The organism is Salibaculum sp. (assembly GCF_035270045.1).
Lineage (GTDB): Bacteria > Pseudomonadota > Alphaproteobacteria > Rhodobacterales > Rhodobacteraceae > Salibaculum.
In genome coordinates this window covers 1-44,832 of sequence record NZ_DATFIP010000018.1, presented here as the reverse complement: position 1 = coordinate 44,832, position 44,832 = coordinate 1, and the positions used below count along the sequence as shown (strand labels likewise).

The 44,832-nt window shown below is 64.5% G+C and carries 48 protein-coding genes and 1 pseudogene; 31 read left to right on the top strand and 18 right to left on the bottom strand.

The annotated features are described in order from the left end of the window. Together VJ897_RS02840 and mnmC2 are read right to left on the bottom strand one after the other, a co-directional pair. A pseudogene (locus tag VJ897_RS02840) lies at window positions 1-296 on the bottom strand (EamA/RhaT family transporter); the annotation flags it as partial. Further along, complete coding sequence (gene mnmC2, locus VJ897_RS02835) at window positions 296-952, bottom strand: tRNA (5-methylaminomethyl-2-thiouridine)(34)-methyltransferase MnmC2 (RefSeq protein WP_324053060.1); 657 nt, start codon at window positions 950-952, stop codon at window positions 296-298. The gene mnmC2 and the pseudogene VJ897_RS02840, both read right to left, overlap by 1 nt. 57 nt (window positions 953-1,009) lie before the next feature. Between mnmC2 and VJ897_RS02830 the strand changes: the two genes are divergently transcribed. Then, window positions 1,010-2,041, top strand: a complete 1,032-nt coding sequence (locus VJ897_RS02830) for an NAD(P)/FAD-dependent oxidoreductase (RefSeq protein WP_324053058.1) — start codon at window positions 1,010-1,012, stop codon at window positions 2,039-2,041. 10 nt (window positions 2,042-2,051) lie between these two features. Here VJ897_RS02830 and VJ897_RS02825 read toward each other — a convergent pair whose 3' ends face one another. After that, a complete protein-coding gene (locus tag VJ897_RS02825; protein WP_324053057.1) occupies window positions 2,052-2,585 on the bottom strand; it encodes an NADPH-dependent FMN reductase in 534 nt (177 codons plus the stop codon). Window positions 2,586-2,693: 108 nt separating this feature from the next. On the opposite strand from VJ897_RS02825, the gene VJ897_RS02820 reads away from it, so the two are divergent. Continuing rightward, window positions 2,694-4,340 carry a thiamine pyrophosphate-binding protein gene (locus tag VJ897_RS02820; RefSeq protein ID WP_324053055.1) on the top strand — a complete coding sequence of 549 codons (1,647 nt, stop codon included), beginning with the start codon at window positions 2,694-2,696 and terminating at the stop codon, window positions 4,338-4,340. Here VJ897_RS02820 and aptA read toward each other — a convergent pair. Together aptA and VJ897_RS02810 are read right to left on the bottom strand one after the other, a co-directional pair. Further along, entirely contained in the window at window positions 4,337-5,647 is a 1,311-nt protein-coding gene (gene aptA / locus VJ897_RS02815) for an omega-aminotransferase AptA (protein ID WP_324053053.1), read from the bottom strand. The two genes, VJ897_RS02820 and aptA, sit on opposite strands and share 4 nt — an antisense overlap. Window positions 5,648-5,759: 112 nt before the next feature. Next, on the bottom strand, window positions 5,760-6,974 hold the full coding sequence (locus VJ897_RS02810) for a TsoY family (seleno)protein (RefSeq protein ID WP_324053051.1): 1,215 nt from the start codon (window positions 6,972-6,974) through the stop codon (window positions 5,760-5,762). Between the two features lie 234 nt (window positions 6,975-7,208). Between VJ897_RS02810 and smc the strand changes: the two genes are divergently transcribed. Beyond that, window positions 7,209-10,664 (top strand): chromosome segregation protein SMC, encoded by a 3,456-nt coding sequence (smc, locus tag VJ897_RS02805; RefSeq protein ID WP_324053049.1) that lies wholly within the window; start codon window positions 7,209-7,211, stop codon window positions 10,662-10,664. Window positions 10,665-10,800: 136 nt separating this feature from the next. Here the strand turns inward: smc and VJ897_RS02800 are convergent, their stop codons facing one another. Further along, window positions 10,801-11,964, bottom strand: coding sequence for a lytic murein transglycosylase (locus tag VJ897_RS02800; protein WP_324053047.1), 1,164 nt, complete (start codon window positions 11,962-11,964; stop codon window positions 10,801-10,803). Between the two features lie 129 nt (window positions 11,965-12,093). Continuing rightward, the gene (locus VJ897_RS02795) at window positions 12,094-13,098 is read right to left on the bottom strand and encodes a glutathione S-transferase family protein (protein ID WP_324053045.1); all 1,005 of its coding nucleotides are present in this window, start codon (window positions 13,096-13,098) and stop codon (window positions 12,094-12,096) included. A gap of 240 nt (window positions 13,099-13,338) precedes the next feature. Here VJ897_RS02795 and VJ897_RS02790 point away from each other — a divergent pair, with 240 nt between their 5' ends. Beyond that, window positions 13,339-13,686, top strand: coding sequence for a hypothetical protein (locus VJ897_RS02790; RefSeq protein ID WP_324053043.1), 348 nt, complete (start codon window positions 13,339-13,341; stop codon window positions 13,684-13,686). Between the two features lie 5 nt (window positions 13,687-13,691). Here VJ897_RS02790 and VJ897_RS02785 read toward each other — a convergent pair whose 3' ends face one another. Next, on the bottom strand, window positions 13,692-14,864 hold the full coding sequence (locus VJ897_RS02785; protein ID WP_324053042.1) for a MalY/PatB family protein: 1,173 nt from the start codon (window positions 14,862-14,864) through the stop codon (window positions 13,692-13,694). 101 nt (window positions 14,865-14,965) lie between these two features. Here VJ897_RS02785 and def (VJ897_RS02780) point away from each other — a divergent pair, with 101 nt between their 5' ends. From def (VJ897_RS02780) to fmt, 3 genes are read left to right on the top strand one after another with little or no spacing between them, the layout of a single operon-like run. Then, window positions 14,966-15,487: a peptide deformylase gene (gene def / locus VJ897_RS02780; RefSeq protein ID WP_324053040.1), complete on the top strand. Its 522-nt coding sequence runs from the start codon at window positions 14,966-14,968 to the stop codon at window positions 15,485-15,487. Next, complete coding sequence (gene def, locus VJ897_RS02775; RefSeq protein ID WP_324053038.1) at window positions 15,488-15,988, top strand: peptide deformylase; 501 nt, start codon at window positions 15,488-15,490, stop codon at window positions 15,986-15,988. A 12-nt stretch (window positions 15,989-16,000) separates the two neighbouring features. After that, entirely contained in the window at window positions 16,001-16,903 is a 903-nt protein-coding gene (gene fmt, locus VJ897_RS02770) for a methionyl-tRNA formyltransferase (RefSeq protein WP_324053036.1), read from the top strand. Here fmt and rnhA read toward each other — a convergent pair. The 3 genes from rnhA to ispH all read right to left on the bottom strand — a co-directional run bounded on the left by rnhA (window position 16,900) and on the right by ispH (window position 18,903). Beyond that, on the bottom strand, window positions 16,900-17,352 hold the full coding sequence (gene rnhA / locus VJ897_RS02765) for a ribonuclease HI (protein ID WP_324053034.1): 453 nt from the start codon (window positions 17,350-17,352) through the stop codon (window positions 16,900-16,902). The two genes, fmt and rnhA, sit on opposite strands and share 4 nt — an antisense overlap. Window positions 17,353-17,453: 101 nt before the next feature. After that, window positions 17,454-17,903, bottom strand: coding sequence for a DUF3429 domain-containing protein (locus tag VJ897_RS02760; RefSeq protein ID WP_324053032.1), 450 nt, complete (start codon window positions 17,901-17,903; stop codon window positions 17,454-17,456). 49 nt (window positions 17,904-17,952) lie between these two features. Beyond that, a complete protein-coding gene (gene ispH, locus VJ897_RS02755; protein WP_324053031.1) occupies window positions 17,953-18,903 on the bottom strand; it encodes a 4-hydroxy-3-methylbut-2-enyl diphosphate reductase in 951 nt (316 codons plus the stop codon). Between the two features lie 165 nt (window positions 18,904-19,068). Here ispH and VJ897_RS02750 point away from each other — a divergent pair, with 165 nt between their 5' ends. After that, entirely contained in the window at window positions 19,069-19,491 is a 423-nt protein-coding gene (locus VJ897_RS02750) for a c-type cytochrome (protein WP_324053029.1), read from the top strand. A 39-nt stretch (window positions 19,492-19,530) separates the two neighbouring features. On the opposite strand, the gene VJ897_RS02745 is transcribed toward VJ897_RS02750, so the two are convergent. Continuing rightward, window positions 19,531-20,103, bottom strand: coding sequence for a LabA-like NYN domain-containing protein (locus tag VJ897_RS02745; protein WP_324053027.1), 573 nt, complete (start codon window positions 20,101-20,103; stop codon window positions 19,531-19,533). 91 nt (window positions 20,104-20,194) lie between these two features. On the opposite strand from VJ897_RS02745, the gene folK reads away from it, so the two are divergent. The 10 genes from folK (at window position 20,195) to rnc (ending at window position 27,836) form a co-directional block, all read left to right on the top strand. Beyond that, window positions 20,195-20,782 carry a 2-amino-4-hydroxy-6-hydroxymethyldihydropteridine diphosphokinase gene (gene folK / locus VJ897_RS02740; protein WP_324053025.1) on the top strand — a complete coding sequence of 196 codons (588 nt, stop codon included), beginning with the start codon at window positions 20,195-20,197 and terminating at the stop codon, window positions 20,780-20,782. A gap of 88 nt (window positions 20,783-20,870) precedes the next feature. Next, the gene (gene rpoZ, locus VJ897_RS02735) at window positions 20,871-21,233 is read left to right on the top strand and encodes a DNA-directed RNA polymerase subunit omega (protein ID WP_324053024.1); all 363 of its coding nucleotides are present in this window, start codon (window positions 20,871-20,873) and stop codon (window positions 21,231-21,233) included. A 19-nt stretch (window positions 21,234-21,252) separates the two neighbouring features. Then, on the top strand, window positions 21,253-23,391 hold the full coding sequence (locus VJ897_RS02730; protein WP_324053022.1) for a RelA/SpoT family protein: 2,139 nt from the start codon (window positions 21,253-21,255) through the stop codon (window positions 23,389-23,391). Window positions 23,392-23,407: 16 nt separating this feature from the next. After that, window positions 23,408-24,061 (top strand): DUF2062 domain-containing protein, encoded by a 654-nt coding sequence (locus tag VJ897_RS02725; protein WP_324053020.1) that lies wholly within the window; start codon window positions 23,408-23,410, stop codon window positions 24,059-24,061. A gap of 89 nt (window positions 24,062-24,150) precedes the next feature. Beyond that, a complete protein-coding gene (locus tag VJ897_RS02720; RefSeq protein ID WP_324053018.1) occupies window positions 24,151-24,891 on the top strand; it encodes a pyridoxine 5'-phosphate synthase in 741 nt (246 codons plus the stop codon). Further along, on the top strand, window positions 24,888-25,511 hold the full coding sequence (locus tag VJ897_RS02715) for a LysE family translocator (RefSeq protein ID WP_324053017.1): 624 nt from the start codon (window positions 24,888-24,890) through the stop codon (window positions 25,509-25,511). The genes VJ897_RS02720 and VJ897_RS02715 overlap by 4 nt, the downstream gene beginning before the upstream one ends. Next, entirely contained in the window at window positions 25,511-25,849 is a 339-nt protein-coding gene (locus VJ897_RS02710) for a Dabb family protein (protein WP_324053015.1), read from the top strand. The genes VJ897_RS02715 and VJ897_RS02710 overlap by 1 nt, the downstream gene beginning before the upstream one ends. Then, window positions 25,846-26,256: a holo-ACP synthase gene (gene acpS, locus VJ897_RS02705; protein ID WP_324053013.1), complete on the top strand. Its 411-nt coding sequence runs from the start codon at window positions 25,846-25,848 to the stop codon at window positions 26,254-26,256. The genes VJ897_RS02710 and acpS overlap by 4 nt, the downstream gene beginning before the upstream one ends. 63 nt (window positions 26,257-26,319) lie before the next feature. Next, window positions 26,320-27,156 (top strand): signal peptidase I, encoded by an 837-nt coding sequence (gene lepB / locus VJ897_RS02700; RefSeq protein ID WP_324053011.1) that lies wholly within the window; start codon window positions 26,320-26,322, stop codon window positions 27,154-27,156. After that, window positions 27,153-27,836 (top strand): ribonuclease III, encoded by a 684-nt coding sequence (gene rnc, locus VJ897_RS02695; protein ID WP_324053009.1) that lies wholly within the window; start codon window positions 27,153-27,155, stop codon window positions 27,834-27,836. The genes lepB and rnc overlap by 4 nt, the downstream gene beginning before the upstream one ends. Window positions 27,837-27,841: 5 nt before the next feature. Here the strand turns inward: rnc and VJ897_RS02690 are convergent, their stop codons facing one another. Further along, a complete protein-coding gene (locus tag VJ897_RS02690) occupies window positions 27,842-28,396 on the bottom strand; it encodes a thermonuclease family protein (RefSeq protein ID WP_324053007.1) in 555 nt (184 codons plus the stop codon). Between the two features lie 83 nt (window positions 28,397-28,479). Here VJ897_RS02690 and era point away from each other — a divergent pair, with 83 nt between their 5' ends. The 4 genes from era to VJ897_RS02670 all read left to right on the top strand — a co-directional run bounded on the left by era (window position 28,480) and on the right by VJ897_RS02670 (window position 31,117). After that, window positions 28,480-29,385, top strand: coding sequence for a GTPase Era (gene era, locus VJ897_RS02685; RefSeq protein WP_324053005.1), 906 nt, complete (start codon window positions 28,480-28,482; stop codon window positions 29,383-29,385). Next, window positions 29,385-29,711 (top strand): DUF1491 family protein, encoded by a 327-nt coding sequence (locus tag VJ897_RS02680; protein WP_324053003.1) that lies wholly within the window; start codon window positions 29,385-29,387, stop codon window positions 29,709-29,711. Before era ends, VJ897_RS02680 begins: the two co-directional genes overlap by 1 nt. Window positions 29,712-29,784: 73 nt before the next feature. Beyond that, window positions 29,785-30,510, top strand: a complete 726-nt coding sequence (gene recO, locus VJ897_RS02675) for a DNA repair protein RecO (RefSeq protein ID WP_324053064.1) — start codon at window positions 29,785-29,787, stop codon at window positions 30,508-30,510. Window positions 30,511-30,628: 118 nt separating this feature from the next. Next, on the top strand, window positions 30,629-31,117 hold the full coding sequence (locus VJ897_RS02670) for a TrmO family methyltransferase domain-containing protein (RefSeq protein WP_324053001.1): 489 nt from the start codon (window positions 30,629-30,631) through the stop codon (window positions 31,115-31,117). Window positions 31,118-31,184: 67 nt separating this feature from the next. Here VJ897_RS02670 and VJ897_RS02665 read toward each other — a convergent pair whose 3' ends face one another. Then, complete coding sequence (locus tag VJ897_RS02665) at window positions 31,185-32,858, bottom strand: acyl-CoA dehydrogenase family protein (RefSeq protein ID WP_324052999.1); 1,674 nt, start codon at window positions 32,856-32,858, stop codon at window positions 31,185-31,187. Window positions 32,859-33,003: 145 nt separating this feature from the next. Between VJ897_RS02665 and VJ897_RS02660 the strand changes: the two genes are divergently transcribed. Further along, window positions 33,004-33,771, top strand: coding sequence for a sulfite exporter TauE/SafE family protein (locus VJ897_RS02660; protein ID WP_324052997.1), 768 nt, complete (start codon window positions 33,004-33,006; stop codon window positions 33,769-33,771). Between the two features lie 72 nt (window positions 33,772-33,843). Here VJ897_RS02660 and VJ897_RS02655 read toward each other — a convergent pair whose 3' ends face one another. Continuing rightward, window positions 33,844-35,442 (bottom strand): phosphoenolpyruvate carboxykinase, encoded by a 1,599-nt coding sequence (locus VJ897_RS02655; RefSeq protein WP_324052995.1) that lies wholly within the window; start codon window positions 35,440-35,442, stop codon window positions 33,844-33,846. Window positions 35,443-35,776: 334 nt separating this feature from the next. Here VJ897_RS02655 and VJ897_RS02650 point away from each other — a divergent pair, with 334 nt between their 5' ends. The 7 genes from VJ897_RS02650 to VJ897_RS02620 are packed head-to-tail and all read left to right on the top strand — an operon-like array spanning window position 35,777 to window position 41,216. Next, window positions 35,777-36,478, top strand: a complete 702-nt coding sequence (locus VJ897_RS02650) for a response regulator transcription factor (RefSeq protein ID WP_324052994.1) — start codon at window positions 35,777-35,779, stop codon at window positions 36,476-36,478. 3 nt (window positions 36,479-36,481) lie between these two features. Next, entirely contained in the window at window positions 36,482-38,221 is a 1,740-nt protein-coding gene (locus VJ897_RS02645; RefSeq protein WP_324052992.1) for a sensor N-terminal transmembrane domain-containing protein, read from the top strand. A 7-nt stretch (window positions 38,222-38,228) separates the two neighbouring features. After that, window positions 38,229-38,654, top strand: a complete 426-nt coding sequence (locus VJ897_RS02640; RefSeq protein ID WP_324052991.1) for an HPr kinase/phosphorylase — start codon at window positions 38,229-38,231, stop codon at window positions 38,652-38,654. 20 nt (window positions 38,655-38,674) lie between these two features. After that, complete coding sequence (gene rapZ / locus VJ897_RS02635; protein ID WP_324052989.1) at window positions 38,675-39,610, top strand: RNase adapter RapZ; 936 nt, start codon at window positions 38,675-38,677, stop codon at window positions 39,608-39,610. Further along, a complete protein-coding gene (locus VJ897_RS02630) occupies window positions 39,607-39,999 on the top strand; it encodes a PTS sugar transporter subunit IIA (protein WP_324052987.1) in 393 nt (130 codons plus the stop codon). Before rapZ ends, VJ897_RS02630 begins: the two co-directional genes overlap by 4 nt. Before the next feature lie 13 nt (window positions 40,000-40,012). Continuing rightward, window positions 40,013-40,282 carry an HPr family phosphocarrier protein gene (locus VJ897_RS02625; RefSeq protein WP_324052985.1) on the top strand — a complete coding sequence of 90 codons (270 nt, stop codon included), beginning with the start codon at window positions 40,013-40,015 and terminating at the stop codon, window positions 40,280-40,282. Between the two features lie 37 nt (window positions 40,283-40,319). Next, a complete protein-coding gene (locus VJ897_RS02620) occupies window positions 40,320-41,216 on the top strand; it encodes a lysophospholipid acyltransferase family protein (protein WP_324052983.1) in 897 nt (298 codons plus the stop codon). 3 nt (window positions 41,217-41,219) lie between these two features. Here the strand turns inward: VJ897_RS02620 and VJ897_RS02615 are convergent, their stop codons facing one another. Next, a complete protein-coding gene (locus VJ897_RS02615) occupies window positions 41,220-42,095 on the bottom strand; it encodes a 3-hydroxybutyryl-CoA dehydrogenase (protein WP_324052982.1) in 876 nt (291 codons plus the stop codon). A 193-nt stretch (window positions 42,096-42,288) separates the two neighbouring features. Here VJ897_RS02615 and VJ897_RS02610 point away from each other — a divergent pair, with 193 nt between their 5' ends. Continuing rightward, window positions 42,289-43,044: a DUF6473 family protein gene (locus tag VJ897_RS02610; protein ID WP_324052980.1), complete on the top strand. Its 756-nt coding sequence runs from the start codon at window positions 42,289-42,291 to the stop codon at window positions 43,042-43,044. Between the two features lie 48 nt (window positions 43,045-43,092). On the opposite strand, the gene VJ897_RS02605 is transcribed toward VJ897_RS02610, so the two are convergent. Beyond that, complete coding sequence (locus VJ897_RS02605; protein ID WP_324052978.1) at window positions 43,093-44,022, bottom strand: electron transfer flavoprotein subunit alpha/FixB family protein; 930 nt, start codon at window positions 44,020-44,022, stop codon at window positions 43,093-43,095. Continuing rightward, complete coding sequence (locus VJ897_RS02600; RefSeq protein ID WP_324053062.1) at window positions 44,022-44,780, bottom strand: electron transfer flavoprotein subunit beta/FixA family protein; 759 nt, start codon at window positions 44,778-44,780, stop codon at window positions 44,022-44,024. Before VJ897_RS02600 ends, VJ897_RS02605 begins: the two co-directional genes overlap by 1 nt. Between the last annotated feature and the right edge of the window lie 52 nt (window positions 44,781-44,832).

Genomic DNA, 44,832 nt, shown 5'->3' with positions numbered 1-44,832 from the left:
CTTTCGACAAGCCCCAGGTAGACGAAGGCCAGAACCATGACGCAGATCTCGGCGGCCAGCAGCAGGCCTCGGAATATCTGCAGGACGGGTTGAGTGGTGCGCGCCGCGGCCCGGATCGATCCTGCCTGCCGCCGCGCGATGGTCATGACGAACAGCCCGAAGAACCAGTAGCGGATCATCACGATCATCATGACATTGTATTCGCGCGCCAGATGGCGGCTGATGCCGTCCTGCATCGCGAAGACGAAGGTCGTGGCGACCATCAACAGGATGCCGAGGCGGGCGTTGGACTGCATCAGCGCAGCCTCGCACGGGTCATGTGCCGTTTGCGGCCATATCCCGGCGTGCGGATGACATCGAACCCGGCCTGGTCCAGCGCGCGCCTCACATGACCGGCCGCGGTATAGGTCGCGGCCGTGCCGCCGGGTGCCGTGTGGCGCGCGACCTGCGCCATCAGCGAGTCGCCCCAAAGCTCGGGGTTCTTGGCGGGGGAAAAGCCATCCAGAAACCATGCGTCGGCCCTGCCCGTCCAGCACGGCAGGGTTTGTCGCGCATCGCCCGGGATCACCTGCAATGCGAAATCCGACCCCTCCAGCGCATCAGGCACCCCGTTGCGCAATAATTCGACCGGCAGGCCGGGATGCACAGACAGGGCCTGTTGCAGATCGGCGGGTGCCAAGGGGTAGGCCTCGAAGCTGGTGAAGTGCAGCCTGCCCGCGATGCCCCTCGCCCGGAAGGCCGAGAGCGCGACAAGAAAGTTCAATCCCGTGCCGAAGCCAAGCTCGGCGATATGGAATCCGTCTCGGAACCTTGGGGGCAGGTCATTGCCAGCCAGGAAGACATGGTTGGTCTCGGCCACGCCGTCCTGGAGCGAGAAATAGGGATCATCGAAACGCGTCGAGACGGGCACATGCCCGTCGCGCCAGTCGATCTGCGCCCGCTGGTCTGTCATCGTCTTCTGTCCTATGCCGTCGGCGGTGACGATGCGTCGGGAAACGGGGGATTGGCAATGGTGGACGTGACCGTCTTCGGGGCCGGGGCCTTTGGCCTGTCTGTGGCCTGGTGCTGTGCGCGGCGCGGGGCCCGGGTACGCGTGGTCGATCCGGGTGGCGTAGGGGCCGGGGCCTCGGGCGGTATCGTCGGGGCGCTGGCCCCGCATGTGCCCGAGCAGTGGAACGAGAAGAAGGCGTTCCAACTTGAAAGCCTGTTGATGGCCGAGGCGTTCTGGGACGAGGTCGAACGGATCGGCGGCCTGTCGCCTGGCTATGGCCGCACCGGACGCTGGCAGCCGGTGGCGGATGACGAGGCGCTTGCCCGTGCAAAGGCCAGGGCCGAGGGCGCGGGGCAACTCTGGCGAGGCCGCGCCACCTGGGAAGTGATCCGGAGGCCAGGCGGAGACTGGGTGCCAGAAACGCCCACCGGTTACCTGATCCATGATACGTTGACGGCGCGGCTGCATCCCGCAAAGGCCTGTGACGCGCTGGCTGCGGCCATCCGTGCAAAGGGGGGCGAGATCGTGCCCGAGGGCAGGGGCGAAGGGCAGATCCTCCACGCCACCGGCTGGCAGGGTCTGGCGGACTTGACCGCGCGGCACACGCGCCTGGTGGGCGCGGGCATCAAGGGACAGGCTGTGTTGCTGGACCATGACGCCGCGCGGATGCCGCAACTTTTCGTGGATGGCTTGCACATCGTACCCCACGCGGACGGGACGGTGGCCATCGGATCGACGACGGAACGTGAATTCGACATCCCCGATGTCACCGACGCCCAGTGCGAGACCCTGCTGGCGCGTGCCCGGGGTGCCCTGCCCGCCTTGGCCGATGCGCCCGAACTGCGCCGTTGGGCCGGCGTGCGTCCGCGCAGTCGCACCCGCGCGCCGATGCTGGGGCGCCATCCGTTCCGTGACGGCGAGTTCCTGGCCAATGGCGGGTTCAAGATCGGCTTCGGTATGGCCCCGCTTGCGGGCGAGGTCATGGCCGATCTCGTGCTGGAGGGCCGCGACCGTATCCCGGCCTCGTTCGACCCGCGCGCCAGCCTGTAGGCCCTTGCGATCAGCGGCGCGCCATGGCCCGCAGTTGATCCATCAGGTCGGTCAGCATCCGCACCGAGGCCTCGTTGACCAGTTCATCATTCTCGTCAAAGGCGTCGCCGCTGCCCGCGATCAGCACCTCGGGGCCGGGGAGCACCACGGGACGGAACGGGTTCAGGCAAAGCCGCAGCGAGGATTGCGATCGTTCGCCGCCCGCACGCCCGGCTGTCGCCGACATGATGGCGACCGGTTTGTCGCGCCAGGGGTTGCCCTTGGTCCGGCTGACCCAGTCGAGGGCGTTCTTCATCACACCCGACAGCGCCTTGTTGTATTCCGGGCACGAAATGATGACGGCCTCGGCCCCGCTGACCTGGTCGGACAAGGTCTGAACCTTTTCGGGAATTCCGTTTTCCTCGACATCGCCATTGTAGAGGGGCAGGTCCAGGTCGCCCTCCATGAATTCCGTGGGGTCGTAGATACGGGACGCCACACGCATCAGTTTGGTGTTGGTCGAAGTGCGGCGCAAGGACCCGGACAGGCCGAGAAGGTAGGACATGGGGTTCCCTCTTGTCTTGGTTTAGCTGCCACATAGCCGTACGGCCCCGGCTTGCCACCCCGCGCTGCGTGGCACATGGTTGTGCGGAATTGCGAAGGGGAGCGCGGAATGGCCTGTCACGGTGGCGAAATCCTGGTGGCGCAGTTGCATCGGCTGGGGGTGCGGCGGGTGTTCTCGGTACCCGGCGAGAGCTTCCTTGCCGCGCTCGACGGTCTGCATGACAGCGGCATCGCCAATATCGTGTGCCGTCAGGAGGGCGGCGCGGCCATGATGGCCGAGGCCCATGGCAAGATGATCGGCCAGCCAGGCGTCTGTTTCGTCACTCGCGGACCGGGCGCCACCAATGCCAGCGCGGGCATCCATATCGCGCGGCAGGATAGCACGCCGATGGTGATGTTCGTGGGGCAGATCGCGCGCGATCACCGCGACCGCGAGGCCTTTCAGGAAATCGACTATCGCACCATGTTCGGCGGGTTGGCCAAGTGGGTCGCGGAGGTCGACCAGACCGAGCGCCTGCCGGAATACATCGCCCGGGCCTTTTCCGTCGCGGCCAGCGGGCGGCCCGGTCCGGTGGTTCTGGCCCTGCCCGAGGACATGCTGTCGGCCCCTGTGGACCCGCCGGCGATTCGCGCGCGCCAGTCAGAACTGGCGCCGTCACATTCCAGCACCGCAAAGGATGCGCTTGACTGGCTTGCCCGCGCGGAGCGTCCGCTGGTCGTGGTGGGCGGGCCACACTGGTCGCAAGACGCGGCGCGGGACCTTGCGGCCTTTGCCGAAACCCAGGGCCTGCCGGTGGCGCTGGGCTTTCGGCGGCAGGATTATCTGGACAACCGCCATCGCTGCTACGCGGGGGACCTGAACGTCGGGATGAACCCGGCGCTGGCCGAGCGGGTCAAGGCGGCAGACGCGATACTGGTCATCGGCTCGCGGCTGGGGGATATCGAAACGCGCGGTTACACGCTGATCGACCCTGCCGATCCCCATTGCCAAATCTGCCATGTCCATGCTGACCCGGGCGAACCGGGCCGGGTCTACCAGCCCGACCTGGCGGTCACGGCGGATGCTGCCAGCTTCATCAGCGCCTTGTCGCAGCTGCCTGCCTGCGGGCGGGACTGGGCGGACTGGACCGGTTCGGCACGCGCCGATTACGAGGCCTGGGTGGCACCGCAGGAAACCCCCGGGGCGGTAAAACTGGAAGAGGTGGTCCTTTGGCTGTCGAAAACCTTGCCGGAGGACGCGATCCTGACAAACGGCGCGGGCAATTACGCGGCATGGCTGCATCGGTATTTCTGCTACAAGCGCTACGGGACCCAGTTGGCCCCGACCAGCGGCTCCATGGGATATGGGTTTCCGGCGGGTGTCTCGGCTTCGATCGAACATCCTGACCGGGACGTGATCTGTTTCGCGGGCGACGGATGCTTCCAGATGACCCTGAACGAGATGTCGACCGCCGTGCAGCACGGGGCCACGCCTATCGTGATCGTGGCGAACAACGGCCGCTATGGCACGATCCGCATGCACCAGGAAAAGACCTATCCGGGCCGGGTTTCGGGCACTCAACTGGCCAACCCGGATTTCGCCGCGCTTGCCCGCGCCTATGGCGGACATGGCGAGGTCGTTTCGGCGACGGCGGATTTCCCGGCCGCCTTCGACCGTGCGCGCCTGGCCGGTACGCTCGCGGTGATCGAGTTGCAGGTGGACGAGGACGCATTGTCGACAACGATGCGGCTGTCGGATCTGGCCACAGTGGTCTAACCGGTCAGTTGATCGTGCAGCTTGCTGCCGATCTCCTCGATCTGATCGGTTGTGATGGTCAAGGGCGGTGAGAGGCACAGGCTGTCACCCACCGGCCGCGCGATCAGGCCCTTTTCCCAAAGCCCTTCATAGGCCGCGCGCCCGGCATCGCCGACGGCGCCTTTCGTTTCCAGCTGGACCGCGCCGACGATGCCGTAATTGCGAATATCCACCACGCCGGGCAGACCCTTGAGGGCGTGCAGCATGTCTTCCCACGGGGCGGCCATGGCGGCGGCATTCTCGAATATGCCCTCGTCGCGGTAGACATCCAGCGTCGCGATGCAGGCGGCCGAGGCCAGCGGATGGCCCGAATAGGTATAGCCGTGGAAAAGGTCGGGCATCTTGGGAGGGCCGGTCAGGAAGGCCTCGCGCACCTCTTTCGTGACCAAGACGCCGCCCATGGGGACGGTCGCGTTGGTCATGCCCTTGGCGCAGGTGATCAGGTCGGGTTTCACGCCAAAGCCCTGGTAGGCGAAGGCGTTGCCGGTGCGCCCGAAGCCGGTGATGACCTCATCGAAGATGAGCAGGATGCCGTGGGCGTCGCAGATTTCGCGCAGGCGATCCAGGTAGCCTTTTGGCGGCGGATAGACCCCGCCTGCGCCGCTGACGGGTTCAACGATAACGGCGGCGATCGTGTGGCCCCCATGCAGATCACACAGGCGTTGCAGGTCGTCGGCCAGTTCGGCGCCGTTGTCCGGCAGTCCGCGCGAAAAGGCGTTCCCGGGCAGGGATGTTTGCCGCAAATGCGCGGTGGCGGGATAGAGCGTGCCGAACTGCCCCTTGTTCAGCCCCAGCCCGCCCACGGAAAGCCCGCCGAAATTGATCCCGTGATAGGCCTTTTCGCGTCCCACCAGAAGGCGGCGCTCTCCCTCGCCCCGGTGGTGGTGATAGGCCAGCGCGATCTTGAGCGCGGTATCGACGGATTCGGACCCGGAATTGGTGAAAAAGACATGGTCGAAGCCCGGCGCCAGGTCGGTCACGCGCGCGGCGGCCTCGAAGGCGATCGGGTGGCCCTGGTTGAAACTGTGGGCGAAGTCGAGCTGGGCGGCCTGGCGCTGAATCGCCTGCGTGATCTTCGGGTGGGCATGGCCTGCATTGCAGCACCAGAGGCCGCCGGTGCCGTCGAACAGCGTCCTGCCATCGACCGAGGTGTAATAGCAGCCCTCAGCCTTGTGCAGCAGCCGGGGGTTGTCCTTGAACCGGCGGCTTGCCGTGAAGGGCATCCAGAAACTGTCAAGATCGTTCGGAACACGGATCGTGTCGGGCATGGGGCACCTCTTGTCCTTTGGCGAGACGGTGGCACGGGTCGGGGGCGCTGGCAATATAGCGAAACGGGCGCGCCCCGAGGCGCGCCCGTTCATCATGTTCAGGCCGTTGGGTTTATTCGGCGGGGACCGCATGGCCCGCGGCGGGCCGGCGGAAGTGGCGCCGGTTCAGGTGAAAGACCAAGGCGATCATGGCCACCTGGAAAGCGATGGCGACACCGCTGAAGGCCCAGTATGCGACGCCGAATTTGGCGATCAGGCCAGCGCCGACAAGGCCCTTGTTGATCCAGAAGTGGGTCATGACCGACAGGGCGACACCGGGGCAGACCAGTGCGTAGGCGCCGGGCGAATTGCCGTCACCACGCAGGTAAGCGTCGGCGTAGTTCTGACGGCGCAGCACCAGCAGGCCAAGGGCCAGGAAGACACCCTGCACGGCCAGGATCATGGTGGTCATCATCAGGTTGTCAGCCGGGGCGCCGTTGGCCTCGAAAGTGGTGTGCAGGCCATGGCTCTGACGCAGCATCATGATGCCCAACACGGTCAGGATCGGAACGACGACCATCAGGGTCGGGGCGCTTTCCTTGGCGGTGCCGTGGTGCAGCATCGAGTTGAATGCCAGCACGGCGGCGACCACTGCATAAAGCGCTGCAATGGTGCCCACGGTGATCGACAGGATCAGGGATATGCCCACGGTCAGCGGCACGGTGCTCATGGCGGCGGGGGCGGCCAGGCCGACGGCGACCATCGACAGCGCGAAGGCGGGCAGAAGCTGGGCGAAGGAATTGTTCGCGGTCACGTCGAAGACGCCACCTTCGGACAAGACGCGGCCCAGGAAGGCACCGATGCGGCGGAACGCGATCCAGCCGATCAGTGCAAAGGCCACCAGTGCCATCGGGAAGAGGTACTCCACGACGCCCCAGAGGCCGGGCACGAAGACGAGGCCCAGGATGAACATGGCATTCACCGTCATGGCCAACGCCAGCGGCATGGCCAGCAGGGTGGTCTCCGCGTTGGAATTGACCAGCTTGTCGAATTTCTCGGTCTTGGAGAAGGCCGAAAGCCGGGTCAGGTTCCAGATCAGCAGCTTGATATTGAGGAAGGCGAAGCCGGCGATGCCGGTGACGGCCACGAGGATCGCGGCCTGAAGCGGCAGCCCGCCGGTTTGGAAGGCCGCCATGATGTCCTCGAACACGGGCACAGGCTGGTCGGGATGCGGCACCCAGAACATCAGGTACATGAAGAAGGTGACCGCGAGGCCACCGGCCCCCAGCGAGGCCAGGAAGTAGAGCGGCGAATAGGCGTCCGCCGGACGGTGCGTGGTGTGGGACATGGTTGCCTCCTGATACATGGCAAATTCGTAATATTTGGAATATGGACGAGCCAAAAATATATGTCAATAGTGAAATGTAATGGACGTCTAGGTGGTGTCTGAGGCGGCAATGCGATCAATATCTTGTGGATAATCTCCGGCCAGCACCCATATAAGCGCGTGGTGCGTTGACAGAAATGGAAAACGCAGCCCACCATGATCACCGGACAGGAATCAGACACGAGAAACCCGCCCATGCGGTTCACCCGCCTCAGACTCAATGGCTTCAAGAGCTTCGTTGACCCCACCGACCTGGTGATAGCGGATGGGCTGACCGGGGTCGTCGGGCCCAACGGTTGCGGAAAGTCCAATCTGCTGGAGGCACTGCGCTGGGTCATGGGCGAGAACCGTCCCACCGCCATGCGCGGTGGCGGGATGGAGGACGTGATCTTTGCCGGCGCGGCCACGCGGCCCGCGCGCAACCATGCCGAGGTCTCGCTGCACCTCGACAATTCCGACCGGCTGGCGCCCGCCGCGTTCAATGACCAGGGAAACCTTGACATCATCCGTCGCATCACCCGCGACGTGGGCAGCGCCTACAAGGTCAGCGGCAAGGACGTCCGTGCGCGCGACGTCCAGATGCTCTTCGCCGATGCGTCGACCGGCGCGCATTCGCCCGCGTTGGTCCGGCAGGGCCAGATCAGCGAGTTGATTAACGCCAAGCCCAAGGCACGCCGTCGCATCCTGGAAGAGGCGGCGGGAATTTCCGGCCTCTACCAGCGGCGCCACGAGGCCGAATTGAAGTTGAAGGGCTCGGAAACCAACCTCGCGCGGGTCGATGACGTGATCGAACAACTGGCCGCTCAGTTGCAGCAACTGGCTCGCCAGGCCCGCCAGGCCGCACGTTATCGCGCGATCGGCGAGGAATTGCGTCAGGCCGAGGGGCTCTTGCTCTATCGCCGCTGGCAAGAGGCCGACGTGGCCCGTGCCGAGGCCGAGGCGGCGCTGACGGAAAAAACGACATGGGCCGGGCGTACCGAGGCTGCAGCGCGGGAGGCGGCCAAGGCGCGTGCCGAAGCCGAGGAGGCCCTGCCCCCCCTGCGCGAGGAAGAGGCCATTGCGGCGGCTGTCCTGCAGCGATTGCAGGTTCAGCGTGATACGCTCAACGACCAGGAAACGCGCGCGAAACAGACCATCGAGACCCTGACAGCGCGGATCGAACAGCTGACCCGCGACATGGACCGTGAGGCCGGGTTGAACAGGGACGCGGGCGAAACCATCGAGCGGTTGGAATGGGAGGCCCGCGAACTTGCCAAGGCGGGTGAAGGCCACGCCGCCAAGCTGGAAGCGGCACAGTCCGAGGCCCATGACGCTGCCCAGGTCCTGCAAGACCGTGAGACTGACCTGAGCCAGTTGACCGAGGACGTGGCCCGCCTGGCCGCGCGGCACCAATCTGCCAATCGCCTGATCGGAGACAATCGAAAGACCCTCGAAAAGGCCGAATCCGAAGCGGCGCGCGCCAAGGCCGCACAGGAAGAAGCGCAAGCGGCGCTGGAGAAGGCCGCCACGGATCATGCTGCCGCGCAAGAGGCCGAAACCACCGCTCGCGCCACTGCCGAAAGGGCCGAACAGGTCCTGTCCGAAGCCGAGACCGCCCGCGGTGAAACCCAGGGCCGCGAGGCTGATGCCCGCGCACAGAGGTCCGAGGCCGAGGGCGAGGCCAATGCGCTGCGCGCCGAGGTGGGCGCACTGGCCAAGATGGTGGACAGGGATGCCGAGGAAGGCGCACAGCTGCTTGACCAGCTGCGGGTTGAGGGCGGCTATGAAAAGGCGCTTGGCGCGGCCTTGGCGGACGATCTGCGTGCGCCGGTGGTCGAGGATGCCGAAAGCTCGGGCTGGGTTGCCTTGCCCGGCTATACCCAACCCCAGGCGTTGCCCGAAGGGACAATGTCGCTGACCAATTTCGTCTCGGTTCCGCCGGTCCTGGTGCGCCGGATGGGGCAGGTAGGGCTGGTGGACGCCGCCGATGGCCCGGTCCTGCAAAAGGACCTTTTGCCCGGTCAGCGCCTTGTCAGCATGGCGGGCGACCTTTGGCGCTGGGACGGCTTCCGGTCGGCGGCGGAAGACGCGCCCTCGGCCGCTGCTTTGCGCCTTCAGCAACTCAATCGGCTGGTGGAACTCAAGCGCGACCTGGAAGAGGCCAATGCCAAGGCCCATGGTGCGCGCCTGGCCCATGACAGCCTGACCGAGCGCATGGCGGACCTGACCGAGGCAGAACGTACCGCCCGCGAGGCGCGCCGCGCGGCGGATGCCCAGGTGGCCGAGGCCGCCCGTGCCCTGAGCCGTGCCGAGGCCGATCGCAACCTGGCCGAGGGCAAGCTGGAAAGCTCGGGCCTTGCCGTGACGCGCAACGAGGACGAGGCGCAGGCCGCCCGGAAAGCCTTGTCCGAGGCCGAGGCGGGTTTGGAGACCCTTGGTGATCTTGACGCTGCGCGCGCCAATGTCGAGGACGTCAAGATGACCGTCGAGGCGGCGCGTATGACCATGATGGCCAAGCGGTCGGCCCATGACGAACTGCGCCGCGAGGGCGAGGCGCGTCTCAAGCGCAGCCAGGAGGTCACAAAGGAGATATCGGGCTGGAAGCATCGGTTGGAAACCGCGTCGAAACGCTCGGCCGAGCTGGAGGACAGGCGCGCGACCAGCGAGGAAGAGTTGCAGGTCGCGCACTCGGCTCCCGAGGAGATCGCGGCCCAGCGCGCGGCTTTGACCGAGGAGATTACGGTTGCCGAGAATCGCCGTCAGGTCGCTGCCGATGCGCTGGCCGGGGGCGAGACGGCCCTGCGCGAGGCCGGTCTGACCGAACGCGAGGCCGAGCGTGTCGCCGGAGAGGCCCGCGAGGCCCGGGCCCGCGCCGAGGCCCGCGCCGAGGCCGCGCGCGAGACGGTAGAGACTGCGGCCGAACGCATCATGGAGGCGCAGGAGGTCACGCCGGACAAGCTGTTGGCGCGGCTGGATACCGATCCGGCCAAGATCCCCGGTGCCGAGAAGATCGAGGCCGACGTGACCCGCCTGCGCCGTCAGCGCGACGCCTTGGGCGCGGTGAACCTGCGTGCCGAGGAGGACGCCCGCGAGGTGCAGGAAGAGCACGATTCCCTGCTCAAGGAGAAGACCGACCTGGAAGACGCGATCCGCGCCCTGAGGTCCGGCATCGCCAGCCTGAACAAGGAAGGCCGGGAACGGCTGCTGACGGCGTTCGAGCAGGTGAACGAGAATTTCGGGATGCTGTTCAAGCACCTTTTCGGCGGCGGTGAGGCCAAGCTGGTCATGGTTGAAAGCGACGACCCTCTGGATGCCGGGCTGGAGATCATGTGCCAGCCGCCGGGCAAGAAACTCTCGACCCTCAGCCTGCTGTCAGGTGGGGAACAGACCCTGACCGCGCTGGCGCTGATCTTCGCCGTCTTCCTGGCGAATCCCGCGCCGATCTGCGTGCTCGATGAGGTGGACGCGCCGCTGGACGACGCCAACGTGGGCAGGTTCTGCGACCTTCTCGACGAGATGTGCCGTCGCACCGACACCCGCTTTTTGATCATCACGCACCATGCTGTGACGATGAGCCGGATGGACCGCCTGTTCGGGGTCACGATGCAGGAACAGGGGGTCAGTCAGCTGGTTTCCGTCGACCTGAAATCCGCCGAGAAGATGGTCGCCTGACCGCGGTAGAGCCGGCGAGACCCCGCTTTTTGCCGGCCCGGCAAATGCGCCCCGCCCGCCGTCCCGGAAGAGGGCTCTGATCCCATCGCGCAAGCGCGACTCTCTCTCGGTTTTTTCGACCCGGAGAAACCGGACGTCAGAGCGCGTCGAGAAGGTCGCGGGTGGGCCAGGCGTCGGCGGGCAGTCCGCGGCGGACCTGTTCCTTTTGCACCGCGTCGCGGGTCATCGCGCCGATGATGCCGTCGATGCCGCCGACGTCATAGCCGCGCGCGACGAGTTTCTCCTGCAGCGCGATGATTTCCTGACCGGAAAGCCCCGGGTCCGGGTTGCCGGGATCGAAGCGTGGCGCACCTTCCAGGATATTGGCGAAATAGGCGGCGGTGAGCACATAGACGAAGCTCTTGTTCCACTCGAAATAGACGTTGAAATTCGGGTAGGCGAGAAAGGCCGGGCCCTTGCGGCCCATGGGCAGGAGCACCGCGCTTTCGAGATTCTGGTGCAGGCTGCCGGTGCGCGCGGTGACACCCATGGCGGCCCAGTCCGAAGTGGGACGCGGCTGGTCAAGCCCGGTCAGCGACCAGTCGAGAGTGTCGGGCACGCGGATTTCCTGGAGCCAGGGGGCGTCCGCCCGCCAGCCGAGATCCGAAAGCATGGCCGCCCCGGACATCAGCGCATCAGCCGATGAGGTCTTGAGCGTCACACGTCCGTCGCCATCACCATCGATGCCATTTGTCAGGATATCCTCTGGCAACATCTGGACCTGGCCGATCTCGCCGGCCCAGGCGCCGGTGGTGGTGTCGGGGTCAAAGCTCCCTCGCGCGAAAAGCTCAAGCGCGGCGAAGACATGAGGCCGGAAGAGGTCGGGGCGGCGGCAGTCGTGGGCGAGGGTGACCAGCGCATCGCGCGTGTTGTAATCGCCCTGCACCTGACCGAAGTCGGTCTCGAAGGCCCAGAAGGCCAACAGGACGCCCCGGCTGACACCATATCGCGCTTCGATCCGGTCAAAGAGACTGTCAAGCTGGTTGGCGTAGTACTTGCCGTTGTCCACCCTGTACTGGGCGATCAGGCGGTCCGAGAAATCGATGAAATTCAGCTGGAAATGGCCTTGGCGGCGGTCGGCGGCGATGACATCGGGGTCGCGGCGCGTGCCGCGGAAGAAACCGTCTACGGTTGCCCGTTGGTGGCCGCGGTTCACGGCCTCGGCCCGCAGTTCATTGACGAAAGTGGAAAAGCTGCCGCCGCAGGTCTGGGCGGCGGCGGGGCCGGCGAGCAGGGAAAGGACAAGAGCAAGGGCGCGCATGCGGGACTCCGGTATTCTATGGTACGGAGCCTAGCAAGTTGTCTCGGCCGGGCAAGGGCGCATGACGGCCGGGCCCGGCGGCGCGCGGGCGGCCGCCGGGCGGTCATGCCAGATCCGGCCTGGCTTGCGTCAGGCTACGGACTGCAGGCGTTCGCGCCCATGTGGTGCGTCGTGGTCCAGGACCGGATTTATGGGAATGATCCGGCTGGGGTTAATCGTTTCGTGGCTGTAGTGGTAGTGTTCGACGATGTGGCCCATGTGGACGGTTTCCGACACCGGCCCATCGGGGGCCTGCCATTGGTAAAGCTCGCGGGTGAAAGCCCAAAGGTTGGGATAGTCGATCAGCCGCTTTCGGTTGCACTTGAAGTGCAAATGATAGACGGGGTCGAACCGTATCAGCGTGGTCCAGAGCCGCCAGTCGGCCTCGGTGATGCGGTCACCCATCAGGTAGCGGTTGCGCGACAGGTGCTCTTCCAGCCACCCGAGGCTGTCGAACAGGGGATGCACGGCGGCGTCATAGGCCTCTTGCGTGGTTGCGAAGCCGGACTTGTAGACGCCGTTGTTCACAGTGTCATAGATGCGAGCGTTGATCGGCTCGATCGCGTCGCGCAGGTCTGCTGGCCAATAATCGTCGCTATTGCCCGTCAGCCCGTCGAAGGCCGAATTGAACATGCGGATGATCTCGGAACTTTCGTTCGAGACGATGGTCTCGCGCTGCCGGTCCCAGAGGATCGGCACGGTGACGCGGCCCGAGATCTCGGGATCGGCCTTGAGATAGATGTCACGGGCGAAAGGCAGCCCGTAGAGTTGGTCGCCCGTGGCGCCGTCGAAATCCGTCTCGAAGGTCCAACCATCCGAAAGCATATGGGGATGCACGACCGAGACGCCGATGTGATCTGTCAGGCCCTTCAGCTGGCGGAACACCAGCGCACGGTGTGCCCATGGGCAGGCGTAGGAAACGTAGAGGTGATACCGGCCACTTTCTGCCTTGAAGCCGCCCTCGCCGGACGGTCCGGGTTTGCCGTCGGGGGTAAGCCAGTTGCGAAAGCGCGAGGTATCACGCTTGAAGGCGCCACCTGTCGACTTGGTATCGTACCAGGTGTCTTCCCACTTGCCGTTGACGAGCTGGCCCATGGCAGCCTCCCTTGATTGTTCTGGGGTGAAAATAGGGCCAAGCGGATCGCGCGCAAAGGGCGAGGAATGCGCATCTAACCCCGCACATGCGCACAGGCGCTGCCGGCCGGCGCAGGTCTGCGCTGGTGGTTGGGGCGCGATGGCGCCCTGAACATCACGGAGGCCGCGCGCAGTGGTCGCGGACCTGTCTTGACGTGGAACGCTTTCACCTCATGCTGTGTCCCGGAGTAGGAGGATTCGATGACCGATTTTCTGCCGGAAGAGTTGCAGCGCGAGTTGAGTGCCGCCCAGCGACGGGCCGAGGTCCGCAAGAGCCGCCTGCGCGTCGAGGCAGGCGGCGTGCATTACCGCGTTCTACGGCTGCGCAAGTCCGGCTTTTCGGTCGATATCGAGGATGCGCCGAATTTGCGCGGACTGGTCGACCTTTACGACGGTTCGCGCCACCTGTCGCAATGCCTGATCGTTGCCGCCGAGGCGGAGGGCGACCTGATGCATTACGAGTTCAAGCGCAACACCGCCTCGGGCGATGGTGCCCCGCTCGACTACGAACGTGACGAGGATGCCCCGATCGCCCTCTTGCCGCGTTGATCGCTTCACTGCAGGTCGGAAAAAGCCTTTGACAGGCGTTCGAGGGCCTCTTTTACCCTTGCCTTCTGGGTGCCCAGATTGAACCGCATGAAGGTTTCGCCGCCGGTTCCCAGTGTGTGCCCGGGGGTCGCCGCGATGCGGGCGCTGTCCCGTAGCCGGGCGTGGATCTCGGCCTGATCCATGCCGGTTCCGGCGAAATCGACCCAGGCCAGGTAGGTGCTTTCCATCGGCATTGCCCTGAGCCCCGGTATCGCGTCGACCCCGGTGCAGAACAGGTCGCGGTTGACTTGCAGATAAGGCACCAGCTGGTCCACCCAGGCCGCGCCCTCGGGGCTGTAGGCGGCACGTGTCAGCGTGACGCCCAGCAGATTCGGGCTGATGTCGAAGCCGCGGAAGTACCGGTTGAACCGGGCGCGCAGGTCGGGGTCGGGGATGATCATGTAACCGGTGCGCGCACCCGCGATGGAGAAGGTCTTGGACGCCGCGCTCATCGTCACCAGCCGCGATTCGATCCCTGGGACGGCCAGGTGCGACGGCAGGAAGCTGTGGCCTTCGAAAACAAGATCGCCGTGCACTTCGTCCGAGACCAGCAGCAGCTCGTGGCGTTCACAGAACGCGGCCATGTCCCGCAATTCCGCGCGCGTCCAGACGCGGCCGGCGGGATTGTGCGGTGAACTGATCAGCAGGATCTTTTCCTTGCCGGTCATGCGCGCCTCAAAGGAGTCGAAGTCCAGCGCGTAGACACCATCCCGGACCACCAGCGGGAGTTCGGTCACCACGCGTTCGGTCCGGCCGATCTTGGCGGCGAATTCATGGTAGACGGGGGTAAGGATCGCCACGTGATCGCCGGGTTCGGTGAAGCACTGGATGGTCAGTGCGATCGCATTGCCCAGCCCGTAGGTCGTGAAAATCCAGTCGGTGTCGATGTCCCAGCCATGGCGCGCGTCCTGCCACCATCGGATCGACTCGTGGAACGTGTCCAAGTCGCAGAAATAACCGTAATCAGCGCGCTCCATCAGCCCGCGCATGGCATCTTGCAGGAAACCCGGTGCTTCGAAATCCTTGTCGGCAATCCACATCGGCAGGCCCTCGTCAGGCGAGATTCCGAAGGCGGATTGCATCATGTCCCACTTTGTGGAGCCGGAGCCGATGCGGTGGGTCAGTGTGTCGAAGCTCATTGGTTCCTCGTGTATTGGCCGGATGCGAAGCTATCTGTCCCCGCGCCAAGTGCAAGGGGCGCGTATTGCGCCCCGTGGTGCAATCACATAAATGGCTTCTCATGAGTCTGAGACCGATCCTGATCCACCCTGATCCGCGCCTGAAAAAGGTTGCGACGCCGGTTGCCCAAGTGACTGACGACATCCGGCGCCTGGCCGACGACATGCTGGAAACCATGTATGACGCGCCGGGCATCGGGCTGGCCGCGCCGCAGGTGGGTGTGATGGATCGGCTGCTGGTGATGGATTGTATCAAGGACCCCGAGGCGACGCCCGAGCCCATGGTCCTGATTAACCCCGAGGTTACCGAGACGTCGGAGGAAACCAACGTCTACGAGGAGGGTTGCCTGTCCATACCGGAACAGTTCGCGGACGTGGAACGCCCCGCCGAGGTGACGGTCAAGTGGCTGGGGCTGGACGGGCAGACACACAGCGAGCACTTCGACGGGCTCTGGGCGACCTGCGTGCAGCACGAGATCGACCACCTGAACGGCAAGCTCTTCATCGATTACCTCAAGCCTCTAAGGCGGCAGATGATCACGCGTCGGATGGTCAAGCTCAAGCGCGAGAAGGCCCGCGCCTGAATGTCGCCGCGCCCCTTTGTTCGCTGGCCCGACAAGCTTCTGCGCACTCCCGCGCACCCGGTGGAGGCGATCACGGACGACATCCGCAGTCTCTGGGATGAAATGGTCGAGGCCATGGATGCGATGCCCGGGGTCGGCCTGGCGGCGGTGCAGCTTGGCGTGCCGTTGCGGCTGGCTGTGGTGGATGCGAGTGACAAGCGCGGACAGTCGATCCGCATGGCCAACCCGGAGGTGCTTCATGCCAGCGTCGAACTGCGCGAGCACCAAGAGGCCTCGCCCAACCTGCCCGGCGTCTCGGCGGTCATCTCGCGGCCGCGCGCCGTCACGGTGCGGTTCATGGATGAAAGCGGGACCTATGACCGGCGGGATTTCGTGGGGCTCTGGGCGACCAGTGTGCAGCACCAGATCGACCACTTGAACGGGCGCATGTATTTCGATCACCTGTCGCGTCTGAAACGCGACCGGCTGATCGGCAAGGCCCGGAAGCTGCGGGTCGGCTAGCAGGAGGACCGCATGCGCATCGTTTTCATGGGATCGCCCGATTTTTCCGTGCCGGTGCTTGAGGCCTTGGCGGGGGCGGGTCACGAGATCGCGTGCGTCTACTGCCAGCCGCCCCGGCCGGCAGGGCGCGGCAAGAAACGCCGCCCGACCCCTGTGCAGGCGCGGGCAGAGGTGATGGGCCTGCCGGTGCGCCATCCGGTGTCGTTGAAGGGGGCGTCTGAACAGGCGGATTTCGCCGCGCTAGGCGCGGATGTCGCCGTGGTCGTGGCCTATGGTCTTTTGCTTCCGCAGGCCATTCTGGATGCGCCGGCGCATGGCTGTCTGAACATCCATGCCTCGCTTCTGCCGCGCTGGCGCGGTGCGGCGCCGATCCACCGTGCGGTCATCGAGGGGGATAGCGAAACCGGGGTCTGCATCATGCAGATGGAGGCGGGGCTGGACACTGGCCCTGTTCTGCTGCGCGAGTCCACGCTGATCGGTTCGGAGGAAACGACCGGACGGCTTCATGACCGGCTATCGGCCATGGGCGCGCGGTTGATCGTCGCGGCGCTTGGCGATCTCGACGGGTTGACGCCCGTCCCCCAACCAGAAGAGGGCGTGACCTACGCGGTCAAGATCGACAAGGCCGAGGCGCGGGTGAATTGGTCCGACGCCACCGACCGGATCGTGCGTCAGATCAACGGCCTGTCGCCCTTTCCCGGCGCCTGGAGCGATATCGGCGGCGAGCGGATAAAGTTCCTGCGCGCCCGGCGGGCGGACCGCAACCTGCCCGCCGGGCACATATCGGCCGATGGCGGTTTCTCCGTTGGGTCCGGGGATGGCGCCGTCGAAATTCTCGAACTGCAGCGTCCGGGCAGGCGGCCCGCGCCGGTGTCCGAAGTGCTCAAGGGCTGGCAGCCGCCCGAAACCGCCTAGCCTTTGAAGGGCGCCATGCCCAAGCGCGCCAGTTCGTCGGCGCGTTCGTTCTCGGGGTGGCCGGCATGGCCCTTGACCCATTCCCAGGTCACATCATGGCGCGCCGCGGCGGCGTCCAGCGCCTGCCAGAGTTCGGCATTCTTGACGGGCTTCTTCTGGGCCGTCTTCCAACCCTTGGCCTTCCACCCGTGAATCCATTTCGTGATTCCGTCTTTGACGTAGTTGCTGTCGGTCACGATCGTAACGCGGCTGGGCCGTGACAGCGCGTTCAGCGCCTCGGTCGCGGCCATGAGTTCCATGCGGTTGTTGGTGGTTCCCGCTTCGCCGCCCGAAAGTTCTTTCTCGCGCAGCACGCGGTCGCCATCGCGGGCCTGTAACAGCGCGCCCCAGCCACCGGGGCCGGGATTGCCCGAACAGGCACCGTCTGTGAACGCGAAAAGATCAGGCATGGGCGGTCAGGGTGATCCCAGGGTCGTGATTGTCGCGACGGCTCTTTGCCTTGGCGATGCCCCGGAATGCAACCGGGAAAACGGCCCGCGCAGACCGCGGTTCACAGGATCACTGGCAACAGGCATAGCACGACCACCAGTGTCAGTGGCAGCCGCAGCGCCATCCACCAGCGCGGAGCCAACCCCGCGTTCCAGAAGAACCAGTCCAGCAACAGAAGTCCGGCAAAGCCCGTGGCGAGGTTGACCGCGGCGGTGACCGCGCCGCCCCCCACCATGAAGAAGGCCCAAAGCGCAGGGAGCACCGACAGAGCATAGCCGATCGCCGCCAGTCGGCCAGTCGCCCGGGTCGCGAAACCCCAGAGGACCCCGGCCATGAAGGCAAGGATCACTGTGCCATAGGCGATCTGGATGTAGGGTCCTATGAAGCGCCCGCCGAGCCGCGTCATCCATTGCATCCCCAAATCCGGGAGCAACACGGTCACTGCCCCCCAGAGAAAGGGCAGAAGCCCGGCAAAGCCGAGCACGAGGGCGGAGCGGGGTATATCCTTCATGGCGCAATAGATGATCCGGACGCCCGCGCTTGGCAAGCGGGCAGGTGCCTCAGGCCGGTTCGCGCAGGGCGCGGGGCACCTTGAATTCCACGTCTTCGCGGGCGGTTTCGACGGTTTCGACCGTGACATCGTAGCGATCGCGGAAGGTGTCGATCACCTCGTTGATCAATGCCTCGGGGGCCGAGGCACCCGCGGTGATGGCAACCGAAGCGATCCCGTCAAGCGCGCGCCAGTCGATGTCCGCAGCCCGCTGGACCAGCTGTGCATAAGGACAGCCCGCCTTGCGCCCCACCTCGACCAGTCGCCGGGAATTCGAGGAATTGGGCGCGCCCACCACCAGAAGGGCATCGGCCCGGGGCGCCACGGCCTTGACGGAGTCCTGCCGGTTCGTGGTGGCGTAGCAGATATCTTCCTTGTGGGGGCCGATGATATTGGGAAACCGCGCCTGCAGGGCGGCGACGATATCGGCCGTGTCATCCACAGACAGCGTGGTCTGCGTGACGAAGGCCAGCCTTTCGGGGTCGCGCACCTGCACCCGGGCCACGTCGTCGACGGTTTCCACGAGCAGGACCTCGCCCTCGGGCAGCTGGCCCATGGTGCCCACGGTTTCGGGGTGACCGGCGTGGCCGATCATGATCATCTGAAGGCCGTTCTCGGCGTGGCGGGCGGCCTCTATGTGCACCTTAGACACCAGAGGGCAGGTGGCATCGACATAGATCATCTTGCGCTTTGCGGCCTCTGCCGGAACGGCCTTGGGCACGCCATGGGCCGAGAAGATCACCGGGCGATCATCCGGGCACTCGTCCAGTTCCTCGACAAAGACCGCACCCTTGGCGCGCAGGTCGTCAACCACGTATTTGTTATGCACGATCTCGTGGCGCACGTAGACGGGTGCCCCCCATTTATCGAGGGCCATCTCGACGATCTTGATGGCGCGATCGACACCGGCGCAAAACCCCCGCGGGGCGGCCAGAAGCAGTGTTAGGGGCGGCTTGGTCATGTGCCGAACCTAGGGGCTTGGGGCGGACACGTCCAGAACGCGGTGAGACAAAAGGGGGCTTGCCTTCCAGCGCGGGACCCCCGGCACGGTAGGCCTTTCAAAGAGGAGAATGAAATCATGCGAAACAGGCTTGCCAGTCTTGCCGGCATCGGGGGGATAGGTGCCGTGATTGCGGTATCGGCGCTTGCCGATCAGAAGCCGGGGCAGCTTTTGCCCAATGATGTGCCCGGCGCCGTCGCCGCGGGTGCGGGGATCTATCAGGCGCAGTGTGCCGGTTGCCACGGCGCCGACCTGGGGGGCGAGCCGGATTGGCGCCAGCCCAAGGAGAGCGGCCGGATGCCGGCCCCGCCGCATGATGAGACCGGCCATACCTGGCATCATCCGGACATCCAGCTGTTCATGCTGACGAAATACGGGGTCGCCGCGGTGGTCGGCGATGGCTACGAAAGCGACATGCCGGGCTTTGAGGATGTTCTGACAGACCGGGAAATCCTGCAGGTGCTGGCCTATATCAAGAACTCTTGGCCGGACGGGATCATCGCGCGTCATGACCAGATTAACGCCGCCGCCGCCCAGCAGGTGCAATAGGCGACGGCGGGCGTTCGGACTGCCCTGGCCGCGCTGGCGTCATTCGGTCCCGGCTGTGGCCTCGACTCGGCTTTCGCGCGGTTCACGCGGGGGGCGCCCGATGACCTCGCGCAGGTCCTCCAGCTCGATGAAATTATCGGCCTGGCGGCGCAGTTCGTCGGCGATCATCGGCGGCTGGCTACGAATGGTCGAGACGACCGAAACGCGCACCCCCTTGCGCTGGATCGATTCGATCATCGGCCGGAAATCGCCATCGCCCGAGAACAGGACAATGTGATCCACGTGGGGGGCCAGCTCCATCGCATCGACCGTCAGTTCGATGTCCATGTTGCCCTTGACCTTGCGTCGGCCCTGGCTGTCTGTGAACTCTTTCGCGGGCTTGGTCACCATGGTGAAGCCGTTGTAATTCAGCCAGTCGACCAGCGGCCTGATCGGCGAATACTCGTCATTCTCAAGCAGGGCGGTATAGTAGAAAGCCCTGAGCAGCTTGCCGCGACGCATGAATTCCTGTCGAAGCAGCTTGTAGTCGATGTCGAACCCAAGTGCCTTGGCGGCGGCATAGAGGTTCGATCCATCGATGAAGAGCGCCAGGCGCTCATCGCGATAGAACATGAATTTTCCTTCCAATGGCGATTCACCGGTTGGGGTTTGTTCTGAGTGGTATTAGTCCGGCGAAGCTTGGAGAATGTAAGAGCAATATGACATGGAACAACCTTTCCTTAGGGGCACCATCGAAAGATTGATCCTTGTCGCTCTCGGGTCGAACGGTGACTCGCCCTATGGCGGGGCGCGGGCGACGGTGCAGGGGGCAGGTGAGGTATTGCGCGCGGCCTTCGGCGACGGCGTTGCGATCAGCCGGTTGTTCGCCACACCGGCCTTTCCCGCCGGCTCGGGGCCGGATTTCGTGAACGCCGCGGCAGCCTTTCACAGCGCGGCGGCCCCGGGCGATATCCTGACCCGCCTGCACGAGATCGAGGCCGAATTCGGCCGGACCAGGCGCAAACGCTGGGGACAGCGCAGCCTGGATCTGGACCTGATAGCGGTCGGGGATCTTGTGCTGCCGGACCCGGTCACGCAGGCGCACTGGCGCGACCTGCACCTGTCCGAGCAACAAAGGAAAGCACCCGAGGAGCTGATTCTGCCGCATCCGCGGATACAGGACCGGGCCTTCGTTCTGGTGCCCCTGGCCGATGTGGCCGACGGCTGGCGCCACCCCGAACTGGGCCTGACCGTTGCACAGATGTACGCTGCGTGCCCCGAACCCGAGATTGCCGGGGTCAAACCCCTTTGACGATCCCGAAATCGCCTTGTCAAAGTGCTGTCAAGGCTTTATGCACCGGCTTTCACCGACGACCAGACCGACCGATTGGAGTGCCCCCATGGCCCGCGTTACCGTTGAAGACTGCGTAGACAAGGTTCCGAACCGCTTCGAGCTGGTGATGCTTGCCGCGCACCGGGCACGCGAGATTTCGGCCGGGTCCCCCGTCACCGTGGACCGCGACAACGACAAGAACCCGGTCGTGTCTCTGCGCGAGATCGCAGACGAGACCCAGCAGGCCGATGACCTGCGCGAGCGCCTGATCGAGTCGAACCAGACCCAGATCGAGATCGATGAGCCCGAAGAAGATTCGATGGCGATCCTCATGGGTGGCGGCAGCGAACAGGCCGACGCCCCCGTCGAGGACGACATGAGCGAGGAAAAGCTCCTGCGCGCCCTGATGGAAGCCCAGGGCCAGAAGTAAGGGCGGACACGGACCGGGCATGATCGCGGCAGATGACCTGATCGGGCTGGTCCGAACCTATAACCCCAAGACCAACGAGGATCTGATCCGTGATGCCTTCGCCTTCGGGGCGGAGATGCATGACGGGCAGTTCCGTCATTCTGGCGAGCCCTACTTCACCCATCCGGTTGCCGTGGCGGGCATCCTGGCCGAGCAGCAGATGGACGACGGCACCCTCGTCACGGCCCTGCTGCATGACACCATCGAGGACACCAAGGCCAGTTTTTCGACCGTAGAGCAACGCTTCGGGCGTGAAATCGCAGATCTTGTCGAGGGCGTCACCAAGCTGACCAACCTGCAGCTTACGGATGCGGCCTCGAAGCAGGCCGAAAACTTCCGCAAGCTGTTCATGGCCACCTCTCGCGATCTACGGGTGACACTGGTCAAGCTGGCCGACCGGCTGCACAACATGCGCACCATCAAGTCCATGCGTCCGGACAAGCAGGTCCAGAAGGCGCGCGAGACGATGGATATATATGCCCCGCTCGCGGGCCGCATGGGGATGCAATGGATGCGCGAGGAACTGGAGGACCTGGCCTTTCGCGTACTCAATCCCGAGGCGCGCAATTCCATCATCCGCCGCTTCATCACGCTGCAACGCGAAACAGGTGACGTGATCGAGAAGATCACCACCGACATGGAAACCGAGCTGGACCGCGCGGGCCTGGTGGCCGAGGTCTATGGCCGTGCAAAGAAGCCCTATTCGATCTGGCGCAAGATGCAGGAAAAGGACCAGGGCTTCTCGCGCCTCTCCGACATTTACGGCTTTCGCATCATAACCGGGACCGAGGCCGACTGCTATGCCGTTCTGGGCGTCATCCACCAGCGCTGGCGCGCGGTGCCCGGCCGGTTCAAGGACTATATCAGCCAGCCCAAGTCGAACGGCTACCGTTCCATTCACACCACTGTCTCAGGGCGCGACGGCAAACGTGTCGAGGTGCAGATTCGCACCCGCGAGATGCACGAGGTTGCCGAGACCGGCGTCGCCGCACATTGGTCCTATCGCGATGGCGAACGGGTAGAGAACCGCTTTGCGGTCGATCCAGCGCGCTGGATCGCCTCCATGACCGAACGCCTGGACGAGGGGCATGACCACGACGAATTCCTCGATTTCGTCAAGCTGGAGATGTACCAGGATCAGGTCTTCTGCTTCACGCCCAAGGGCGATGTGATCAAGCTGCCGCGCGGGGCGACACCGATCGACTTCGCCTATGCCATACATACCCGGATCGGTCATGCCACCGTGGGCGCCAAGGTGGACGGGCTGCGCGTGCCGCTTTGGACACGTCTCAAGAACGGACAGTCTGTCGAGATCATCACTGCCGAGGGTCAGAGTCCTCAGGTGACCTGGGTGGATATCGCCGTGACTGGCCGAGCCAAGACCGCCATCCGCCGTGCCCTGCGCGAAGAGGACCGCGAGCGGTTCATCCGGCTGGGCCGGGAATTGGCTCGCGTGGCCTTCGAGAATATCGGCAAGAAAGCCACCGACAAGGCCCTGCGCACCGCCGCCAAGGCGATGGGGCTGGCCAAGACCGAGGACTTGCTGGAACAGCTTGGCAGCGCCCACTTGACCAGCCGCGAGGTGGTCCGCGCCATTTATCCAGAACTGGCCGAGGCCGACGGCCCCGAGATCGAGCCGCGCCGCGCCGTCGTGGGCCTGGCCGCCGACCAGTCCTTGCGTCGCGCTCAGTGCTGCCAGCCGGTGCCGGGCGAACGGATCGTGGGGATCACCCAGCGTGGTCAGGGCGTTGTCGTGCATGCCATAGATTGTGACGTCCTGGCCCAGTACGAAGACCAGCCCGACCGTTGGGTCGACCTGCACTGGGCCGAGGGCACGCACCGGCCTGGCAACACGGTCACCATGGACCTGACCATCACCAACGACGCCGGCGTCCTGGGCCGCATCTGCACGCTGATCGGCGAGCAGGACGCGAACATTTCGGACCTTGTCTTCATTGACCGCAAACCGGACTACTACAGGTTGCTGATCGAGGTTGACCTGCGCGACGTGGAACATATGCACAGGATCATGACGGCGCTTGAGGCGGAGAGCCACGTCTCGGCGATCAGCCGTCACCGCGACCCCGCGAGGGCGGGGGCGGTCGAACGCCAGGATTAGGACGGGAACGCGACAGGTGGTCTTCAGACGCAGGGACAGACGCCCGATCTGGCGGATCATCTTCGAGCTCTTCTGGCCGCGCGGCGGTTGGGGGCGGGCGGCGCGTTATGTTCAGTACCGTGTGCGCCGGCTGCCCGACACCCCCGAGAAGATCGGGCGTGGCATCTGGGCCGGGGTCTTCGTGACCTTCACCCCCTTCTTCGGGCTGCACTTCTTCATCTCGGTCTTTCTGGCCGGGTTGATGCGGGGCAACCTTGTCGCTGCACTGCTGGCGACCTTTTTCGGGAACCCGCTGACCTACATCCCGATCGCGGCCACCTCGCTGTGGTTCGGGCACATGCTGCTGGGGCAGGCGCCGGGACGGCTGGATATCAACGCCGAGATTTCTGCCGCCTGGACCGACATCTGGCACAATTTGCGTGCACTGTTCTCGCCCGAGGAGATGCAATGGGAGGGTCTTCAGGCCTTTTACCAGACGACCTTCTTTCCTTTCATGATCGGTTCGATCATTCCCGGCGTCATCACGGCGACGATCTGTTATTATCTGGCCGTGCGAGTGATCCATGCCTATCAGAACAGGCGGCGCAAGTTGCTCAAGGCCAAGCTGCGCAAGCTCAAGCAGCCGCCCGCCGGGCCGGACACGGGCAAGGGGCCGCCGCATGGCCCGTGATGGACCAATTCAGGATTTGTCATGCAAGCCGGCTTTCACCTGCGGCGGCGTGGCGCTAGCCTCGCGCGGCAGAAAAATGGAGAACAGGGATGCACGACTTGCGTCTGGGCGTGAACATCGACCATGTGGCCACCGTGCGCAACGCCCGGGGCGGGGCCTATCCCGACCCGGTGCGCGCTGCCAAGCTGGCCGAGGCGGCCGGCGCCGACGGGATCACCGCGCATCTTCGCGAGGACCGGCGCCACATCTCGGACCGCGACATCGAGGCGCTGACCGAGGCGCTTGAGGCCCCGCTCAATTTCGAGATGGCGGCAACCGAGGAAATGCAGCGCATCGCCCTGCGACACCGGCCCCATGCTGTCTGCATCGTCCCCGAGAAGCGCGAGGAACGCACCACCGAGGGCGGGCTCGAAGTTGCGCGCGAGGAGAACCGGCTGGCGCATTTCATCGCGCCGCTGCGCGAGGCCGGGTGCCGCGTGTCCATATTCATCGCCGCAGACGCACGCCAGATCGAAGCAGCGCACCGTATCGGCGCGCAGGTTGTCGAACTGCATACCGGAGCCTATTGCGATGCGCAGGCCGAAGGTCGCGCCGACGACCGCGACCGAGAACTGGACTCCCTGCGCGAGATGTCCGCCTTCACACATTCTCTGGGGCTCGAGGTTCACGCGGGCCACGGACTGACGTTCGATACCGTGCAGCCGATCGCGGCATTCCCTGAGGTCAAGGAGTTGAATATTGGTCATTTCATCATCGCCGAGGCGATCTTCATGGGGCTGGACCCGGCAATTCGTGAGATGCGCCGCCTGATGGACGAGGTGCGGCGATGACTGATCTTCTGATCCCCTTGCCGGTGATTTTGCTGGGCTGGATGCTGGCCGCAGGCAGCCCCGGCCCGGCAACGCTGGCGATATCGGGCACCTCGATGCGGTATGGCCGCACGTCGGGGATGGCTGTGGCGCTGGGCATTGTGACCGGTTCGGCCTGCTGGGGGATCGCCGCGGCGCTGGGTTTCTCGGCGGTCATGAGAGCCAACGCCTGGGCCTTCGAGGCGCTGCGCTACGCTGGCGCCGCCTATCTTCTCTACCTGGCTGTGAAATCCCTGCGCTCTGCCTGGCGCAACCGCTCCGCAGAGTTGGGAGCGGTGCCGCGCCACCGCTTCTTCGCCAAGGGTCTTCTGATCCACCTGACCAATCCCAAGGCCATGCTGGCCTGGGGGTCGATTTTTGCCATCACCCTGCCGTCGGGCTCCGACCCGCAACACGTCGGCCGCTTGCTCGCCCTGCTTGTGCTGGTCTCAGCGACGATGTTTCTGGGATATGCTTGGCTCTTCTCGGTCGGCGCCATCTCATGCGCCTATGCCAGGATGCGGCGCTGGTTCGAACTGGCCTTCGGGCTTCTGTTTGGCGCAGCCAGCCTGCGGATCTTCACCCTGCGGCCGGAGGTCTGATGGCGATGATCCGCCACTGCGTCATGCTGCGCCTGCGCGAGGATGCCGATCCCGCGGCCCTGACGGCGGTGATGGAGGGGCTGCAGGCGCTTGTCGGCTTGATCGAGGGGTTCAAGGGTTTCACCCATGGTCCGAACCTGGACGCCGAAGGCAAGTCGCCGGATTACCCCCATGGGTTCATCTGTGTCCTGGCCGACCGCGCCGCGCTGGACCGCTATGCCGCAGATGCCCGCCACCGGGCGCTGGGTGCGCGCCTCGCGGCACTCTGTACGAGTGGGGCCGAGGGGATCGTCGTCTACGACCTGCTGACAGAGGCGGACCCGGGGGGCGCGGCATGATCCTTGGCATCGGCACCGACCTTGCCAACATCGAGCGCGTCCAGGGCACGCTCGATCGCTTCGGCGACCGGTTCCGCAACCGTGTCTTCACCGAGGTGGAGCAGGCCAAGGCCGAGCGCCGGGCAGATATCGCGGGAACATATGCGAAACGCTGGGCTGCGAAAGAGGCCTGTTCCAAGGCGCTGGGGACAGGGCTGCGCATGGGAATCGCCTGGAAGGACATGGCCGTGAGCAACGTTGCGACGGGCCAGCCCGTAATGGCCGTCACCGGCTGGGCCCGGGACAGGTTGGCGGAAATGACACCAGAGGGCCACGAGGCCATCATCCACGTCACCCTGACCGACGATCACCCCTGGGCGCAGGCCTTCGTGCTGATCGAGGCGCGGCCCCTGACCGCCCCGGACTGACAGGTTGACTCGAGCGTTCCCCCGCCCCATGAAGCAGCGGTCTTTCAAAGGGAATTCCAGCCAATGTCCGAAAGCGCCGGCCTGCTGCACACTGTCAAGGAAACCGTCAAGACGGTCGTCTATGCCTTGCTCATCGCCGGGGTCTTCCGGACCTTTTTCTTCCAGCCGTTCTGGATTCCGTCCGGGTCCATGAAGGACACGCTGTTGATCGGGGATTTCCTTTTCGTCAACAAGATGGCTTACGGTTATTCCTATGCCTCTTGCCCCTCGATCCGGATACCGCGCTTCGGCATAGATGTCGGCGCGGATGATTTCTGCGGTGTTTTCGAAGGCGGAAACGACCGGTTGTTCGGGTCCGAGCCCGAACGCGGTGACGTGGTCGTCTTTCGCCATCCGGTGACAGGCCGCGATTTCATCAAGCGGGTGATCGGGCTGCCCGGGGACCGCATCCAGATGCGCAACGGGGTGGTCCACATCAACGGTGAAGCCGCCGATCAGAGCCCCGACGGCTTTTTCATCGAGACCATGGAACGCCAGGGTCCCAGTGGCCTGCTGCCCCAGTGCATGAACGGCGCGGCGGGGCTGGGGTCCGAGTGTCAGAAACAGCGCTTCACCGAGGAACTGCCCAACGGCGTCACGCATTCGGTTCTCAACATCGGGCCACGGGCGCTGGACAACACCGGCGTCTTCACCGTGCCCGAGGGGCAGTATTTCTTCATGGGCGACAACCGTGACAATTCCTCGGACAGCCGGGTGCCGCAGGCGGCACGGGGCGTCGGGTTCGTCCCCTACGAAGATATCGTGGGGCGCGCTGACCGGATCGTGTTCTCGTCTGCCGGGAGATCCATGCTGGCCTTCTGGACCTGGCGTTCAGACCGCTATTTCAAGGCGATAGATTGAAACTTTCGAGCGAGCTCAGGGCGTTCCAGGGCAGGCTCGGCCATCGCTTCACCCGGCCCGAGTTGCTGATACGCGCGGTGACCCATCCTTCCATGTCGAGCGTCCACCGCGATGACAACCAGCGGCTGGAGTTTCTCGGCGACAGGGTGCTGGGGCTGGTCATGGCCGAGGCGCTGCTGGAGGCTGACCCGGCTGCGGCCGAGGGGCAACTGGCCCCGCGCTACAACGCGCTGGTGCGCAAGGAGGCCTGCGCCGCCGTTGCCCGCGAGATCGACCTGGGCGCGGTGCTGAAACTGGGCCGGTCCGAGATGAAATCGGGTGGTCGCCGCAAGGAGGCCCTGCTGGGCGACGCCATGGAAGCAGTGATCGCCGCCATCTACCTGGATGCGGGGTTCGAGGCGGCGCGGGTGCGTATCGTCGCGCTGTGGGGCAACCGCATCACCACGGTCAAGGCCGATGCCCGCGACGCCAAGACAGCGCTTCAGGAATGGGCCCAGGCGCGTGGCCAGCAACCGCCTGTCTACGAGGAATGCGCGCGCTCTGGTCCCGATCACGCGCCGAAATTCACGATTCAAGTGACCCTGGAAAGCGGTCAGAGCGCCCGGGCGACCGCCGGGTCCAAGCGCCATGCCGAACACGCCTCTGCCCAGGCTTTGCTGGACCGCATTGAGGCAGAATAGCTGAGTTAGCCATGACGCCGGGCGTCATACCGACCTTTTTGTTTGGCATCGGCACGCCACAACTTTTTGCGGATACCAGCCGGCTCAAGGTGACTGTACTTTCCACCTGAAAATTTTGGCCAATCAATTGCCAGACCCATCTTTACAAGCTCCGCTGCCAGATCTTGTCCGTCGGGTAAAAGGCACGTTCCTACAGCCCGATCATAGGTGCTTTCCGGGTGTAGTTCCGCGGTTATGACTTGACCTTTGCAGAGCTTGATCAGCGCGGACTTGGAATTTCGACCCCAAGGATGGTTTAGTTCCGGGGCATCGATGCCTGCGATGCGAATATGCACTCTTTCGATTACGATCGTGTCCCCGTCGATAACCCAGCACTTGCCCTTGAGCTTTCGAGCGGTCTGCGGCTCCTTGTAGTCTCCGGGCCGAGGCGGGGCTGGCTTGCGGTTGACCAACGGGCCAGACTGCGGGCGCGGCCCGGGGGAGGCTCCCCGACGTGTTTTCTTAGATCTTGCGGCGAAGGCAAACACCGCAAGCAAAGCCAGTACTGCAATGACTTCCATATTTTTGCTACCAGTTGAGGTAATTCCGGAATAAGGAGCGCAACAACCCAGTCTTACAGCGTTTTCCAGGGAGGCAACCAAGAATGACCCAACGCGCCGGATTTGTCGCCCTGATCGGAGAACCCAACTCGGGCAAGTCCACCCTGACAAACCGGATGGTGGGGGCCAAGGTGTCGATCGTCACGCATAAAGTGCAGACGACGCGGGCGCGCATCCGGGGGGTGGCACTGGAAGGCGATGCCCAGATGGTCCTTGTGGATACGCCGGGCCTGTTCCGCCCGCGCCGGCGGCTGGACCGGGCCATGGTCACCGCAGCCTGGGGGGGCGCCGCCGATTCAGACGTGATCGTCCTTCTGGTCGAGGCCCATCGTGGCGTGACCGAAGGCGTCGAAGCGATCCTCGAACAGCTCGAGCAGGTGGGCGAGGGCCGCAAGGTGGCGCTGGCGATCAACAAGATCGACCGGGTAGAGGCGCCCGCCTTGCTGGCTCTGACCAAGAAGATGAACGACAGCTATCCCTTCGCGGAAACCTTCATGGTCTCGGCGGAAAAGGGGCATGGCTGCGACGATCTGCGCCGTTGGCTTGCCGACCAGATGCCCGAGGGGCCGTGGCTCTACCCCGAAGACCAGATCGCCGATTTGCCGCTGCGCATGATCGCCGCCGAGATGACGCGCGAAAAGCTGATGTTGCGCCTGCACCAGGAACTGCCCTACCAACTGACCGTCGAGACCGAGAGCTGGGAAGAGCGTCCGGATGGCTCGGCCCGGGTCGACCAGGTGGTCTACGTGATACGCGACGGGCACAAGGGAATCGTTCTCGGCAAGAAGGGCGAGACGATCAAGGCGGTGGGCAAGGCCGCCCGCGAAGAACTGGAAGACTTCCTTGGTCGCAAGATTCACCTGTTCCTGCAGGTGAAGGTGCGCCCGAACTGGCTGGAGGAGGCCGAACGCTATTCCCAGATGGGGCTGGATTTTCGGGACGGAAACTGATGCGCCTTACGACGGATGTCTGGGTCTCGGCCTACCTGACCCGGCTGCGCCTGGTCGATATCCCTGCTTTCGTCGTGCGCAAGGGCGACATGACGGCGGGTGCGGTTCTGGTCAAGCTGAACCCGCTGGACGGGCGGGCCGTGGCCTATCAAAGGTCCGTAGACCTGATGAGTGGCGATCGGCGGTGGATCGTGCTGACCGAGGGCGAGGAACCGGAAGTCGACGCCGCGCTGGCCAGGCAGGCCCGGTTCGACCCCGATGTCTGGATCATCGAGGTCGAGGACCGCGCCGGCCGGCACCTGCTGGACGAGCCCGGGTTGGAGTAGCGAATGCGGCCGAGACAGTCTTGATCCGGGAACGCTTGCATGGCGCCTCGCCATCCCGCTTGATGCGGGGATGATCGAATGGCGCGAAGACGGGGCGGTTCTGCGGGTCCGCAAGCATGGCGAAAACGCAGTGATCCTCGATGTGTTCACCGAGGGGCATGGTAGGGCCGCGGGGGTCGTGCGAGGCGGGACGGGGCGCAGGTTGTCCCCGATTCTGCAACCGGGTGCGCAGCTGGACCTGACCTGGAAGGCCCGGCTGGAGGATCACCTGGGCACCTTCACCGTCGAACCCATTCGCAGCCGCGCGGCGCAGATCCTGGGCGGGCGCATGGCGCTGGCCGGGCTGAACGCGGTGACGGGTCTGTTGTGTTTCGTGTTGCCGGAACGCGAGGCGCATCCGCCGCTCTATCATCGCAGCGTCCAGTTGCTGGACCTGCTGGGGCAGGATGACCTGTGGCCGCTGGGTTACCTGCGCTGGGAACTGGCCCTGCTCGATGAAATGGGCTTCGGACTAGACCTGTCGACTTGCGCGGTGACGGGTGCGGGCGAGTCTCTGGTCTACATTTCACCGCGATCGGGCCGGGCGGTATCGGCCAAAGGTGCGGGTGACTGGGCCGACAGGCTGTTGCCGCTGCCGCCGATCCTGCTGCGGCAGGGCGACGCGACGCCCGCCGACATCCTCGACGGGCTCGAGGTGACAGGCCATTTCCTGCACCATCGGTTGGCGCCGGCGCTGGGCGACAAGCCCGTGCCGGAGGCCCGCGCGCGACTGCTGGACCTGCTGCGGCGGGCGGCATAGGTTTCAACTGTCAGGGGTCGTATGGCAACTTCAGGGTTGGTAAAGTGTCGGCGAAGGAGGCCATGATGCATCGTGAAACCGCCTTTCAGCGATCTGTCTCGCTGCAGAGACCTGCATCATGACGAAGCCACCCCGAGACGGGGAACAGTCCTTGGGCTTCGACCCGGCTGCGCACACGCGGGACGGGGTCATCTTCATCGGCACCTTGCACACGGGCTGGGCGCCAGGCCGAGCACCCAGGAACCTGCGCCAATCGCGGGCGCAAGGCGGCGGTGCCGGGCGCGTGGTGCTGGAAGCGCCCTATCGTGCGGGGCTGCGGGGGTTGACCGTCGGCCAGGCGATCTGGCTGATCCTGTGGTTCGACAAGTCCCGGCGCGACCTGATCGTTCAAGCGCCGCGCCACGCCGAGGAGCCGCGCGGAACCTTTGCCCTGCGTAGCCCCGTGCGGCCCAATCCCATTGCCATCGAGGCGGTCCGCATCACGTCACTGGATCACGAAACAGGGGAAATCGGCGTAGACGCGACCGATGCCTTCGATGGCACACCCGTGCTGGATATCAAGCCGTGGCTGGACGGGATCGACATCCCGCCCGAGCCGGGGGACTAGTCACACAGACGTCGTGCGATGACCTGTCCCTGTATCGTGGCGCAACGCCGGACCGTCTGGCATGTCGTCATCCCAATAGACGGCGGGCAATGACCTGCGCCTGGATCTCGGCGGCACCCTCGAAGATGTTCAGGATGCGGGCATCGCAGAGGATACGGCTGATCGCGTATTCCAGCGCGAAGCCGTTGCCGCCGTGGATTTGCAAGCCGTTGTCGGCTGCCGCCCAGGCCACGCGTGCGCCCAGCAGCTTGGCCATCCCGGCTTCCAGATCGCAGCGGCGCTCGTTGTCCTTCTCGTTGGCCGAGAAATAGGTCAGTTGGCGTGCCACCATGATCTCGACTGCCATCATCGCCAGTTTGCCCGCGACACGGGGAAAGGCGATCAGGGGCTTGCCGAACTGTTTGCGGTCCTGGGCGTATTGCATCGAGGTGTCCAGCGCCGATTGCGCCACGCCCACGGCGCGGGCGGCGGTCTGGATGCGGGCGGATTCGAAGGTCTGCATCAGTTGCTTGAACCCCTTGCCCTCCTCGCCGCCAAGAAGGTTCTCGCCCTTAACCTTGAACTGGTCGAACCCGATTTCGTATTCCTTCATGCCGCGATAACCCAGAACCTCGATTTCGCCACCGGTCATGCCTTCGGTCGGGAAGGGGGTCTCGTCCGTCCCGGGCGTCTTCTCGGCCAGGAACATCGACAGGCCGCGGTGATCGGCGCTTTCAGGATCGGTGCGCGCCAGCAGGGTCATGACATGGGTGCGCGAGGCATGGGTGATCCAGGTCTTGTTTCCCGTGATTTCGTAGTCCTCACCGGTCTTGACGGCGCGGGTGCGCAGCGCCCCGAGGTCGGACCCGGTGTTGGGTTCGGTGAATACGGCCGTGGGCAGGATTTCGGCCGTGGCAATCTTGGGCAGCCACTGCGCCTTCTGGTCCTCGGTGCCGCCGCAGAGGATCAGTTCGGCCGCGATCTCGGAGCGCGTGCCGAGGCTGCCGACGCCGATGTAGCCGCGGCTGAGTTCCTCCGAGACCACGGCCATGGCCGCCTTCGGCAGGCCCAAGCCTCCCAGCTCCTCGGGGATTGTCAGACCGAAAACACCCATCTCGGCCAGCTCCTCGATGACCTCCATCGGGATCAGCTCGTCCTTGAGGTGCCAGTCATGGGCATGGGGGTCGATCCGGTCCACCGTGTAGCGGCGGAATTGTTCGCGGATCATCTCCAACTCGTCGTCCAGGCCTGCGGCGCCCACGGTGACATGTGCGGATTGTTCCTGCATCAACTCCACGAGCCGCGTCCGGGCGGCTTGGCTGTTGGCTGACTTTGTCAGGGTCATCACCTCGGGTGTCATCATCATGCCCATCTGCTCCGGGCTCAGGCCAAGATCCTGCAGGCGGATGATTTCGCCCTGGCTCATGGGGATGCCGCCATGGAGCTGACAGAGGTATTCGCCGAAGGCGATCTGGTGCAGCAGTTGCTCGATTTCGCCGAACTTGCCGTCGGAGTGCAGGCGGTCGGCCCAGCCCTGCATCTGGCGCAGGGCTTCCACATATGTGGCCACCCAAGCCAGCCCGTGGGCGGCGGTCTGGTTCTGCTCCAGCAGCGTGCCCGAGACACGCTCGCCCGCGGTGACCATGGCCCGCACCGAGGCTGTGGCGGTTTCCTGAAGCGCCTCCAAGGGCGGGAGGGCGGCCCTCGTCAGGCTAAGAAGATCATTCAGAATGGGGCTCGTATCGTGTCTGTCCCGGGGCATGGCGATTCCTCTTTTTGCAGGCGCAGCAATAACGCCTTTGCGTATGCGGCGCAATATTGATGCGAGATAGGCCGTAAAAACGTGAAGAAAATGTCGCGGCGCTTTTTGGGCTGCGGCCGGATGTCTCGCGGGGTAAAGCAGGGGCATGAATATCGTAGCAAGCATCGACAGCATGGGCCTCCTGGCCTCGATCCTGGCCATCACCCTTCTGGCCGGGGTGGTGAAGGGGGCGGTGGGCTTTGCCATGCCGCTGATCATGGTATCGGGTCTGGGGTCACTGTTGGAACCGCGCCTGGCTGTGGCCGCGCTGATTCTCCCCATCGTACTGTCCAATGCCCTGCAGGTGCTCCGGTCTGGCCCGCGCGAGGCGCTTCAGGCCATGCGCGACTTCTGGCTATACTTGGTGCTGGTTTGCGGCATGATCCTGATTTCAGCGCAGTTCCTGACGGTGATCCCCTCGAACACCATGTTCCTGGTGCTTGGCGTGCCGGTGGTGGTGCTGTGCGGCATCCAGCTGCTGGGCCTGCGGCTGGTGATTCCCGAGGGGCGGCGGACACTTGGCGCGGTCATCGCGGGGTTGTTGTCGGGGTCACTGGGCGGGCTGGCTGGCACATGGGGGCCGCCGACGGTGCTTTATCTGGTGGCCATAGAGACGCCCAAGGCGCGGCAGATCGTCGTGCAGGGGGTCATCTACGGGCTGGGGTCGGTCATGCTTCTGCTGGGCCACGTGCAATCGGGGGTCCTGAACCGTGGAACCGTTGGGCTTTCGGCGCTTCTGGTGGTTCCGGCGGCGATCGGGATGTGGGCCGGGTTCCGGGTTCAGGACCGGATCGACCAGGCGACATTTCGCCGGGTGACGCTTCTGGTGCTGATGCTGGCCGGGCTGAACCTGATCCGGCGCGGCCTCATGTGACAGGCGTCCACACACGGGAAAGCCCCGCGGTTCGACGTCCCGCGGGGCATAATGACAATGCAATTCAGGACTTTACCCGATCGCGGCGGCTTTCACGTCATCGTTGATGTAGGGCGCGTACTGGGTGAAGTTCTCAGCGAACATCTCGACCAGCCGCTCGGCCTGCGCGTCGTAGGCTGCGGGGTCGGCCCAGGTGTCACGCGGGGTCAGTAGCCGGTTGTCCACCCCAGTGCAGGTCAACGGCACGTCGAAGCCGAAGTAGGGGTCCTTTCGGAAACTGCCCTCCACCAGGGACCCGTCCAGGGCCGCGGTCAGCAGGGCACGTGTGGCCTTGATCGGCATTCGGTTGCCAGTGCCATAGGCGCCACCGGTCCAGCCGGTGTTGACCAGCCAGCAGGTGGCGCCGTGGCTGGCGATCTTCTGGCGCAGCAATTCGCCGTAGACCTCGGGCCGGCGCGGTATGAAAGGCGCGCCGAAACAGGTGGAAAAGGTCGGCTCTGGCTCGGTGACGCCACGCTCGGTCCCGGCCACCTTGGAGGTGAAGCCGGACAGGAAATGATACATGGCCTGGGCCGGGGTCAGCCGCGCGATGGGCGGCAGCACGCCGAAGGCGTCACAGGTCAGCATGACGATGTTCTTGGGATGCCCGCCAAGGCCCGTGTCGCTGGCGTTGTCGATGTAGTGCAGCGGGTAGGCGCAACGCATGTTGGCCGTCAGGCTGTCATCCTCGAAGTCCAACTCGAGCGTTTCGGGATCGAAGACCATGTTCTCGATCACGGTTCCGGGCATCTCGGTGGTGGCGTATATCTCGGGCTCGGCCTCGGGGTCGAGGCCGATGGTCTTGGCATAGCAGCCGCCCTCGAAGTTGAAGATGCCGCGGTCCGACCAGCCGTGTTCGTCATCACCGATCAGCACCCGGTTGGGATCGGCCGAGAGGGTCGTCTTGCCCGTGCCCGACAAGCCGAAGAAAACGGCGGCGTCCACCGGGTTGCCCTTGGCGTGATTGGCGGAGCAATGCATTGGCATGATGCCCGTTTCCGGAAGGATGTAGTTGAGAAGCGTGAAGACGGATTTCTTGTTCTCGCCCCCGTATTCGGTGCCCCCGATCAGGATCAGCTTGCGGTCGAAATTCATCGCGATCACCGTTTCGCTGCGGCAGCCGTGACGTTCGGGGTCGGCATGGAACGTGGGACAATTGATAATCGTGAAGTCGGGGCTGAAGCCATCAAGTTCCGACACCTCGGGGCGCCGCAGGAGATGACGGATGAACAAGCTGTGCCAAGCCAGTTCGGTGACAACGCGGACGTCTAGCCGATGCGCCGGATCGGCCCCGCCAAAGAGATCCTCGACGAAGTAGTCGCGCCCCTTCATGTGAGCGGTCATATCCTCGTAGAGCCGGTCGAAGGCATCGGCCTCCATCTGGGCATTGTTATCCCACCAGATGGTGTCCTCGGTGCTGGGGGTGCGGACGACGTGCTTGTCCTTGGGCGAACGCCCCGTGAACTCGCCCGTGGTGGTCAGGAAGGCGCCGCCCTTGCCCAGCGTGCCCTCGCCGCGCGCGACCGCGGCCTCGACGAGCTCGGGCTCGACGAGGTTGTAATAGACATGACCAAGCCCGCTGATCCCCTGATCCTGCAGCTTCATCGTCGGATTGACCGTTCCATGGTCCATGTCTCTCTCGCTCCGTGATTGCGGGGCGAACGTGCCCCTGATGGTGCTCAATTAACACGCTGATTTTGCTCATGAACAGGTGGGGATGTCACAGTTAGCGCAATCATTAGCGCAATCAGGTATCAGTTAGCGCCACCATGGCGGTGCCTCGCCGGCCGCGCCGCACCGGCGGTTGGCAAAGTGAGGCATTTTAGCCATTGATTATCGTTTTTGGGGGCAAAACGGATGCAAGCGCGGGGCGCCCGTGCAGATTGGGATTGATTCGCACCGTCCTGTCAGGGCAAAAATATCAAAAAACACAGGCAAAAATTGAGCAGTAGGAAGGGGCAGTGACATGTCACGCATCGCGCTTGTTGATGACGACCGCAATATTCTGACTTCGGTATCCATGACACTCGAGGCCGAGGGCTTCGAGGTCGAGACCTATAACGACGGCCAGGCGGCACTGGATGCGTTCAACAAGAAGATGCCGGAACTGGCCGTGCTGGACATAAAGATGCCGCGCATGGATGGCATGGACCTGTTGCAGCGCCTGCGACAGAAAACCAGCATGCCGGTGATTTTCCTGACATCCAAGGACGACGAGATCGACGAGGTCCTGGGGCTGCGCATGGGCGCGGATGACTATGTCAAGAAACCCTTTAGCCAACGTCTTCTGGTGGAACGCATACGGGCGTTGCTGCGTCGCCAGGACGCGATCTCGGGCGAGCTTGTCGAAGAGAGCGAGGACCAAAAGCTCATGGTGCGCGGCGAGTTGAGCATGGACCCGTTGCGCCACGCCGTCACCTGGAAGGGGCGCGCCGTATCGCTGACCGTGACCGAGTTCCTTTTGCTCGAGGCGCTTGCCCAGCGGCCCGGCTTCGTCAAGTCGCGCGACCAACTGATGGACGTAGCCTATGACGACCAGGTCTATGTCGATGACCGCACCATCGACAGCCACATCAAGCGCCTGCGCAAGAAGATGCGCCAGGTCGACGACGAGTTTTCCGCGATCGAGACGCTCTACGGGATCGGCTATCGCTACAACGAAGAATAAGGGATGACGACAACCCCCAAGATCGACGTTCGTGACCTGAAATCTGTCCGGCGAGCAGCCGAGCAGCACGAATCCGTCGTGTTGGGGGATGACTGGATCGCGCCACGCCCCGACGACACTGACCTTCAGAAGCGCCGCGCCCGGCGCGGGTTTCTGCAACTCAACAAATCGCCGCTGGCACGCAAGATCATCACCTTCAATCTTATGGGTCTGATCGTTCTGGTCGCAGGGGTGCTGTACCTCAGCCCTTCGCGCGACAACCTCGCTTTTCAGCGCGGCTCTTCCCTTGTCAACGAGGCCGAGCTGATCGCCGATGTCTTCGAGGCGCAACTGCCCCTGGGTGCGCCGGTCAACCTCGTCACCGGCGACGGTATAGAGGCACAGACAACGCTTGAGGGCCTGGACCTGCGCGGCGGTGTCGATGTCTACCTCTTTGATCGGCAGGGCGTTCTTGTCTCCAGCTGGTCCGATCCCACCAACGGCGATATGCCGGTCCCCGGGCTGGAACTCGAGGGGCACGGCACCCTGATCACGGATTTCCTGAACGGGGTGTTCAACTGGTTCTCGTCCGTCCTGCGCGACGGTGATCCCGCGGCAATGCCGGTTGACCCCGTGCTGGATTTCGGGCGCTCCGTCCAGCAGACGATCGCGACCGGCACACAGTTCGAGACACGGCAGGACTCCGAGGGGCGTGCCTTCTTCACTGTCTCGACGCCCGTCATGCAGGGGGATCAGCCCGTTGGGGTGATTGCCGTCGTCTCGGCCCCGGGCGAGCTGAACGCGCTGGTGAGCCGCGACCGCGAGCAGCTTTTGCAGATGTTCGTGATCGGGGCGATCGTTTCCATCGCGCTTAGCCTCGTGCTGGCCTCGACCATCGCCAACCCCCTGTCCGACCTGGCCGAGGCCGCGGAACTGGGCCGTGACAAGAACGCCCGCAAGGTCGCCCCCGAACGCATCCGCATTCCCGATCTGACCGGGCGACCCGACGAGATTGGCCGTCTGTCCGGGGCCCTGCGCGGCATGGTCGCGGCCCTGACCCAGCGGATCGAGGGCAACGAGCAATTCGCCGCAGACGTGGCGCACGAGATCAAGAACCCGCTGGCCTCGATGCGTTCGGCCGTTGGCACCCTGCGCGTGGCCAAGCGCGATGACCAGCGCGAGCGGATGCTGGAGGTGCTGGAACATGACGTGCGGCGGCTCGACCGGCTGGTCAGTGATATTTCCAACGCGTCGCGGCTGGACACCGAACTCGTCAAGGACGACGAAGAGGAGTTCGACTTGCTGAAAACGTTGTCGAACCTCACAGAGTTCCTTGGCAACGAGGCCGAACAGAAGGGCGTGGATTTCATCACCGACCTGCCGCAGCAACCGATCCTGGTGGTGGGACTGGAGGGGCGATTGGCCCAGGTTTTCGTCAACCTCATCTCCAATGCCATATCCTTCTGCGAGGAGGGGGACGCGATCCGTGTCTGGACCCGCAAGCGCGAGAATCGCGTCCTGGTGGTGGTTGAGGACACCGGCCCGGGCATCCCCGACGAGGCATTGTCGAAAATATTCAAGCGGTTCTATTCTGAACGCCCCGAGGGGCAGTTCGGCAACAACTCGGGCCTGGGGCTGGCCATTTCCAAGCAGATCGTCGAGGCGCATGGTGGCGTGATCTGGGCCGAGAACATCCGTCCGACCGATGCCGATGTCGGCTCTGATCCGCTGGGCGCCCGCTTCGTGGTCGGCCTGCCGGTCTAGTCCGGAGGTGTCGTGCGATTCCAGTCAGCTGCACGCCACAACCGTTGCCGTGGATGGCCGGGGCGTTGTCATCACGGGGCCGTCCGGGTCCGGCAAGTCCGCAATGGGCCTGTCCTTGCTGGCGCTGGGCGCGCAACTGGTCACCGATGATATCACCTGCCTGAGCATCAAGAATGGAGAGGTGATCGCCCGCGCCCCCGCGGGCGCCCCCGCTGGTATCGAGGCCCGCGGCGTGGGTCTCCTGCGGGCCGACCTGGCAGGGCCGGTCCCCGTGGCTCTGGTCGTCGACATGACCCAGGAGGAAGAGCTGCGCCTGCCGCCGCAGCGCCATTTCGTGCTACTCGGCCGGAATTTCCCTTGCTTTCACAAGGTCGCGCGCGACTATTTTCCTGCCGCCATCCTGCAATATATCCATTTTGGTAGGTTGGATTGACCACCTGTTCCGGAGGCCCCATGGACATCGCGCCGCATCAGACAGACAGGCCCGGCACGACACCGCCGCCCGGCCAACGGCTGGTTATCGTGACCGGTCCGTCTGGTGCAGGGCGGGCGACGGCGATCCACATCCTTGAGGACCTGGGGTTCGAGGCCATAGACAACATTCCCATGTCGATGCTGCGTCGCCTTGTCGAGGCGCCGGGCGGCGACCGACCGATGGCCCTCGGTGTGGATGTCCGCAACCGGGATTTCTCGATCGAGCGGCTTCAGGACCTTGTCGATTGGCTGGAACGCCGCGATGGGCTGGCGCTTCAACTGCTGTTTCTCGACTGCAGCGAGGACGTTCTGGTGCGGCGCTATTCCGAAACGCGACGCCGCCACCCACTGGTGCCCGACGCCCCAGCGATCATGGGCATCCGCGAGGAGATCGAGTTGCTTGCCCCGATAAGGGATCGCGCCGACATCCTGATCGACACCACAGAGACCAGCCCCCACGATCTAAAGGCGGCACTGTCCGAGTGCTTCTCGGACGGGCGTGCCGGGGCCATGGGGGTGACGTTTCAATCGTTCTCCTACAAGCGCGGCGTGCCCAAGGGCATCGACATGATGTTCGACTGCCGGTTCCTGCGCAATCCGCACTGGGAGCCGGAGTTGCGCCAGATGACCGGTCTTGACGCACCCGTGCGCGCCCATGTCGAGGGCGACGTCCGTTTTGCACCATTCGTCGAGCGCGTGCAGGACCTCATGCTGGACCTGTTGCCGGCGTTCCGTGAAGAAGGCAAATCGCATCTGTCCATCGGGTTTGGATGTACCGGCGGGCAACACAGGTCGGTCGTCGTGACCGAAACCCTGGCCCGGGGGCTTGCAGAGGCCGGGTGGCACGTGTCTAAGAGGCATGGGGAGCAGGAACGCTGGGGCGGCGGCGCGGCCAAACGGGACAAGCACACGTGATCGGAATCGTGATTGTGGCGCATGGGGGGTTGGCGGCGGAATATCTTTCCGCCGTCGAACACGTCGTGGGCCGCCAGCCTGGCATCCGTGCCATTTCGATTGAGGCCGAAGTTGACCGTTCTGCCAAGCAGGACGAGATCTGCGCAGCCGCCGACGCTGTGGATACAGGCGACGGGGTGGTCATCGTGACCGACATGTTCGGCGGCTCACCCTCGAACTTGTCGCTGCGCGCTTGCAACCCCGAGAACCGCCGCATCATTTACGGCGCGAACCTGCCCATGCTTGTCAAGCTGGCCAAGTCGCGCCGCAAGCCGGTGCCCGTTGCCGTCGAGGATGCGCTGGCCGCGGGGCGCAAGTACATCAACAGCCATTCCGTGGGTCTGGACTGAGTGGGGAAGGCCGATGGCGCACCGCGAGCTTGAGATCGTCAACATCAAGGGGCTGCACGCAAGGGCGGCTGCCAAGTTCGCCGAGACGGTCGAACAGTTCGATGCCCAGGCCGAGGTGATCAAGGATGGCCTGTCCGCCGCCGGTGACAGCATCATGGGGCTTTTGATGTTGGCAGCCTCCAAGGGAACCTTTATTGAGGTCGAGACCACGGGCAGGCAGGCCGAGGACCTTGCGGACGCGCTCCAGGCGCTCGTGGCCGGCAAGTTCGGCGAGGGGGACTGACACCCCCGTCCGTATCTCGAACGAGGGGACTTCACGCTTGACGGAAACGTCTTCCAGAAACCTGCACGGGCCACAGGGACGCGGGCCATCACGCGTCTATGATCGGCGGAGCCTGACCTATTCCGATACCTTCGGTTCTCCGCTGCTGCGCCAAGCCATCAGGACCATGGAATGGTGTACCGGTAAGATCGAGGTGATCCGCCGCATCCGCCGTTTCGAGAGTCGCGCCATCCCCAAGGGACAGGCCTTTTGGCCGGCCACGATGGAGGTCATGGGGATCGACATCCTGACCCCCGAGCACCAGTTGGACCGCATCCCCGAAAGCGGGCCGGTCATCTTGGTGGCGAACCACCCGCACGGGCTGATCGACGGCATGGTGTTGGCCGATGTGGTCGGGCGGCGGCGCAACGACTATCGCATCCTGACGCGCGCGCTGCTGACCGGAATCGACGAAAGTGCGGCCAGCTACATGATTCCGGTGCCGTTTCCGCACGAGTCGGATGCCCAGAAACAGATGATCCAGATGCGGGCGCGGGCCATGGACCATCTGGACAAGAATGGGCTGGTTGCGTTGTTCCCGTCAGGCGTGGTGGCCCAGGCCGAGACCATGTTCGGTCGCGCGATTGAGGCCGAATGGAATGTCTTCACCGCCAAGATGATCCGCCGGTCAGGGGCCACCGTCGTGCCCTGCTATTTCCCTGGGTCCAATTCACGAGCCTACCAGGTGGCGGCGAATATTTCGCCCACCCTGCGGCAGGGGCTGCTGATCCACGAGGTCGTCCATGCCTTCGACAAGCCGCAGGCCCCGGTGATCGGCAAGCCCATCCCGCCACAGATGGCCGCAGAAAAGGGCCAGGATCCGCGCGGTTTCATGTCATGGCTGCGCCAGCACACGATATCCTTGGGCGAGGACCCGGATCGCGATCCGGGCTGAGCCTCACCGTGTCGGTACCGGCGCGTCCCCGCGATAGTCGTAAAAACCACGTTGGGTCTTGCGGCCCAGCCACCCGGCCTCGACGTATTTCGTCAAGAGTGGGCAGGGTCGATACTTGGTATCCGCAAGCCCATCGTGCAGCACGTTCATGATCGCAAGGCAGGTGTCCAGCCCGATGAAATCGGCCAGTTCCAGCGGCCCCATGGGATGGTTTGCCCCCAGCTTGAGCGAGGTGTCGATGGAACTTACGCTGCCGACGCCCTCGTAAAGCGCGTAGACTGCCTCGTTGATCATTGGCATCAGGATGCGGTTGACGATGAAGGCCGGAAAATCCTCGGCCGTGGCGGCGGTCTTGCCCAGCCTTGCGACCACCTCGTAGCAGGCATCGAAGGTTTCCTTGCCGGTCGCGATCCCGCGGATCAGTTCGACCAGCTGCATCACCGGCACCGGGTTCATGAAGTGGAACCCCATGAACTGTTCCGGCCGGTCCGTGCGGCTGGCCAGCCGCGTGATCGAGATCGAAGAGGTGTTCGAGGTCAGGATCGTCTCGGGCTTCAGGTGTGGCAGGAGGGCGTCGAAGATCTCCTGCTTGACGGTCTCGCGCTCGGTGGCGGCCTCGATGATCAGGTCCGTGGGGCCAAGGTCGGTCAGTGTCTGCGTGGTGCTGATGCGAGCCATTGCCGTGGCTTTTTCCGCTTCGGAGATGCGCTCGCGGCTGACTTGGCGGTCGAGGTTGCGCTCGATCGTGGATATGGCCTTGTCGATGGCGTCCTGGCTGATGTCGTTGAGCAGCACTTCGTAACCGGCCACTGCGCAGACATGGGCGATTCCGTTGCCCATCTGCCCGGCTCCGACGACGCCAATCCGTTCAATAGCCATACGCGCGATCCCTGGTGAGTGTTGATGGTCATACCCTATGCGCCGTTCCGGTCCGGCTCAAGGTGCCGCATTGCAGAAACCCCGGCGTGCCGATGTGGGTTCGATCGCAGGGCTTAAGCGTTTGGAAAGGGAATCGGCAGAATTTCGTCATCGGTGAGACGAAAAACTGGTGGTGGGACCAATGACACTTCACATGAGAAACGCGCCCGGTGCGTGTCTGACGACTTGCAGCTATGGTCTGTCGCGGTTGGATTTCCGGGGGCCGTGGCGCCCTACCGACGGCGGCTACCTCGCGTGCCTTGGGGGCAGCGAGACCTTCGCACGGGACGTGCCACATCCTTTCCCCGAGCTACTGGAACAGGAAACCGGCACAGTTTGCCTGAACCTGGGCCAACAGATGGCCGGACCGGACCTGTTCTTGCGCGACCACGCGGTGCGCGCGCTCGTCCACGATGCCTCGGCCGTGGTCATTCAGATCATGGGGGCCGTCAACCTCAGCAACCGGTTCTACAAGGTGCATCCACGCCGAAACGACCGGTTCATCGCGCCGTGTTCGCCGCTGCGCGCGCTCTATCCCGAGGTCGACTTTACCGAGATCGCCTTTACCGGCCATCTGATGGCCAGGCTGGCCGAGACCGACCCGCTGAGGGTGTCCGAGGTGCGGCGGGTCTTGCGCGGGTGCTGGATGCGGCGAATGCGCGAACTCGTCGGCCTGGCCAACGGGCCCGTGCACTTGTTGTGGTTCGCACCGCGCCACCCCGAGGATCCGGCGGACAACGGGCACGACCCCTCCCTCGTGACGCCCGAGATGCTGACCGCACTGGAGGCGGCCGGGACGAAAGTGACCCAGGTGGTTTACGACGGCAGCCCCGGTGTCTTGCCGCAAATGCCCTGTACCCCGGATCATCGACGCGCGGCCGCCGCGCTCTGCGATGCCATGGGCCGGTGAAAAAGGCCCGCCGGCGCGGCGGGCCTTTCCCGATGCTCCGGTTCCGGGTCAGTTCAACTTTTCGCTGAGCTCCGGCAGCGCTTCGAAGAGGTCGGCGACCAGACCGTAATCGGCCACCTGGAAAATCGGGGCCTCTTCGTCCTTGTTGATGGCGACGATGATCTTGGAGTCCTTCATGCCGGCCAGGTGCTGGATCGCGCCAGAGATCCCGACGGCGATATAAAGATCTGGCGCCACCACCTTGCCGGTCTGGCCGACCTGCCAATCGTTAGGGGCAAACCCCGAGTCCACGGCCGCGCGGGAGGCGCCCACGGCGGCGCCCAGCTTGTCGGCCAGTGTCTCGATCAGGGCGAAATCGTCTTCGGAGCCGACGCCGCGGCCCCCGGAGACGACGACGCCGGCCGAAGTCAGGTCCGGCCGGTCGGTCTCGGCGACCTTGTCCTCGACCCATTCCGACAGGCCCTCGGCGGCGGGAACACTGACGGTCTCGACTGGGGCGCTGCCGCTGTCACCGGCCGCATCGAAGGTCGAAGTGCGGAAGGTCACCACCTTCTTGGCATCCGAGGACTTCACGGTCTGGATCGCGTTGCCCGCGTAGATCGGGCGTTCGAAGGTGTCGGCGTCGACCACGGCCGAGACGTCCGAGATCACCATGACATCCAGGAGCGCGGCAACGCGCGGCATGACGTTCTTGGCATCCGTGGTGGCCGGTGCGGTGATGTGGTCGTAGTCACCGGCCAGTGACACGATCAGCGCAGCGGTCGTCTCGGCCAGGCGGTGACCGAGACTGTCGTCCTCGGCGACCAGAACCTTGGCGACCCCGTCGATCTGCGCCGCGGCCCCTCCGGCGGCGGCAGCGGAACTGCCCGCGCAGAGAACGGTCACCTCGCCCAGTTGCCCGGCGGCTGTGACCGCCTTGGCGGTGGCATCCATGGAGAGTTCGCCGTCATTGACTTCGGCAAGCAGGAGAACAGCCATCAAACGACCCCCTTTTCCTTGAGTTTCTCGACCAGTTCGTCGACCGAGCCGACGATCTCGCCGGCCTGGCGGGCCTCGGGTTCGGCGGTCGAGACGATGGACAGGCGCGGGGTGACATCGACGCCGTAGTCCTCGGCGGTCTTTTCATCCAGCGGCTTCTTCTTGGCTTTCATGATGTTGGGCAGCGAGGCGTAGCGCGGCTCATTCAGGCGCAGATCGACTGTGACGATGGTCGGCATCTTGACCTTGATGGTCTGAAGGCCGCCATCCACCTCGCGGGTGACGACGGCGCTGTCGCCGTCCACGTCAAGCGCACTGGCAAAGGTGCCCTGGGACCAGCCCAGAAGCGCCGATAGCATCTGGCCGGTGGCGTTCATGTCGTTGTCGATGGCCTGTTTGCCCGCGATGACAAGGCCGGGCCCTTCCTCTTCCACGACCTGGGCGAGGATCTTGGCCACGGCCAGCGGCTCGATGTCCTGGTGGACGTCTTCGGCGGCAACCACGAGAATGGCCCGGTCGGCCCCCATGGCCAGGGCCGTGCGCAGGGTTTCCTGGGCCTGTTTCACGCCGATGGAGACGGCCACGACCTCATCTGCCTTACCGGCCTCCTTGAGGCGGATGGCTTCTTCGACCGCGATCTCGTCGAAGGGGTTCATCGACATCTTGACGTTGGCGAGATCGACACCGGAGCCATCCGCCTTGACGCGGACCTTCACGTTGTAATCGATCACGCGTTTGACGGGCACAAGCACCTTCATCAGCGTAAATCTCCCTATGGATTCCTGTTCTCGCCCCCGTAGGTAGCGCGGG

Coding starts and splice junctions, on each gene's coding strand:
- mnmC2 (WP_324053060.1), bottom strand. CDS start 952: ATGACAGACCAGCGGGCGCAGATCGACTGGCGCGACGGGCATGTGCCC.
- VJ897_RS02830 (WP_324053058.1), top strand. CDS start 1,010: ATGGTGGACGTGACCGTCTTCGGGGCCGGGGCCTTTGGCCTGTCTGTG.
- VJ897_RS02825 (WP_324053057.1), bottom strand. CDS start 2,585: ATGTCCTACCTTCTCGGCCTGTCCGGGTCCTTGCGCCGCACTTCGACC.
- VJ897_RS02820 (WP_324053055.1), top strand. CDS start 2,694: ATGGCCTGTCACGGTGGCGAAATCCTGGTGGCGCAGTTGCATCGGCTG.
- aptA (WP_324053053.1), bottom strand. CDS start 5,647: ATGCCCGACACGATCCGTGTTCCGAACGATCTTGACAGTTTCTGGATG.
- VJ897_RS02810 (WP_324053051.1), bottom strand. CDS start 6,974: ATGTCCCACACCACGCACCGTCCGGCGGACGCCTATTCGCCGCTCTAC.
- smc (WP_324053049.1), top strand. CDS start 7,209: ATGCGGTTCACCCGCCTCAGACTCAATGGCTTCAAGAGCTTCGTTGAC.
- VJ897_RS02800 (WP_324053047.1), bottom strand. CDS start 11,964: ATGCGCGCCCTTGCTCTTGTCCTTTCCCTGCTCGCCGGCCCCGCCGCC.
- VJ897_RS02795 (WP_324053045.1), bottom strand. CDS start 13,098: ATGGGCCAGCTCGTCAACGGCAAGTGGGAAGACACCTGGTACGATACC.
- VJ897_RS02790 (WP_324053043.1), top strand. CDS start 13,339: ATGACCGATTTTCTGCCGGAAGAGTTGCAGCGCGAGTTGAGTGCCGCC.
- VJ897_RS02785 (WP_324053042.1), bottom strand. CDS start 14,864: ATGAGCTTCGACACACTGACCCACCGCATCGGCTCCGGCTCCACAAAG.
- def (WP_324053040.1), top strand. CDS start 14,966: ATGAGTCTGAGACCGATCCTGATCCACCCTGATCCGCGCCTGAAAAAG.
- def (WP_324053038.1), top strand. CDS start 15,488: ATGTCGCCGCGCCCCTTTGTTCGCTGGCCCGACAAGCTTCTGCGCACT.
- fmt (WP_324053036.1), top strand. CDS start 16,001: ATGCGCATCGTTTTCATGGGATCGCCCGATTTTTCCGTGCCGGTGCTT.
- rnhA (WP_324053034.1), bottom strand. CDS start 17,352: ATGCCTGATCTTTTCGCGTTCACAGACGGTGCCTGTTCGGGCAATCCC.
- VJ897_RS02760 (WP_324053032.1), bottom strand. CDS start 17,903: ATGAAGGATATACCCCGCTCCGCCCTCGTGCTCGGCTTTGCCGGGCTT.
- ispH (WP_324053031.1), bottom strand. CDS start 18,903: ATGACCAAGCCGCCCCTAACACTGCTTCTGGCCGCCCCGCGGGGGTTT.
- VJ897_RS02745 (WP_324053027.1), bottom strand. CDS start 20,103: ATGTTCTATCGCGATGAGCGCCTGGCGCTCTTCATCGATGGATCGAAC.
- folK (WP_324053025.1), top strand. CDS start 20,195: ATGGAACAACCTTTCCTTAGGGGCACCATCGAAAGATTGATCCTTGTC.
- rpoZ (WP_324053024.1), top strand. CDS start 20,871: ATGGCCCGCGTTACCGTTGAAGACTGCGTAGACAAGGTTCCGAACCGC.
- VJ897_RS02730 (WP_324053022.1), top strand. CDS start 21,253: ATGATCGCGGCAGATGACCTGATCGGGCTGGTCCGAACCTATAACCCC.
- VJ897_RS02720 (WP_324053018.1), top strand. CDS start 24,151: ATGCACGACTTGCGTCTGGGCGTGAACATCGACCATGTGGCCACCGTG.
- VJ897_RS02715 (WP_324053017.1), top strand. CDS start 24,888: ATGACTGATCTTCTGATCCCCTTGCCGGTGATTTTGCTGGGCTGGATG.
- VJ897_RS02710 (WP_324053015.1), top strand. CDS start 25,511: ATGGCGATGATCCGCCACTGCGTCATGCTGCGCCTGCGCGAGGATGCC.
- acpS (WP_324053013.1), top strand. CDS start 25,846: ATGATCCTTGGCATCGGCACCGACCTTGCCAACATCGAGCGCGTCCAG.
- lepB (WP_324053011.1), top strand. CDS start 26,320: ATGTCCGAAAGCGCCGGCCTGCTGCACACTGTCAAGGAAACCGTCAAG.
- VJ897_RS02690 (WP_324053007.1), bottom strand. CDS start 28,396: ATGGAAGTCATTGCAGTACTGGCTTTGCTTGCGGTGTTTGCCTTCGCC.
- era (WP_324053005.1), top strand. CDS start 28,480: ATGACCCAACGCGCCGGATTTGTCGCCCTGATCGGAGAACCCAACTCG.
- VJ897_RS02680 (WP_324053003.1), top strand. CDS start 29,385: ATGCGCCTTACGACGGATGTCTGGGTCTCGGCCTACCTGACCCGGCTG.
- VJ897_RS02670 (WP_324053001.1), top strand. CDS start 30,629: ATGACGAAGCCACCCCGAGACGGGGAACAGTCCTTGGGCTTCGACCCG.
- VJ897_RS02665 (WP_324052999.1), bottom strand. CDS start 32,858: ATGCCCCGGGACAGACACGATACGAGCCCCATTCTGAATGATCTTCTT.
- VJ897_RS02660 (WP_324052997.1), top strand. CDS start 33,004: ATGAATATCGTAGCAAGCATCGACAGCATGGGCCTCCTGGCCTCGATC.
- VJ897_RS02655 (WP_324052995.1), bottom strand. CDS start 35,442: ATGGACCATGGAACGGTCAATCCGACGATGAAGCTGCAGGATCAGGGG.
- VJ897_RS02650 (WP_324052994.1), top strand. CDS start 35,777: ATGTCACGCATCGCGCTTGTTGATGACGACCGCAATATTCTGACTTCG.
- VJ897_RS02645 (WP_324052992.1), top strand. CDS start 36,482: ATGACGACAACCCCCAAGATCGACGTTCGTGACCTGAAATCTGTCCGG.
- rapZ (WP_324052989.1), top strand. CDS start 38,675: ATGGACATCGCGCCGCATCAGACAGACAGGCCCGGCACGACACCGCCG.
- VJ897_RS02625 (WP_324052985.1), top strand. CDS start 40,013: ATGGCGCACCGCGAGCTTGAGATCGTCAACATCAAGGGGCTGCACGCA.
- VJ897_RS02615 (WP_324052982.1), bottom strand. CDS start 42,095: ATGGCTATTGAACGGATTGGCGTCGTCGGAGCCGGGCAGATGGGCAAC.
- VJ897_RS02610 (WP_324052980.1), top strand. CDS start 42,289: ATGAGAAACGCGCCCGGTGCGTGTCTGACGACTTGCAGCTATGGTCTG.
- VJ897_RS02605 (WP_324052978.1), bottom strand. CDS start 44,022: ATGGCTGTTCTCCTGCTTGCCGAAGTCAATGACGGCGAACTCTCCATG.
- VJ897_RS02600 (WP_324053062.1), bottom strand. CDS start 44,780: ATGAAGGTGCTTGTGCCCGTCAAACGCGTGATCGATTACAACGTGAAG.